Source organism: Aedoeadaptatus coli, assembly GCF_900343085.1.
GTDB lineage: Bacteria > Bacillota > Clostridia > Tissierellales > Peptoniphilaceae > Aedoeadaptatus > Aedoeadaptatus coli.
In genome coordinates, this window is the sequence record NZ_OPYI01000008.1 from 57,107 (window position 1) to 112,272 (window position 55,166).

Annotated in this window: 52 protein-coding genes, 3 pseudogenes and 1 CRISPR repeat array (1 of these 56 cut by a window edge); of the genes and pseudogenes, 48 read left to right on the plus strand and 7 right to left on the minus strand. The window is 43.7% G+C overall.

Annotation, left to right across the window (positions count from 1 at the left end; all coding sequences use genetic code 11):
• The 34 genes and pseudogenes from sat4 to DG046_RS05695 form a co-directional block, all read left to right on the plus strand.
• On the plus strand, positions 1-22 hold the end of the coding sequence (gene sat4 / locus DG046_RS05520; RefSeq protein WP_000627290.1) for a streptothricin N-acetyltransferase Sat4. 521 nt of this gene lie to the left of the window's left edge; 22 of the gene's 543 nt are visible here — the last part of the coding sequence; its start codon lies off the left edge, out of view; the stop codon is at positions 20-22.
• 92 nt (positions 23-114) lie between these two features.
• Positions 115-909, plus strand: coding sequence for an aminoglycoside O-phosphotransferase APH(3')-IIIa (gene aph(3')-IIIa, locus DG046_RS05525; protein WP_001096887.1), 795 nt, complete (start codon positions 115-117; stop codon positions 907-909).
• 275 nt (positions 910-1,184) lie between these two features.
• The gene (locus DG046_RS10070; RefSeq protein WP_001079938.1) at positions 1,185-1,757 is read left to right on the plus strand and encodes a helix-turn-helix transcriptional regulator; all 573 of its coding nucleotides are present in this window, start codon (positions 1,185-1,187) and stop codon (positions 1,755-1,757) included.
• Positions 1,758-1,780: 23 nt separating this feature from the next.
• Positions 1,781-2,137: a WYL domain-containing protein gene (locus DG046_RS10075; RefSeq protein ID WP_000374054.1), complete on the plus strand. Its 357-nt coding sequence runs from the start codon at positions 1,781-1,783 to the stop codon at positions 2,135-2,137.
• Positions 2,138-2,247: 110 nt separating this feature from the next.
• Entirely contained in the window at positions 2,248-2,907 is a 660-nt protein-coding gene (locus DG046_RS05550) for a dihydrofolate reductase family protein (protein ID WP_000802831.1), read from the plus strand.
• Between the two features lie 875 nt (positions 2,908-3,782).
• Positions 3,783-3,842: an erythromycin resistance leader peptide gene (locus tag DG046_RS10015; protein WP_146743586.1), complete on the plus strand. Its 60-nt coding sequence runs from the start codon at positions 3,783-3,785 to the stop codon at positions 3,840-3,842.
• A 57-nt stretch (positions 3,843-3,899) separates the two neighbouring features.
• Positions 3,900-4,631, plus strand: a complete 732-nt coding sequence (erm(A), locus tag DG046_RS05570; RefSeq protein WP_000810833.1) for a 23S rRNA (adenine(2058)-N(6))-methyltransferase Erm(A) — start codon at positions 3,900-3,902, stop codon at positions 4,629-4,631.
• 216 nt (positions 4,632-4,847) lie between these two features.
• Complete coding sequence (locus DG046_RS05575) at positions 4,848-5,372, plus strand: phosphotransferase (RefSeq protein WP_001176020.1); 525 nt, start codon at positions 4,848-4,850, stop codon at positions 5,370-5,372.
• A gap of 45 nt (positions 5,373-5,417) precedes the next feature.
• Entirely contained in the window at positions 5,418-5,807 is a 390-nt protein-coding gene (locus DG046_RS05580) for a cytidine deaminase family protein (protein WP_001041171.1), read from the plus strand.
• Complete coding sequence (locus DG046_RS05585) at positions 5,798-6,490, plus strand: MBL fold metallo-hydrolase (protein ID WP_019124342.1); 693 nt, start codon at positions 5,798-5,800, stop codon at positions 6,488-6,490. The genes DG046_RS05580 and DG046_RS05585 overlap by 10 nt, the downstream gene beginning before the upstream one ends.
• A 112-nt stretch (positions 6,491-6,602) precedes the next feature.
• Positions 6,603-6,920: pseudogene (locus DG046_RS05590) on the plus strand (23S rRNA (uracil(1939)-C(5))-methyltransferase RlmD); the annotation flags it as partial.
• A 20-nt stretch (positions 6,921-6,940) separates the two neighbouring features.
• The gene (locus DG046_RS09730) at positions 6,941-8,875 is read left to right on the plus strand and encodes an nSTAND3 domain-containing NTPase (RefSeq protein WP_199909589.1); all 1,935 of its coding nucleotides are present in this window, start codon (positions 6,941-6,943) and stop codon (positions 8,873-8,875) included.
• Between the two features lie 140 nt (positions 8,876-9,015).
• Positions 9,016-10,674: a hypothetical protein gene (locus DG046_RS09735; RefSeq protein WP_199909590.1), complete on the plus strand. Its 1,659-nt coding sequence runs from the start codon at positions 9,016-9,018 to the stop codon at positions 10,672-10,674.
• Positions 10,675-11,113: 439 nt separating this feature from the next.
• Positions 11,114-11,575 (plus strand): flavodoxin, encoded by a 462-nt coding sequence (locus DG046_RS05600; RefSeq protein ID WP_108831525.1) that lies wholly within the window; start codon positions 11,114-11,116, stop codon positions 11,573-11,575.
• 148 nt (positions 11,576-11,723) lie between these two features.
• On the plus strand, positions 11,724-12,017 hold the full coding sequence (locus DG046_RS05605; protein WP_108831526.1) for a DUF3847 domain-containing protein: 294 nt from the start codon (positions 11,724-11,726) through the stop codon (positions 12,015-12,017).
• 57 nt (positions 12,018-12,074) lie between these two features.
• Positions 12,075-12,482 carry a recombinase family protein gene (locus DG046_RS10080; RefSeq protein ID WP_234411463.1) on the plus strand — a complete coding sequence of 136 codons (408 nt, stop codon included), beginning with the start codon at positions 12,075-12,077 and terminating at the stop codon, positions 12,480-12,482.
• 56 nt (positions 12,483-12,538) lie between these two features.
• Positions 12,539-13,192, plus strand: a complete 654-nt coding sequence (locus DG046_RS10085; RefSeq protein ID WP_234411464.1) for a recombinase zinc ribbon domain-containing protein — start codon at positions 12,539-12,541, stop codon at positions 13,190-13,192.
• Between the two features lie 149 nt (positions 13,193-13,341).
• A complete protein-coding gene (locus tag DG046_RS05615) occupies positions 13,342-13,992 on the plus strand; it encodes a response regulator transcription factor (RefSeq protein ID WP_108831527.1) in 651 nt (216 codons plus the stop codon).
• The gene (locus DG046_RS05620) at positions 13,993-14,853 is read left to right on the plus strand and encodes a sensor histidine kinase (protein ID WP_108831528.1); all 861 of its coding nucleotides are present in this window, start codon (positions 13,993-13,995) and stop codon (positions 14,851-14,853) included.
• A 52-nt stretch (positions 14,854-14,905) separates the two neighbouring features.
• Positions 14,906-15,586 (plus strand): ABC transporter ATP-binding protein, encoded by a 681-nt coding sequence (locus tag DG046_RS05625; RefSeq protein ID WP_108831529.1) that lies wholly within the window; start codon positions 14,906-14,908, stop codon positions 15,584-15,586.
• A complete protein-coding gene (locus tag DG046_RS05630) occupies positions 15,579-18,014 on the plus strand; it encodes an ABC transporter permease (protein WP_108831530.1) in 2,436 nt (811 codons plus the stop codon). The genes DG046_RS05625 and DG046_RS05630 overlap by 8 nt, the downstream gene beginning before the upstream one ends.
• Positions 18,015-18,060: 46 nt before the next feature.
• Positions 18,061-18,295 (plus strand): annotated as a pseudogene (locus tag DG046_RS09825) (hypothetical protein).
• A 373-nt stretch (positions 18,296-18,668) separates the two neighbouring features.
• Entirely contained in the window at positions 18,669-19,697 is a 1,029-nt protein-coding gene (locus DG046_RS05640; RefSeq protein WP_108831531.1) for a S66 family peptidase, read from the plus strand.
• 630 nt (positions 19,698-20,327) lie between these two features.
• Positions 20,328-21,572: an ATP-binding protein gene (locus DG046_RS05645; protein ID WP_234411465.1), complete on the plus strand. Its 1,245-nt coding sequence runs from the start codon at positions 20,328-20,330 to the stop codon at positions 21,570-21,572.
• A 223-nt stretch (positions 21,573-21,795) separates the two neighbouring features.
• A complete protein-coding gene (locus DG046_RS05650; protein ID WP_306419036.1) occupies positions 21,796-22,068 on the plus strand; it encodes a DUF3784 domain-containing protein in 273 nt (90 codons plus the stop codon).
• A gap of 67 nt (positions 22,069-22,135) precedes the next feature.
• A complete protein-coding gene (locus DG046_RS05655) occupies positions 22,136-22,669 on the plus strand; it encodes a GNAT family N-acetyltransferase (protein WP_108831534.1) in 534 nt (177 codons plus the stop codon).
• Positions 22,670-22,951: 282 nt separating this feature from the next.
• Positions 22,952-23,371 carry a hypothetical protein gene (locus DG046_RS05660; protein ID WP_108831535.1) on the plus strand — a complete coding sequence of 140 codons (420 nt, stop codon included), beginning with the start codon at positions 22,952-22,954 and terminating at the stop codon, positions 23,369-23,371.
• A gap of 717 nt (positions 23,372-24,088) precedes the next feature.
• Complete coding sequence (gene cas9, locus DG046_RS05665) at positions 24,089-28,168, plus strand: type II CRISPR RNA-guided endonuclease Cas9 (RefSeq protein ID WP_234411466.1); 4,080 nt, start codon at positions 24,089-24,091, stop codon at positions 28,166-28,168.
• 1 nt (position 28,169) lies between these two features.
• On the plus strand, positions 28,170-29,036 hold the full coding sequence (gene cas1, locus DG046_RS05670; RefSeq protein ID WP_108831536.1) for a type II CRISPR-associated endonuclease Cas1: 867 nt from the start codon (positions 28,170-28,172) through the stop codon (positions 29,034-29,036).
• 11 nt (positions 29,037-29,047) lie between these two features.
• On the plus strand, positions 29,048-29,371 hold the full coding sequence (gene cas2 / locus DG046_RS05675) for a CRISPR-associated endonuclease Cas2 (RefSeq protein ID WP_255419586.1): 324 nt from the start codon (positions 29,048-29,050) through the stop codon (positions 29,369-29,371).
• Positions 29,361-30,023 carry a type II-A CRISPR-associated protein Csn2 gene (gene csn2, locus DG046_RS05680; protein WP_159082072.1) on the plus strand — a complete coding sequence of 221 codons (663 nt, stop codon included), beginning with the start codon at positions 29,361-29,363 and terminating at the stop codon, positions 30,021-30,023. The genes cas2 and csn2 overlap by 11 nt, the downstream gene beginning before the upstream one ends.
• Positions 30,024-30,099: 76 nt before the next feature.
• Positions 30,100-30,992: a CRISPR direct-repeat array (repeat unit 36 nt; unit sequence GTTTTAGAGCCATGTAGTTTTGAATAGGACCAAAAC).
• A 122-nt stretch (positions 30,993-31,114) separates the two neighbouring features.
• Positions 31,115-31,777: a hypothetical protein gene (locus DG046_RS05685; protein WP_108831539.1), complete on the plus strand. Its 663-nt coding sequence runs from the start codon at positions 31,115-31,117 to the stop codon at positions 31,775-31,777.
• Positions 31,778-31,987: 210 nt separating this feature from the next.
• Complete coding sequence (locus DG046_RS05690; RefSeq protein ID WP_108831540.1) at positions 31,988-32,440, plus strand: VOC family protein; 453 nt, start codon at positions 31,988-31,990, stop codon at positions 32,438-32,440.
• A gap of 145 nt (positions 32,441-32,585) precedes the next feature.
• Positions 32,586-33,773: an L-lactate MFS transporter gene (locus DG046_RS05695; RefSeq protein ID WP_108831541.1), complete on the plus strand. Its 1,188-nt coding sequence runs from the start codon at positions 32,586-32,588 to the stop codon at positions 33,771-33,773.
• A gap of 65 nt (positions 33,774-33,838) precedes the next feature.
• On the opposite strand, the gene DG046_RS05700 is transcribed toward DG046_RS05695, so the two are convergent.
• Positions 33,839-35,062, minus strand: a complete 1,224-nt coding sequence (locus DG046_RS05700; protein ID WP_108831542.1) for a dihydroorotase — start codon at positions 35,060-35,062, stop codon at positions 33,839-33,841.
• Positions 35,063-35,146: 84 nt separating this feature from the next.
• On the opposite strand from DG046_RS05700, the gene sdaAB reads away from it, so the two are divergent.
• From sdaAB to DG046_RS05715, 3 genes are all read left to right on the plus strand, one after another.
• Positions 35,147-35,839, plus strand: coding sequence for an L-serine ammonia-lyase, iron-sulfur-dependent subunit beta (gene sdaAB / locus DG046_RS05705; RefSeq protein WP_108831543.1), 693 nt, complete (start codon positions 35,147-35,149; stop codon positions 35,837-35,839).
• On the plus strand, positions 35,832-36,707 hold the full coding sequence (gene sdaAA, locus DG046_RS05710) for an L-serine ammonia-lyase, iron-sulfur-dependent, subunit alpha (protein ID WP_108831544.1): 876 nt from the start codon (positions 35,832-35,834) through the stop codon (positions 36,705-36,707). The genes sdaAB and sdaAA overlap by 8 nt, the downstream gene beginning before the upstream one ends.
• 113 nt (positions 36,708-36,820) lie before the next feature.
• Entirely contained in the window at positions 36,821-37,300 is a 480-nt protein-coding gene (locus DG046_RS05715) for a DUF4342 domain-containing protein (protein ID WP_108831545.1), read from the plus strand.
• A gap of 94 nt (positions 37,301-37,394) precedes the next feature.
• Here DG046_RS05715 and DG046_RS05720 read toward each other — a convergent pair whose 3' ends face one another.
• Complete coding sequence (locus tag DG046_RS05720) at positions 37,395-38,279, minus strand: arginine deiminase-related protein (RefSeq protein WP_108831546.1); 885 nt, start codon at positions 38,277-38,279, stop codon at positions 37,395-37,397.
• Positions 38,280-38,723: 444 nt separating this feature from the next.
• Between DG046_RS05720 and gdhA the strand changes: the two genes are divergently transcribed.
• Positions 38,724-40,070: an NADP-specific glutamate dehydrogenase gene (gene gdhA, locus DG046_RS05725; RefSeq protein WP_108831547.1), complete on the plus strand. Its 1,347-nt coding sequence runs from the start codon at positions 38,724-38,726 to the stop codon at positions 40,068-40,070.
• A 158-nt stretch (positions 40,071-40,228) separates the two neighbouring features.
• Positions 40,229-40,819, plus strand: a complete 591-nt coding sequence (locus DG046_RS05730) for a hydrolase (RefSeq protein ID WP_108831548.1) — start codon at positions 40,229-40,231, stop codon at positions 40,817-40,819.
• Positions 40,820-40,871: 52 nt separating this feature from the next.
• Here the strand turns inward: DG046_RS05730 and DG046_RS05735 are convergent, their stop codons facing one another.
• Complete coding sequence (locus DG046_RS05735; protein WP_108831549.1) at positions 40,872-41,816, minus strand: AEC family transporter; 945 nt, start codon at positions 41,814-41,816, stop codon at positions 40,872-40,874.
• A 114-nt stretch (positions 41,817-41,930) separates the two neighbouring features.
• On the opposite strand from DG046_RS05735, the gene DG046_RS05740 reads away from it, so the two are divergent.
• From DG046_RS05740 to DG046_RS05750, 3 genes are read left to right on the plus strand one after another with little or no spacing between them, the layout of a single operon-like run.
• Entirely contained in the window at positions 41,931-43,160 is a 1,230-nt protein-coding gene (locus DG046_RS05740) for an MFS transporter (RefSeq protein WP_234411467.1), read from the plus strand.
• Between the two features lie 47 nt (positions 43,161-43,207).
• Complete coding sequence (locus tag DG046_RS05745; protein ID WP_108831550.1) at positions 43,208-43,675, plus strand: PaaI family thioesterase; 468 nt, start codon at positions 43,208-43,210, stop codon at positions 43,673-43,675.
• Positions 43,676-43,687: 12 nt separating this feature from the next.
• On the plus strand, positions 43,688-44,245 hold the full coding sequence (locus DG046_RS05750) for an isochorismatase family protein (RefSeq protein ID WP_108831551.1): 558 nt from the start codon (positions 43,688-43,690) through the stop codon (positions 44,243-44,245).
• Between the two features lie 119 nt (positions 44,246-44,364).
• On the opposite strand, the gene DG046_RS05755 is transcribed toward DG046_RS05750, so the two are convergent.
• Entirely contained in the window at positions 44,365-44,664 is a 300-nt protein-coding gene (locus DG046_RS05755) for a type II toxin-antitoxin system RelB/DinJ family antitoxin (protein ID WP_108831552.1), read from the minus strand.
• A 204-nt stretch (positions 44,665-44,868) separates the two neighbouring features.
• Between DG046_RS05755 and DG046_RS05760 the strand changes: the two genes are divergently transcribed.
• The 3 genes from DG046_RS05760 to DG046_RS05770 all read left to right on the plus strand — a co-directional run bounded on the left by DG046_RS05760 (position 44,869) and on the right by DG046_RS05770 (position 47,002).
• Positions 44,869-45,285 (plus strand): 2-thiouracil desulfurase family protein, encoded by a 417-nt coding sequence (locus DG046_RS05760; RefSeq protein WP_108831553.1) that lies wholly within the window; start codon positions 44,869-44,871, stop codon positions 45,283-45,285.
• A 368-nt stretch (positions 45,286-45,653) separates the two neighbouring features.
• Positions 45,654-46,358, plus strand: a complete 705-nt coding sequence (yaaA, locus tag DG046_RS05765) for a peroxide stress protein YaaA (protein ID WP_108831554.1) — start codon at positions 45,654-45,656, stop codon at positions 46,356-46,358.
• Positions 46,359-46,501: 143 nt separating this feature from the next.
• A complete protein-coding gene (locus DG046_RS05770) occupies positions 46,502-47,002 on the plus strand; it encodes an ECF transporter S component (protein WP_108831555.1) in 501 nt (166 codons plus the stop codon).
• A gap of 137 nt (positions 47,003-47,139) precedes the next feature.
• On the opposite strand, the gene DG046_RS05775 is transcribed toward DG046_RS05770, so the two are convergent.
• The gene (locus tag DG046_RS05775) at positions 47,140-48,276 is read right to left on the minus strand and encodes a copper amine oxidase N-terminal domain-containing protein (protein WP_159082073.1); all 1,137 of its coding nucleotides are present in this window, start codon (positions 48,274-48,276) and stop codon (positions 47,140-47,142) included.
• Between the two features lie 5 nt (positions 48,277-48,281).
• Positions 48,282-48,773, minus strand: coding sequence for a hypothetical protein (locus DG046_RS05780; RefSeq protein WP_108831557.1), 492 nt, complete (start codon positions 48,771-48,773; stop codon positions 48,282-48,284).
• A gap of 117 nt (positions 48,774-48,890) precedes the next feature.
• Between DG046_RS05780 and DG046_RS05785 the strand changes: the two genes are divergently transcribed.
• The 3 genes from DG046_RS05785 to DG046_RS05795 all read left to right on the plus strand — a co-directional run bounded on the left by DG046_RS05785 (position 48,891) and on the right by DG046_RS05795 (position 54,896).
• Complete coding sequence (locus tag DG046_RS05785) at positions 48,891-49,592, plus strand: ABC transporter ATP-binding protein (protein ID WP_108831558.1); 702 nt, start codon at positions 48,891-48,893, stop codon at positions 49,590-49,592.
• A 1-nt stretch (position 49,593) separates the two neighbouring features.
• Positions 49,594-53,445, plus strand: a complete 3,852-nt coding sequence (locus tag DG046_RS05790; protein WP_108831559.1) for an ABC transporter permease — start codon at positions 49,594-49,596, stop codon at positions 53,443-53,445.
• A 95-nt stretch (positions 53,446-53,540) separates the two neighbouring features.
• Entirely contained in the window at positions 53,541-54,896 is a 1,356-nt protein-coding gene (locus DG046_RS05795; protein WP_108831560.1) for an MATE family efflux transporter, read from the plus strand.
• A 139-nt stretch (positions 54,897-55,035) separates the two neighbouring features.
• On the opposite strand, the pseudogene DG046_RS10020 reads toward DG046_RS05795, so the two are convergent.
• A pseudogene (locus DG046_RS10020) lies at positions 55,036-55,166 on the minus strand (transposase); the annotation flags it as partial.

A 55,166-nucleotide genomic window follows, 5' to 3' on the forward strand; every position in this document is an offset into this window, starting at 1 on the left:
TTTCTGGTATTTAAGGTTTTAGAATGCAAGGAACAGTGAATTGGAGTTCGTCTTGTTATAATTAGCTTCTTGGGGTATCTTTAAATACTGTAGAAAAGAGGAAGGAAATAATAAATGGCTAAAATGAGAATATCACCGGAATTGAAAAAACTGATCGAAAAATACCGCTGCGTAAAAGATACGGAAGGAATGTCTCCTGCTAAGGTATATAAGCTGGTGGGAGAAAATGAAAACCTATATTTAAAAATGACGGACAGCCGGTATAAAGGGACCACCTATGATGTGGAAAGGGAAAAGGACATGATGCTATGGCTGGAAGGAAAGCTGCCTGTTCCAAAGGTCCTGCACTTTGAACGGCATGATGGCTGGAGCAATCTGCTCATGAGTGAGGCCGATGGCGTCCTTTGCTCGGAAGAGTATGAAGATGAACAAAGCCCTGAAAAGATTATCGAGCTGTATGCGGAGTGCATCAGGCTCTTTCACTCCATCGACATATCGGATTGTCCCTATACGAATAGCTTAGACAGCCGCTTAGCCGAATTGGATTACTTACTGAATAACGATCTGGCCGATGTGGATTGCGAAAACTGGGAAGAAGACACTCCATTTAAAGATCCGCGCGAGCTGTATGATTTTTTAAAGACGGAAAAGCCCGAAGAGGAACTTGTCTTTTCCCACGGCGACCTGGGAGACAGCAACATCTTTGTGAAAGATGGCAAAGTAAGTGGCTTTATTGATCTTGGGAGAAGCGGCAGGGCGGACAAGTGGTATGACATTGCCTTCTGCGTCCGATCGATCAGGGAGGATATCGGGGAAGAACAGTATGTCGAGCTATTTTTTGACTTACTGGGGATCAAGCCTGATTGGGAGAAAATAAAATATTATATTTTACTGGATGAATTGTTTTAGTACCTAGATTTAGATGTCTAAAAAGCTTTAACTACAAGCTTTTTAGACATCTAATCTTTTCTGAAGTACATCCGCAACTGTCCATACTCTGATGTTTTATATCTTTTCTAAAAGTTCGCTAGATAGAGTTCTATATTAGAGATGTAAAGAGTTTTGGTGAAGAGGTTTGTGAGTATGGCTTTTATAACCAGGGTGCAATGAGAAGCACTAACAGCAGCTAGCTTAAGAACGCATAGGATATACTTTTTATGGAAGTCACAGAGGAGGAATAAAATTTGAACAGGATTAACAGAGTAACCTCTATTCTTATTCAGCTGCAATCAAAAAAAATAATTCCTGCCAAAGAAATTGCACAGCGATTTAATATAAGCTTAAGGACAGTTTACAGAGATATCCGGACACTTGAAGAAGCCGGAATACCAATTGGATCTGAGGCCGGAAAAGGATATTTTCTTGTAGAGGGCTTCCTACTTCCGCCGGTAATGTTTACAGCGGCGGAAGTGGGTGCATTGATTACAGCAGGGAAATTTTTAAATTGCCATGGAGATGAATCATTTATAAAGGATTTTGATTCAGCTATGTATAAAATCAAATCTATTTTGAAGCATGGTGAAAAAAACTATGCACAGGAGTTGGAGAACAGTATTAACGTGTACAGCACATCTGGACAGAAAAATACATTGGCGGATAACGTTATTGCAGCAATTCAGACTGCAATCTGCAATAAAAGGGTAATATCAATTCAATATCCTGCATCAGGAGGGCAAGAACCGGAAAGCAGAATGATAGAGCCTATATCACTGGGGTTTTATGAACAGAACTGGTACTTAATCGGTTTTGCAGGCTAAGAAATGAATATAGGAATTTTCGTGTGGATCGGATTAAAAGCATTTGCATAGAAGAAGAGCTCTGTCAAAGCCATGATGGCTCTTTGGAACAAATATTAAAACAAATGCTTTCATATAAAAAACTATATAATGTAATTCTTAGAGCTGAAAAAGGGGAGACATACAATTCTATCAAGAACAGGTATTCTCTCGGCTTCCTTGAAGAAACCGATTTGGGAAGTAAAATGGAAATCGAATTCCAGACAGATTCCTTTGAGATATTGAGCAAGCAGCTGATTGAATATGGATCAGGCATTGAAATAGTCCAACCTGATGAATTAAAATGCATAACCCGTAAACACCTGGCACAAATTACGAATCACTGCCTAAACTTGATTTAGAGAAAGCGATTGGTCTGTTATGTATTTTTTGTAAGGTTTCATATCCCCTGCTGACATACAGCTGTCAGTGTATTATGATATTCTACTATCAAAAAGGAGGATTGAAAAATATGAAACCAAAGATAATTATGCACACACAAATTAGCCTTGATGGCCGCATTAAAGGCTTTGATAATCCGGAAGTTTACTACCAGGTTGCCGGGGGAATTCATTCGGATGCGGTGCTGTTTGGGTCCAATACTGTTTTTACTGCATTTGAAAAATATCCTGCTGAAACAGAGGCTGATTTTGAGAAAATCATAACAAGCCCGGAGGACCCCAGACCAATAGGAGTCATACCTGACAGCAGAGGTATCTTGAGAAGTCTTCATTGCTTAAGAAATCTTGGATATCTGAAGGAAATTGTCATTCTGGTATCAACTGCCACTCCGAAGGAATATTTGAATTATTTGGAGGAAAGGCATTACCCATATATTGTGTCAGGAAATGATCATGTGGACTATGAAAAAGCCTTTCAGATCCTGCATGAGCAATATGGGTGTAAATACATGCGGACAGACAGTGGCGGTGGATTAACCAACAAATTATTAGAAAACGGACTTATTGATGAAATCAGTCTTGTGATATCACCATGTTTTGTAGGTAATAAAGAAAAACAACTATTTGATAACCTTCTGTTATCTGAAAAAGTTAATTTGGAATTGCAGGGAACAGAGAATGCAGAACATGGCTGTCTGTCATTGCGCTATGCTGTGAAAAATAAGGATTAGTGCAGCATACTTTAAAAAGTGTCTGTTGGGACAGTGTCCTAAAGGAAGCATAAGCTCATGGCTAGCGGCGGTGTTAAAGTAACGGCACTCGGCCCCAATATATAGTTGATATGCCCCTAAGCCTTTGAGGGCAAGGCGGTCAACCGCGCCTTTTCCGGTCCGCATACAGTCGTTCAATGAGGGTATCAAGCTCGGCAATGCGGCGGTGCTTCTCGGTGGTTCGTTTCTTCGCCGCCGTTTTCGGCTAATTCTAATTGATCCGAACTGTAAGGATAAGCAATTATCCGGGGCTAGTTAAGTATCTTAGAGAGGAAGATAAAGATAAGTAAACCAATTTTAAAGTTGTACCGAATAAAGCCTTCAAGAGGACAACATGCTTTTGAAGGCTTTATTGCTTACAATTACTTGGATTGTAACGCAAAAGCAGGCACCAAATCAATGAAAAATAGCCTATCCAGGCGACTGTTTCAGAAATATGGGCTTCCGCCAAGGGGATACCAGTGGGGTGCGACATCTTTTTTGCCCACTCAAGGCACGTTGAAGCAGCAATTCTGATGACGTATTGTGGTTTGGACAAGGAATAATAGGAGTCAACCACAACATGTAGTGGTTTGAGTACGAAAATTGGGTCAAAAACAGGCTAAAAAATACCGTTTTTTGACCCTTTTAAATAGGGCATTTGACAGATGACATTTGATGTTTCGGGATTAAAAATCCATAGGGTGAGGTAGATTAGCACAGAACTTTATTGAATAGAGAAATTAAAAGTGATATAAGCAGTTGCATAAGGAGGAGTTAAATATGTGTACATGTATTGCAGTAGTAGATATTACTTTATCTCATTTATAATGAAAAAAATTAAAGGAGGTAAAGGTATGGGTATGTTTTCTATATTTGTTATTGAGAGATTTCATTATCAACCAAACCAAAAATAATTGGTTATAATGAGCTCTTAAGATTAGTTCATTATAACCGGCAAGGAGAAGTTTATAATGAAACAGAAAAACCCGAAAAATACGCAAAATTTCATTACATCTAAAAAGCATGTAAAGGAAATATTAAAATATACGAATATCAATAAACAAGATAAAATAATAGAAATTGGGTCAGGAAAAGGACATTTTACCAAGGAACTTGTGGAAATGAGTCAACGGGTGAATGCTATAGAGATTGATGAAGGTTTATGTCATGCCACGAAAAAAGCAGTTGAACCTTTTCAGAATATAAAAGTTATTCATGAGGATATTTTGAAGTTTAGCTTTCCTAAAAATACAGACTATAAAATATTTGGTAATATTCCCTACAATATTAGTACTGATATTGTAAAAAAGATTGCTTTTGATAGTCAAGCGAAATATAGCTACCTTATTGTAGAGAGGGGATTTGCTAAAAGGTTGCAAAATACCCAACGAGCTTTAGGTTTGCTGTTAATGGTGGAAATGGATATAAAAATTCTTAAAAAAGTGCCACGAGCATATTTTCACCCTAAGCCTAATGTAGATTCTGTATTGATTGTACTTGAAAGGCATAAACCATTTATTTTAAAGAAGGACTACAAAAAGTATAGATTTTTCGTTTATAAATGGGTAAACAGGGAATATCATGTTCTTTTTACTAAAAATCAATTAAGACAGGTGCTGAAGCATGCGAATGTTACTGATCTTGATAAATTATCCAATGAACAATTTTTGTCTGTTTTCAATAGTTACAAATTATTTCAATAAATTAAAAATAATTAAGCGTTCTCTAACTTTAAGAGAACGCTTAATCTTATTACATTGAAAAATGCATTCTATTATTTTCAATTATTATGATATAACATAACTATCATTTTACTTATTTGCATATTTGCACGAAAATATAGTTATCGACGACTATTCTGATAATAGCAACTAATATAGTCAATGATAACTCAAAATTTATTGATATAGTAGGTATATGTGCAACTAATTAGGGAAGATTTTAGCTTGCCATTTCTGAAACAGCTAAAACAAGTATTGCGTAAAGAATGCGCCAGTCTTCCCATGGACTTAAAATGCTTGCTTGGGGCACACATAAAACCCCTTGAACAATCTATTGACAGAGTTGAAGGACTGTCGGAGATTCTAAGACGAAGTAATCCTAAAATGGCCCTATGCCATACAGATATTCATAATTGGAACTTGATGCAACGGGATGAGCAGTTAGTTCTAATTGACTGGGAAGGCTTGAAATTGGCTCCAGTAAAAGCTGATCTCATGTTTTTTGTTGATAAGCCATATTATGATGTATTTATGAACATATACCTGAAATTACACAAAGATTTTTTAATCAATACGGATGCTTTGTTATTCTATCATATTAGACGTAAACTAGAAGATATATGGGAGTTTATTGAACAACTTTTATATGACAATCAAGAGGATAAGGAAAGAAATGAAACTATAAAAGTTCTTGATGGTGAACTGAATAACTTAGTGTTTTGAAAAAAGAATAACGTATTATTAAGCTAAATAATATTGGAGAAGAAAATGAATAAACAAGAATTATATCAAATTGCTTTCAGTATAATTAATCATAAAAAGTTACGGAACTTTGGAACTTCAGGGCATGTTGCGTGCGCGTTGGAGACAAATAGCGGTAACATCTTTACAGGAATATGCATTGACTTGCCCTGTTCTATTGGCTTATGCGCTGAACAGTCAGCTATTGCTGAAATGGTAAAGAACAATGAAACTGCAATCAAAAGGATTATCGCTGTATTTGAAGATGGGAGTATACTTCCACCATGTGGAAGGTGCAGAGAGTTTATTGCACAGATAGATAATCAAAATATAGAGACCCAAATTGTATTACCTGAAATGGAAGAAGTGTTGCTGAAAGATTTATTACCAGAAAGGTGGGATGGCAAATGGAACTGAAAAAGATAACTAGCAGGGTCTTTTATTATCCACATCAACCAGAAACTGATAGGCCTATGTTGGCATACTTAAATGGAGATAAAATTGCACTTGCCATTGATGCAGGAAATTCAGCAGACCATGTTGATGAATTTTATAAATCCCTAGAAATCGAGGACCTAAAGAAGCCAGATTTTACTGTCATCACTCATTGGCACTGGGACCATACCTTTGGAATGCATAAAATTCACGGATTGTCCATTGCACACCATAAAACCAACGAGTTTTTGAAACAGGAAAGAGCCAAACTATCTGACAGTGCATATATAAAATTTTTGATAAATGATGATGAGTGCCTAGCTAGAGAATATGTAGATAATAAAAGAATTATTGCCGTTCTATCGGATATCCAATTTGAAAAAGAGCTTACCCTTAATCTCGGTGGAATAACCGCAATGATTTTTCATACGGTTTCACCCCATTCGGAAGATACGGTGCTTATCTATATTCCTGAGGAAAAAATATTGTTCTTGGGAGATTCAACAAGCGAGGATTTCTACGATGATGGGTATATGGATAAAGAAAAATTAATGTCATTAACAAATTTGATAGAAAGTTTCGACTGTAAGTATTGTATTTTAAGTCATGCAGAGCCTCTAACTAAATCAGATTTATTAGATTACTTAAAATCCATTCTAAAATAATAATCCATGAGGTGTATTGATATGTTCCCGTCTACCGATAGCCCCAAAAACGCAGTGGATATGTTCCCGAGAACGGACACACTCAAATGACATTCATACTGACCACTCAAGCCATGTGGAAGTAATCACGCTGCTTTCCAAACTAGATTCTAAGAAATATATTAGTGTAGAACTTCCGATGGATGATATGGACTTAACAAGCGTAGAAAGTAAGGCAACATATAAACAAATTCAAAACTATGTTTTGGAAAAGTTTGGGTTTAAAGTATCTACTCTGTACATTGCACAAGTTAAGAAAAAGCATGGTTTAGAAGTTAGGGAACATTATAATATTTCAAAAAATGAGAAACAGAAAATACCACAGTGTACAATTGAAAAGGAAGAAGCAATTTTAGATGCGTTGAAGCATTTTAAGATGGTGTATTATTGAAACAATAGGGGGCATAGACAGTGGCTAATATTGAAAGTATTAAACAAAAAATACTACAACTGGATGCAGGTTCATTTCAAAATCTTTGTGATTCTTATTTGTATAAAACAGGCTATCCGAGTATAGTATCTCTTGGTGGAGAGGCAGGTACACGTAAGACCACTTTAGGTACACCTGATACTTATTTTATTGCATCAAATGGAAAGTATGTTTTTGTTGAATACACAACTCAAAGGACGAACTTATTTGCAAAAATTAGTGATGATCTTGAAAAATGTCTTGATACAGCAAAGACAGGTGTTCCGCATGACAAAATCTCTGAAATTATTTATTGTCATACTTCATCAAACTTTACACCATTGCAAGATAGTGAAGTAAAAAAACTGTGTGAAGATGTTGGAGTTAAGCTTGTAATTATTGGAATTGATAAGCTTGCAGAAGATATATATCTTTTCCATCATAATCTTTCACGTGATTTTTTGGGAATATCAATAAGTACAGATCAAATTCAATCATATGATGAATTTATTAATAGCTACAATGCAAATAGAATGGCTGCTCCAATTGACACTAAATTTCTATTCAGAGAAAAAGAATTTCAAGATATCATCAATGCTTATCTTAAAGTGGATGTTGTTATACTTAGTGGTTCATCAGGTACGGGAAAAACACGTTTAGCTTTGCATTATGTAAAAAATCATGCAGATGCTAAGAATGAAAAGACTTACTGTATTCATAGTAATGCATTACCAATATACGAGGATTTAAAACTTTTTTTAGATAGACCAGGGGATTATTTTCTTTTTATTGATGATGCCAATCAATTGTCAGGACTGCAGCATATTATTCGATACGTTAGTATGAAATCAGAGGGATATAATGTAAAAATACTTATTACAGTAAGGGATTATGCACTTCAAAAAGTGATAAACGATGTTAAAGCAATCACTTCTTATGAAATTGTGAATGTAAATGTATTTTCAGAGAATGAGATTAAGGAATTACTTGAAACTTCATTGGGCATTTTGAATTCAGATTATCAAGAACGAATTATAAGAATTTCAGAAGGGAACGCCCGTATTGCTATACTTGCTGGGAAAGTAGCATGCAGTTCAAATCGTTTGGATTCTATTGACGATGTGTCACAATTATATGAAGATTATTATGGTTCTAATTTAGAAAATAATCAATTTTTTACAGACAAAAATCTGTGTATAACTTCTGGTATAATTGCTTTTCTTGAAGCAATTCATTTAGATTATATTGATGCACTTTTACCAATTCTACAGGAAAAAGGGTTAAATCGAGATAGTTTCATTGAAAATATCCGTATGCTTCACGAGCTGGAGATTGTCAATATTTGCAATGATAAAGCTGTTCGTTTTTCTGATCAATGTTTGTCTAATTATTTGTTAAAATATATTTTCTTTGACAAAAAATTACTTAGTTTGTCGAAAATGATTAAAGCTTGCTTTTTAAGTTACAGAGAGAGAACTATATCTTCTGTTAATACGTTGCTTAATATTTTTAAAAATAAGGCACTTTTAAATTTTGCTGAGAAAGAAATAAAGTTATTATGGGATGAATTATCAACAGAAAAATCGCCAATCTTCTTTGAATTTGTAAAAGTCTTTTTTCGCATTAATCCTACGGAAACACTTTTGCTTTTGCAAAATGAAATTGAATCTGAAGAAAGAGTGATTTGTGAATGGATTGATATAGATACTGAAAAAAGAAAAAATTATCAATATGTGGAAAATGATATCATTAAAACTCTTGGTGGATTTGCAGATATGAATGATTTGCCAACCGCTTGTGATTTGTTTTTTCAATATTATCTAAAGCGACCAGATTTATTTATGGAATTTTACCATGCAGTTAATATATATTTTGGTATTCAGAGGGATTCTTTTCGTAATAGTTTTTATACTCAAATAATTTTTTTGAAAAAATAATAGAATATTCAAATGATTGGAAACAAGAATTTATTGTAATAATTTTTTTGCAGATAGCAGAAGAATTTCTGAAGTTAAAATTTTCTCCAGCGGAGGAAGGACGAAAGAATGCAATAACCATATATCAGATTCCATTAACTATGTCTAAAGGTGTTGAAAAATATCGTGGGTTAATTTGGGAATCGTTAACTTCTTTGAGTAAAATTGAAAAGTATAGAGAAAAAGTTAGGGAAATTCTTAGTTCTTATGGTGGCATTATTGACGATATAAGCATTCCTGTTTTACAATTTGATTTAAAATATATTGAATTAATTTTGAAGTTAAATTTTCCACCAGATAAATTGGCAAATTGCCTTTTAGCAGACAAAATATTGCAAGTTTTTAGCAGAATGAATTATTCTTGTGAATCCTTGTTTGCTGAATATTTTAAAGGAGAGGGCTTTCAATTATATTGTCTTCTTAAAGGACCAGATTATAAAGAAACTGGTTATGAAGAAAATAGAAAACAAAAGGAGCAATCAATTAAATATTACACTTTGAATTGTGATTTACAGATATTTAAGAAGTTGATTGATGTTTGCAACGGTATTTCTGAGCTAGATAATCATTCATATTGGGAGGTTGGTGAAGGATTAGGCATTGCCTTTGATGCTATTTCCCATAAAGCAGATTGGTATGTTGATGCAATTAAATACTATATCAAAAACGATACACCAAATAATTTACATCCATACCATCTAGTAGACAATTTATTTTCATTATTATCCGATTCAGAAGTGTATGAAATTATTATTAGTGAAGAATATAGTCAGAAAAATGCTTGGACATATGCATATTATCATGAATTACCGCAGGGATTAATTACAGAAAAACATTTACAAGGGCTTTATGATTTTTTGAAAGATACTTCTGACAGATATATTACCTCATCATCAATGCGTGATGTAGATTTTCTGGATAAATATAAAGCAATAGATGAATTAGCATTAATAGAAGGTTGCAAAATTATTTTGGATAAAAAAGTGTATTCCTCTTTTATCGTGGATATTTATTTTGGCTTGTTATTTAATTATCATCATAATACACCAAAGGAAGTGATTCAAAAATTTAATTGCAATTTAGAATTGCTTGAAGAAATATACCATGCTATGTTGTCATATGATAAACATCATGATTATGACGGACAATTTTTGAAGGAAATATATTCGGTTAGACCTTCTATACTGGACAAGTATATAGATTATTTAATAAATAGTGACTCCTTTAGCGACCATCAAGAAAAGCATTGTTGCTTTTTTGATTTGGACGATTTTGTAGAAATATATAATAAAATCTTTGAGCAGTTGATAAGAAACCGTCAATATTCTAGGTTGTCAGTACCGTATTTTTTAGAATCTTTATTATTGCCAAAGCAAAATGAGAAAAAGCTGTTAGAAAGACAAGATATGTGGATTCGACAATGTATTCAACAATTCTGCAATGATGAAGCAAAAATGTATTGCCTATTTTCAGTTGTGTCAAAATTAGAGATCAAAAGAAAAAAAGAGTATATATTGCTATTTCTTGAGAATAATCCGTTATTTGAAGACTTTGAAAAAATACCATTAACACCTACTTCTTGGAGTTGGTCAGGTAGTGCAGTACCTATGTATTCAGCTTGGATTGAATTTCTCGAATCATTGTTACCAAATTTTATAGGTTTAAAGTGGATAAAACATAAAAACTATATTGAAACAAAAATTGATTATTTACAAAAACAAATCGAAGCGGAGCAGATAGACGAGATTTTAAGAGGATGATTTATAAATACAAAAAGACTGTATAAATATATAAGTAAAACTATCTGTGAATTGACATTTCATGATGGTTTAACCCACAAACAAATTTATCTAAATCTTATTTAAGGTTTAAAAAACATTATTGATGTTGGAGATGTTATTAAGACTGGTTTGGATAATGATGAGCAAGTGGAGAGTGTGGCATTGATGTCAAGAAATTAAGATAATAGGCTATAAAACTGTTGAAACAGGTGGCTTTTAGGATTTTAGAAGAAATCTTAAAAGCCATTTTTCTATTTGAAAAATACCTTGTGGGAACATTTCAAGTGTAGATTATTGCAGGGTGTGTAGACACTATGTATATTTTAGGGGGAGTGAACAGGATAGATAATATCAGGCTACTTATCATATAATAAAAATGATATAATAGTAATTAGGTTGAATTAAGGAGATGATTATAATGAGTCCTTTGGTTGTATATTATTCATATTCAGGAATAACAAGAAGATTAGCAGAAGATATTGCGTTGATTACTGATGGGGATTTGAGAGAGCTGAAGCCACAAAAGCCCTATTCATTCTCATATAATACAGCTGTAAAAGAAGTGAGAGAAGAAATTGAAAAAGGATATTGCCCACCTCTTATTCAAAGGGCGGAAACTATTGAAAATGCAGAGGTGGTTTTTATTGGTTCTCCTAATTGGCTTGAAACTTTTGCCCCACCCGTGCTATCGTTTTTAAGAACGGTTGATTTAAGTGGAAAGACAATTATTCCGTTTTGCACGCATGGCGGAGGTGGTTTTGGGAGAATGATTGAAGATTACAAAAAGGAATGTAAGAATTCAATTATTAAAGATGGAATAGCGTTAAAAGGAGATTACAGTTTTGATGAACTAAAAACATGGTTAGATAGTAATTTATGAATCCCAGTTTATTAAACTCAAATAACCAAATAAAAGATACAAGATAGCAATTCACGAAGCAGTAAATCAAGTCGGTTTACTGTTTTTTTATTGCTCAAAATCAAGAAGAAAGGACAAAGAAAATGAAAGACATAGAAGAAAAATTTTAATGGCAAAAGAAGAAATCAAGCAGTTACAAAATAAAAGAAAGAAGCTCATCAGTCAGCAGAAAGAGGAAGCACGAAAAAAGAGAGATAGACGGCTTTATAAAAAAGGAGGAGTATTTGAAAGTATCTTTACCGAAAGCAAAGAATTAACCAAAGACGAATTTTATCAACTAATCTCATTCACAAATATCAAAGAGGTAATAAATCAAAAAATCTTAGAAATTATTGAGAATAGAAAAGAAAGGAAAAATAAAAATACAGAAACACAAGAGGAAGAAACGGACATAGAGGAATAGTCTCTTGTTTACAAGGACGCACTTATACACCCTAAGGGAGAAGTCCTCCTTACCATTATGGCATCTCTTGCTCAACAGGAAAGTCAGTCTTTATTACAAAATGTGAAATTGGGCATTCAATATAGATTTCAACAAGGTCAAGTCCAAGTAAACCATAATAGGTTTTTAGGCTATACAAAAGACGAAGATGGAAAACTTGTCGTAGTTCCTGAAGAAGCAAAAATAGTAAAAAGGATCTACAGAGAATACTTGGAAGGGGCAAGTCTACGAGACATAAAGGAAGGACTTGAAAAAGATAAGATAATAAATGGAGCAGGAAATAAGAAGTGGCATGTATCAAACCTCAATCAAATTTTAACTAATGAGAAATATATGGGAGACGCTCTCCTGCAGAAAACCTATACAGTAGATTTTCTGAATAAGAAAAGAGTAAAGAATGATGGAATTGCCCTCAATATTATGTAGAAAATAGCCACGAAGCCATCATACCCAAAGAAATCTTCATGCGAGTTGGAGAAGAAATGTACAGACGAGCTAATATGGTAAGTGAAAAAGGGAAGAGAAGAATTTACTCAAGCAAATACGCCCTTTCAAGTATTGTCTATTGCTCGAAATGCGGTGATATTTACAGGAGAATTGCTTGGAACAACAGAGGGAAAAAATATACTGTTTGGAGATGTTGCACAAGAGTAACCCATGGACCAGATGCCTGCCATGCTAGAACTATAAAAGAAGAAGACCTACAAGAAGCAGTTGTGGAAGCCATCAATCAGCTTATTTCTGAAAGCAGTGAATTAAAAGAAATAATAAAAGAGAATATAGAAAAAGCCATCACAGGTGATGGGAGTAGGCAGATAGAAGAAATAGATAAAGAAATGCTGGAGGTTCAAGAAGAGCTTTTAAAAGTCGCCAATGCCAAGAAAGACTACACAGAACTTGCAGACAGAGTGGAAGAGTTAAGAAATGAGAAAGAAAATATACTTCTTGAAATGGCAGAAGAGAAGAATGAACAAAGCAGACTAAAGGAACTAGAAGAGTTTTTAGAAAGCCAACAATTAGAAATAGACAGCTATGATGAAGAATTGGTAAGGAAACTTATAGATGAGATTGTTGTTTATGATGAAAAGCTTAAAGTAGTGTTTAAGTCAGGAATTGAAATTGATATCAACAAGTAGCAGATCCGTAAAGGGTCTGTTTTTAATATAAGTGGTAATGGTATACTATAAGTGTGATTATTGGTATATAGTCTTAATTTGCTTATAGACAAATACTATAAAACAAATTAATTTAATAGATTTCAAAGTTAGTACATGAGAGGATTAGAATGAAGAGTGTTTTGATTATAGAGGACAATAAAGAAATTGCTTTACAAATGAAAGAGTATTTGGTTAATAATGGTTATGAGGTTGAGATTGCATCAACTTTTTACGAAGCGAGCTATAAGATGAACGTAGACATGGATGTGGCACTACTTGATATAAATCTACCAGATAAAGACGGTCAACATTTGATTGAGAAGCTAAAAGATAAGGACATAAGAGTAATTGTAACAACAGTAAAAAGCGATGAAGATTTTATAATTTCAGCTCTTGACCAGGGAGCTGATGATTACCTAACCAAGCCATTTTCACTTGCGATACTAAGGGCAAGGATTGATGCAGTTTTAAGGACAATACCTCTAAGTCAAGACAAAAAAATTACTTATAAGGATATCAAAATAGATTTAAATGATTCAAAAGTTTATTTTAAAGATAAACAAATAGAACTAACTCCACTTGAATATGAAATCCTAGTCCTATTTATTAAAAATCCTCACCGAGTTTATACCAGAAGTCAGCTGTTAGAAATGTTTTGGGAAGATAGGGATAAATTTGTAAATGATAATACCCTCACATCAACTATAAAGAGAATAAGAGAAAAGCTTGATAGGGAAGTTATTTCTACTGTTAGAGGAATTGGATATAGGATGGATTAAATGATATATGTATTTTGGACAATAAGTCTGGGATTTCTTTACTATATTTTAGAAAAAAGAAAGAAATCTAGAATAAATGAGCTTATAGATCTGATAGAAAATATGAAAAATCAAAATTACAAAATTCCAATGAAGCAAGATGATTTTTCTATTCTTGAAGATAATATCTATAAGCTATTTATAGAAATAGTAGAAGCCAAAGAGACAAGTAGGAAAAATAGCGAAAATCAAATCGAATACCTAGAAGATATCGCCCATCAAATCAAAACTCCAATTACATCCATGCTTTTTTCTATAGAAAATTTGGAGATGGACTATCCAGATAACGAAGATGTAGAAATTTTGAAAAGACAAATTCTTAGATTAAACTCCCTATCAGACATTCTTCTTAAACTATCAAGCCTTGATGCCAACAAAGACCTTATGAAAAAGGAAAAAGTTTGTTTTGATGAATTATTAGCATATGCTCTAGACACTCTTAAATTAAAAGAATCTACAAGGGTCATGATAGATGACACTCTGACGGAAAATATAATTTGCGGAGATTTTTATTGGCTTGCTGAAGCTATTATTAATATTATTAAGAATGCTGATAATAGATCTACTTGTGATAAAGTCGTGGTTTCATCTTATAAAAATCCCCTCTATACAAGCTTAATCATTGAAGACAATGGTGGTGGAGTAGAAAAAGAAAATATAAAAAAAATATTTAGACGCTTTTATAAAACTCCTGATTCAAATGGCTTTGGAATTGGTCTTGCTATGGCAAAGACAATTATCGAAAAAAATAATGGAGAAATTTCTGTTTCAAATACTGATATTGGAGCAAGATTTGAAATAAAATTTTACAATGTCACCTAAAAATCACTTTACTTTTATATGCTTACCTTGACATAAGAAAAAGGAGGCAAGTATGGAAGTATTAAAAGTAGAAAATTTAAGAAAAGAATATGGAGAGAAAAACTCCAAAGTTGTTGCCTTAGATGGTGTCAATCTTGAAATTGAAAGAGGAGAATTTGTCGCCATTGTTGGACCAAGTGGATCTGGCAAATCAACCCTCCTTCATATCATAGGAGGAGTGGATAGTCCAGATGATGGTAAGGTCTATATCGATGGTAACGACATCTCAAAGTATTCTCCAAAGGAGCTAGCTTACTTTAGAAGAAGAAAGGTCGGACTAATTTATCAATTTTATAATTTGATTCCCAACTTAACGGTTCGTCACAATATAGAACTTCCATTAAAACTAGATAAAAGAAAAATAAATCAAGATGAATTTTCAGATATAGTAAAAAAACTTGGTATAGAAAGTAAACTCGACTCTTTCCCGAGTGAATTATCAGGAGGTCAGCAACAAAGAGTTGCCATAGCCAGAAGTCTTATCTACAATCCATCAATCATATTAGCCGATGAACCAACAGGTAATTTAGACAGGAAAAATTCTAAGGAAATCATAGAAATCTTTAAATATTTCAATCGAACCTTAAAACAGACGATTATCCTAATCACCCATGACGAAGAAATTGCCTTACAAGCAAATCGTATTATTACCATAGTCGATGGAAAAATTGTAGGAGATGAAAGAAATGAATAAGAAAAATTTTCCGATTTTCATCTCACTTTTAATTGTCAGTTTGTTTTTTACTGTGGTTTTTTATTATAGTTATACAATTGTTAAATATAATAATGAAAGTTTCATGACCGTAAATTTTTATGATGCAGAACTTGAAGGGAACTTAACAAGTAATGATATTGAAAAAATAAAAGATATTAATAATATAGAATTTGCAGGTGAAATGTCCATAAACCCTGAATCGGCAAAGTACAAGAATGATTTGATTGCCGTAAATTATCAAGATAATGATATAAATAAAATGAGAGAGCATTCAGATTTACTTGGAGGACACTTTGCTAAAAGTGATGGAGAAATAGTATTATCGGAAAGTCTAGTCGAAAAAAATAAGCTAAAATTAGGAGATAAAATACAGCTTGATTTTGGGCATAGACTAATAGAGGGTAAAGAGATAGATGCCATAAGTACTTTTACTGATAAGGAGTCTTATAATCTTAGTTTTAGTAAAGACTTTGAGGTAGTTGGAATTTATGAAGATGTCTATAATAAATACAGTAGAGTTAATTATGCTTTAGCACTGAAAAATGAAGATGATCCAGGCAAAGTAGTATTAAAGTTTAATTCTTTTGAAAAGGCTTATGATAACAAAGTAAATCTACAAAATGAAATCACTAAAAAAATAGGTAAAGATGTTTCTTTAACTTTCAATTCTAATTTAATAGATTATTACGGCGTTGAGTATGACTTTCCTCATAATATTTTAACTGAATTAGGAACCATTCTTTCTGTAATAGGGGCTATATTACTATTTGTATTTTTTGTAAAAAATATATTCAAGGTGTGGGCTTTTAGGAAAATCAAGGAACTTTCTGTATATAAGTCCATAGGTACTACGGATTTTCAGATATACTTGTTACTATTAAAAGAAGGTATTTTTCTATCTGTTCTACCTATATTAATTGGTCATATCTTTGGATACTGTTTTATCTTAAAATTGTTTAGGCATCTTGAGATTGATCAAGGGGCAGGAAAACTAGTATCTAGTTATTTCAGTCCTTTACTTAGCCTAGCGATTGTTACAGTAGCTCTTTTAGTAGTAGTATTTTCTATTATTCAACCAGCAAAGAAAGTTTCAAAAATACCTATTATTGAAGGTATAAAGGGAAATTTAAACTTTGATAGCTTTAAGAAAAAAAGATATAGGAGCTTATGGAAAGAATTAAAATCAAATAACCTTGATAGTATTAAATCACAGCGTTATGTTTCTGCTATTGGTGTCATTATAATTTCTGTTTTAGTTATTATTGTGGCAGTAACTAAATATAACAGAGATTTTTCTTACTATGATGCAGGCTACAATGTAATAGCTAGTTATTATAGTGAAAATAGGAGCGTTCCTAAAGTTTTTAAAGAAATTGAAAAAGAAACTCCAAATGATAAGTCCTATATTTCAAAAGAAAGTTATATTCAGGTAGATAATGATTTAGAATTGTCCAAAGAAGCTATTAACATGTCTCTAGATCAAAAGTTAGAGTATTATTTGAAAAAGAGTCATTCAAGCCAGTTGAATGGGATGCTTATAGCTTTAGAAGATGAAGACTTTAGTAAATTGGGGGCAAGTAAGGGAGAATTTATTCTTTATAATATGGTACAAGAAAACCCAAACACTCCAGTAGCTAAAGCAAATAAAATACCATATTTTAATAATCCGAAAGATATAAACTTACAGATAGGGGAGAATTTTCAAAAAAGTATAAAAATTTCTAAAACTATAGATGATTTGGGAAACTATGATTCAATAACTTTACCATTTTATGTAAAAATCTACACAGATTTCGATACCTTCTTCCAACTTATGGATGAGTCAAAAGATGAAGAATTTATTAATGCTCCGTATGTATTAAATATGAATGTAAAAGACTCGGAGATGAGAAATGTAAAGGATTATTTGGATAATAAGATAAGAGAATCGATAATGCCAAATGAAAAGTACGATATTAACACAAAAGCAGATATTGAAATGAATCGAAAAAGTGATCTAGAATCTTTAAAGAAAGTCGCATTTGCGATGGCTTTCATTATTTTTATTCTCAATGTGACAAATGGTTATTCATCCATTAATTTAAGTCTTATGAGTAGAAAGAAGGAAATTGGCAGCCTTTATTCATGCGGTATGGACGTAGATGAGTTAAAGAATATTTATCGAAAAGAGTTTATAGAAGAGCAAATAAAATCATTTATTGTTGCGGGAATAACCACATTAGGAGTCATGCTTGTAATATCTCGTATAGCTCCTAATTTAAGTCTTAATATATTAATAAGATATTATGACTATAAATTATTTCTTGGATTTTCTATTGTGGTATACGCAATCAACTTACTAATCTATAATTTTTCACTAAAGAGAATTTTAGACAGACCAACAATTGATTTGATTAGAACAGAATAATTTCAAAGAAAGAGGAGTATTTATTAAATAGAAATTAAGCAAGAAGATATTTCTACTTGGACTTGTAATATTTGTTATTTCTTACCTACTTACAGTAGAAATATTTGAAAGCTATACAAGTCTAAGACCAACTGGGACTGACATCAATGTTTGTCTGCCCAATTATTGGACTAATAGGTTTAACATTTGGGGTAAAGGAAAAGGATGAGTTGTTTATAATATTGAATCTACTTTTGATTTTTTTACTTCCTATAGCAATGTTTGCAGCTTATCTAATATAAGTAACGCGACTAAAACAAGAAAATAATAATCTAAACAGCTCTTTTATGGGCTGTTTTTTCTTAGTTCTAAAATGATATAATAATTATAAGATGTTTATTTATTGACATATTCCCACATACGAGGCTTTTTAAAAAAATTAAAATTTATCCATACTGACCACTCAAGCCATGTTGAAGCCCTAACCCTGTTTTCACGAGATTAACACAGTTAATCGACGTGAAACAGCGGTAGGTCCCATGCCAAGAATCTCCAAGAGAATTGTCCGTTAAAGAGCTTCGATTGGCAAGATTCGACGGCTGAGAGTGTAGTAATGATGTCAAGAAATTAAGAACATAGGATATTTTTACTTTATTTAGAAATTTGGAGGAAATAATGATAAAGAAAATAGGAGTTGTGAGCTTATCAAGTGGTGTTTTGGGGGAAAGCTTTGTTGAGCATGAAATAAAAATAGGAATAGACAGATTAAATAAGCAAGGAGTCGAAATAGAATTTTTACCTAATTCTTTGAAAGGTATAGACTTTTTAAAGAATAATCCAGAACTTAGGGCAGATGATTTGCTGCTTGCTTTTGAAGATGACACTATTGATATGATTTTATGTGCTATTGGTGGAGAAGATACCTATAGATTAGCTCCTTATTTATTTGAAAGAGATAGATTAAAAAATATTGTCAAACAAAAACTTTTTTTAGGATTTTCTGACTCAACAATGAATCACTTCATGCTAAATAAGCTTGGCATAAAAACATTTTATGGTCAGGCTTTCTTGCCAGATGTATGTGAACTATCTGATAGTATGTTAGCTTATACAGAAAAATACTTTTTGGAACTTATAAAAACAGGAAAAATAAATGAGATACATCCAAGTGAAGTGTGGTATGAAGAAAGGAAAGATTTTAGCGAGAAAGCTATAGGAGTAAAAATGAAAAGTCATCCTAATACCGGTTTTGAGCTTTTAAGAGGAAATCCTATATTTAGTGGAAAAATTTTAGGCGGATGCATAGAAACAATATATGATATGTTCGATAATTCTAGATTTAACGATACAGTAGAAATTTGTAGCAAATATAATTTATTTCCAGCCCTTGAGGAATGGGAGAATAAGATTTTACTAATAGAATCAAGCGAAGAAAAATCAAAACCAGATTTATATAGGAAAATGATACTTGCTCTAAAAGACTACGGCTTGTTTGATGTATTAGCAGGAGTATTAGTAGGAAAACCTAAAAATGAAATCTATTACGAGGAGTATAAATCTATTTTATTAGAAGAAATCACTAATAAATATTTACCAATTATCTATAATATAAATATTGGACACTCAACACCAAGATGTATAATTCCTTTTGGGGTAGAAGCAGAAGTAAATGTAAGTAAACAAATGATCTCATTTAATTATTAAACAAAATTGATCTGAGCTATGGTTTTTTTACTTTAGAGTGACATAATAAATTACAAGATATTTACTGATTGACCTATTCCCACATACGAAGCTTTTGAAAAACATTAAATTTTATCCATACTGACAACTCAAGCCATGCTGAAGCGATTGCACTTCTTGTAAAAAGATAAGGTCTTGATCATGCCAAGAATCTCCAAGAGAAGCGCCCGCCGGGGCGATCCGATTGGCAAGATTCGACGGCAGAAGCGATTCTCGTCTTCTGAAAATTAAAGAAATAGCTTATAAGGCTTTCAGGGTTACGATACAATCCCGAAAGTCTTTTTTATGCCGGTCGTTTTGAAAGTAGACAAAAGAAATAACGAGAGGGAGATCGATCACAGAAAATGGAAGTGCCTGGAGTAAAGAACAGATAACCGGGCATTTGAAATGCTTCGCCCATTCGCGGAAACGAATTTAAAAATAGGTCCGTAGTGGAATTATTTCGAAATAGGATTGAATTTAACGGGGGCATCTCCTATACTTAGATTAAAGTCCGCTATGGAAATAATTTTAAATAGAAAGGGGTGTAGGCTTATGGAGATCAAGCGGGATCATTATTTAGAGAAATTAATACGAAAAAAGGATAACGGATTGATTAAAATCATCACAGGAATCAGGAGGAGCGGAAAATCCTACTTACTCAATTATCTGTTTTATAAGCACTTGCTTGAAAGCGGCGTCGACGAGGACCACATAATAAAATTTGCCTTTGACTCAGGAAGAGATCTGTTGAAAATTGGTGAAGATCTCATGGATTTGGACGTGCTGAGCGGGGAAAGGTTGGTCGATCCTAAGAAGTTTTTAGCTTATATCACGAGCAAAACAAAGGGCGGTGAGAAGTTTTACATCCTCTTGGACGAAGTGCAATTGTTGGCGTCCTTCGAACAAGTATTAAACGGCTTTTTGCGCCAAGATAATTTTGATGTTTATGTTACGGGGAGTAATTCTAAATTCTTATCGAAAGATGTCATCACCGAATTTGCCGGAAGAGGCGACGAAATCCATGTCATGCCCCTGGTCTTTTCCGAATTTCTTCAGACCTACGACGGCGATAAAGAGGATGCCTTTGCTGACTATCAAGTCTATGGCGGTTTGCCGGCGCAAGCTTTGATGAAGACCGACGAAGATAAGATGAATTATCTCAAGGGACAATTGGAAAACGTCTATTTGCGCGATATTGTTCACAGGTATGACATTCGCTTAACGGCCGAGCTGGAAGATTTACTCAATATCTTGGCATCGGGCACTGCAACGCTGACGAATCCGACAAAACTGGCATCCACCTTTGCGTCGATTAAGAAATCAAAAATTTCTGCCAATACGATCGATAAATTTATCGGCTATTTTGAAGACTCCTTCATGTTAAAAAGAGTTTACAGGTACGATGTCAAAGGGAGAAAATACATTGGAACGCCTTATAAATTATATTTTGAAGACGTGGGGCTTCGGAATGCAAGATTAAATTTCAGACAGATCGAACCGACCCACCTTATGGAGAATATTATTTATAACGAGCTGAGATATCGAGGTTATATGGTGGATGTGGGCATGGTGGTGAAGAGGGAAAAGGATAAGAATAATAAAGATATAAAGAAACAGCTGGAAGTTGATTTTATCGCCAATCTGGGAAGCAAGAGATATTACATTCAATCGGCATATCGCCTTCACTCTGTAGAAAAAATGAATCAGGAAAAAGCATCCCTGTCAAATATTGATGACTCGTTTAAAAAAATCATCATTGTAAACGACCGCATCAAACCGTTTTTAGACGAGCACGGGATACTGACGATGAATTTATTTGACTTTTTGTTAAACGCAGAAAGTTTAGATTTTTAATGAATAAATTGATTTATTAGTTATGGATATGTTCCCATAGACAAGGATTTTAGAAATATGAAAATTTTATTCATACTGACCACTCAGGCCGTGTGGAGGCGGTGTGTTTGTCGTCAAGGGTGAAGGACCAAACGGAATAGGAAAGCCCTAAAATCAAAAGATTTTGAGAAGATGCCGAAGAGAGGTATCGTCCGAGCTCTTTTTCGTCCAAAACGAAGCTAATTTGGATGAACTCGGCGCGAGTGGACGAAAAAATTGTTTAGGGGCGGGCAAAATGTTGATATTAAAAATTATTCTAATGACAGTCGGTGTTGCATTTACTACATTCGGATATAAGATTTATTTTCAAAAGAAATACAATCTAATCAACGGTTTTGAAGAGGCTTGTAAAGCAGGTAGAAAAACAAAACGATATGCCGAGAGCGTGGGATTGGTAGAATTTATTATCGGAATTATCCTAACTGTAATCGGAGTCTGTATGATTATGATTAAATAACAACCATTTCAGGTTTACGAGCCGGACAAGCCGAAACGGACGAAATAAGTTTGAAAGGAGTGCTCGAATGATTCGAAAGGCGGTTTATTCCGATCTCGATGCTGTGGTTACTATTTACAACGAAATTCTCCAATTGCAAGAGGATGGGGCAATCACGGTGGGATGGATTCGTGGCGTATACCCGACGAGAGCGACTGCGGAAGAGGCGCTTCGTCGAAACGATCTGTTTGTCATGGAAAAGGAAGGCGTGGTTCTCGGCTCCGCCATCATCAATAAGCTCCAGGTGGATGTCTATGCAGAGGCTAAATGGCGGCACGAGGTGGATGCCGAGAAGATATGTGTGCTGCTCACGTTTACGATTTCGCCCCGCGTAGGCGGCCGGGGACTCGGAAAGCAGTTTGTCGATTTCTATGAAAGCTATGCATCGGATCACGGATGTTGCGTCCTTCGCATGGACACAAATGAACGAAATCATGTTGCGCGGAAGATGTACAAGAAGCTGAATTATGAAGAAATAGACATTGTGCCCACGGTGTTTAACGGCATTCCCGATGTCAATCTGGTTCTTTTGGAGAAGTATTTGGGGGATACAGAGAAGTAAGCTTTGCTCGTAAAAAGGATAAGGTATCGGCCTTAACTCGGGGGATATCGTTTGAAATTCCGGCTTTTAAGTATACGAAATTTATATCAGGCCTCATCCCAAAGACTTATTTTCAGTGTCGAGCGTGGAAACGCTGTTCAGTTTCCGGTTTGTTTGGCACTATTTTTAAATTAAAGTTGAAAATCAATTAATTATGTAAAATTATCGTGTATATTTATCAGGAGCGCATGTATATTTGGTTAATATCGTTGACAGTTCCAATAAAAATTAAGGAGACACAAAATGAGAATAATAGAAATCATAAAGAATTTGATATTTAGAACGCCAAAAAACAAATTAAGTTATGAAGACATGGTCCAAATAAAGGAAAAAGGTTTAGTTCATTTTACTGACAAGTGCAATGTTAACTCAATAATAAATGAAGGAATAAAGCCGTGTCCGGAAAAAAGCATGAGGCGTTCGGAAAGAGAGTTTACTTGGTTTTACATGAATCAGTCGAAGAAAGATATCATGGATAAATATAATACAATAAAAACAAAGGGCAGAAGAGCAAGTTATGATGTGTATTTTATAATAAAGAATTTAAGTGACGATCAAATGAAAAACATGCTATATAGAGAATATGACAAAGCCATCGTGCATAAAGGTGTTCTAAAAACGGACGATATGGAGTATTATTCGGTGAAAGATTTTGATGATTAAAAAGGACAAACTTAGCCTAGATATGAACCAATACCTTTGTGAATCGTAAATGAGCGAACGACCGGGCGATTATATCGCGAAACCTTAAGTAATATTCGAACATGAACTAAAATTCAGAAATAAATCACATGTAGAGAATTTAATCCATAAATAAGAACTCGGAGATTTGACAAAAACTTCGGTTGATGCAAAGAATGACGAATGGTACCCGACGCGCCTCTTAACAATGCGGACCAAGTCGGGTCTTTTGTTGCAAAAAATGAGCTTTACGTTAATCATTGGGGAACCGGTTTTATGGAGTGAAAGAATCGAGAGTACAACGAGGCGTACGACAAGCAGATGAAGGCATGTGGATTTTGACTAATAATCACATTTTTCTTTCGCCGAACCGCACGAAGTGATGATTATCTCTAATTCGGTTTATGTACATCGTGCGATGAATTGGCCTGCAAAATCGTCAAGGTATGCTAATGATTTGTTATGTAGAGAATAATTGCAGTAAGAGAGCCGTTCATATAAAATATATGAGGAGGCAAACGATTTACGAATTGCTCTATTTAAATTTGGGCATAAAAAAAGCGCCGAAACAGCGCCACTTTTTCAAGTTGATTACGGACAAAGCCTTATTTTAACTTGCAATGTAGTTTTGAATAGAACCACCTTCAGTATATCATGCCATGAATTTTTGTCAATATAAAATAGATTAAGGAGGACGAAGTGGAGAAGAAAACAAATTATACCATCGGTCTGGACATAGGCACCGACTCCGTCGGCTGGGCGGTTGTAAAAGACGATCTGGAATTGGTCAAAAAGCGCATGAAAGTGCTCGGAAACACAGAGACAAATTACATAAAGAAAAATCTTTGGGGCAGTTTGTTATTTGAATCCGGTCAAACGGCAAAGGACAGGCGGTTGAAGCGTGTGGCACGCAGGCGCTATGAACGCCGTCGAAATCGCTTAACAGAGCTTCAGAAAATTTTCGCGCCGGCCATTGATGAAGTCGACGAAAACTTCTTTTTTCGGTTGAATGAAAGTTTTCTCGTGCCGGAAGACAAGGCGTTTTCTAAAAACCCTATTTTCGGGACATTGGGTGAAGATAAGACCTATTACAAAACCTATCCGACGATTTACCATCTCCGTCAGCATTTAGCCGACAGCGAAGAAAAAGCGGATGTTCGCCTCATTTATTTGGCGTTGGCCCACATGATTAAGTACAGAGGTCACTTCCTGATCGAAGGTAAATTAGATACGGAGCACATTGCCATCAATGAAAATTTGGAGCAATTTTTCGAATCTTACAACGCGCTGTTTTCGGAAGAGCCCATTGAATTAAGGAAAGAAGAGCTCATTGCCATTGAAAATATTCTCAGAGAGAAGAATAGCCGTACGGTAAAGGAAAAAAGAATAACAAGTTTTCTCAAAGACATCGGGAGGGCAAACAAACAGTCGCCGATGATGGCTTTTATTACCTTGATTGTCGGCAAAAAAGCGAAATTTAAAGCGGCATTTAATTTGGAGGAGGAGATCAGTCTTAATTTGACTGACGACAGTTACGACGAGAATCTGGAAATATTGCTGAACACCATCGGCAGTGACTTTGCCGATCTTTTTGATCATGCACAGAGAGTTTACAATGCGGTGGAACTGGCGGGGATCCTGAGCGGTGATGTGAAAAACACCCACGCCAAACTTTCTGCGCAGATGGTGGCCATGTATGAGCGTCACAAAGAACAATTGAAGGAGTATAAATCCTTCATCAAAGCGAATTTGCCTGATCAATACGACATGACATTCGTAGCACCGAAAGATGCACAAAAGAAAGATTTAAAAGGGTACGCCGGCTATATCGACGGAAATATGTCGCAAGATAGTTTTTATAAATTTGTTAAAGATCAATTAAAAGAAGTACCCGGCAGTGAAAAATTTCTGGATTCAATCGAAAAAGAGGATTTTCTGAGAAAGCAGCGATCCTTCTACAACGGCGTCATCCCGAACCAAGTGCACTTAGCAGAAATGGAAGCCATATTGGATCGCCAAGAAAACTACTACCCCTGGCTCAAAGAAAATCGAGAGAAAATCATATCCCTATTAACCTTCCGAATTCCCTACTATGTAGGACCCTTGGCCGACGGGCAAAGTGAATTTGCATGGCTTGAACGCAAGAGCGATGAAAAGATAAAACCTTGGAACTTTTCAGATGTGGTCGATTTGGATCGCTCGGCAGAGAAATTTATCGAGCAATTAATCGGGCGCGATACCTATTTGCCCGATGAATACGTGTTGCCGAAGAAAAGCCTGATCTACCAAAAGTACATGGTATTTAACGAATTGACGAAAATCGCCTATTTGGACGAGCGCCAAAAAAGGATGAATCTTTCAAGTGTTGAGAAAAAAGAGATTTTCGAAACCTTATTTAAGAAGCGCAGCAAAGTGACAGAGAAGCAACTTGTGAAGTTTTTTGAAAACTACCTGCAAATCGACAACCCGACCATCTTCGGCATCGAAGACGCATTTAATGCCGATTACTCTACGTATGTGGAATTAGCGAAGGTGCCTGGCATGAAGTCGATGATGGATGATCCGGACAACGAAGACCTGATGGAAGAGATCGTCAAAATCCTCACCGTATTTGAAGATCGCAAGATGCGGCGTAAACAGTTGGAGAAATATAAAGAACGGTTGAGTCCGGAACAAATAAAGGAATTGGCCAAAAAGCATTACACCGGTTGGGGGCGGCTATCAAAGAAACTGCTGGTCGGTATCCGGGATAAAGAAACGCAAAAAACGATTCTCGACTATTTGGTGGAAGACGACAACCACTCCGGCGGACGTCAACATCTTAATCGAAATCTCATGCAGCTTATTAACGACGATCGTTTAAGCTTTAAAAAGACCATTGCCGAATTGCAGATGATCGATCCGTCTGCAGATCTCTATGCTCAGGTACAGGAAATTGCCGGAAGCCCCGCCATAAAAAAAGGTATTTTGCTCGGGCTGAAAATCGTCGATGAGATCATACGGGTAATGGGAGAAAAGCCGGAAAACATCGTAATCGAAATGGCCCGCGAGAATCAGACCACGGCGCGAGGAAAAGCCTTATCGAAAAGAAGAGAAGCAAAGATAAAAGAAGGACTGGCAGCACTGGGCAGCTCCTTATTAAAGGAGAATCTGCCGGGAAATGCAGATCTCTCTCAGCGCAAGATTTATTTATACTACACCCAAAACGGGAAAGACATTTATTTGGATGAGCCATTGGATTTCGATCGGCTGTCCCAATACGACGAAGATCATATCATTCCCCAATCTTTCACGGTGGATAATTCATTGGATAATTTGGTTTTAACAAATAGCAGTCAAAACCGCGGCAATAAAAAAGACGACGTGCCTTCCCTGGAGGTTGTAAACAGGCAACTGGCGTACTGGAGGAGCTTAAAAGACGCGGGATTAATGACTCAACGCAAATTCGATAACTTGACCAAAGCCATGCGAGGCGGTCTGACGGATAAAGATCGCGAGCGATTTATCCAGAGGCAATTAGTAGAGACGCGGCAGATCACGAAAAACGTCGCGAAATTGCTGGATATGCGGTTAAATGACAAGAAAGATGAAGCGGGAAATAAGATTCGTGAGACGAATATCGTCTTGCTCAAATCGGCCATGGCTTCGGAATTCAGAAAAATGTTCCGACTTTACAAGGTCAGAGAACTTAACGATTATCACCACGCCCACGATGCCTATTTAAACGCGGCCATTGCGATTAATCTGTTGGCCCTCTACCCTTACATGGCGGACGATTTCGTCTACGGCGAATTCAGGTATAAGAAAAAACCGCAAGCGGAAAAGGCGACCTATGAGAAACTTCGGCAATGGAATCTGATTAAGCGCTTCGGAGAAAAGCAGCTGTTCACGCCGGATCACGAAGACTGCTGGAACAAAGAACGCGACATCAAAACGATAAAAAAAGTCATGGGCTACAGGCAGGTAAATGTAGTAAAGAAGGCGGAAGAACGGACGGGTATGCTTTTTAAAGAGACGATCAACGGCAAGACGAATAAAGGCAGCAGAATACCGATAAAAAAAGATCTGGATCCGAGTAAATATGGCGGTTACATTGAAGAAAAGATGGCTTATTATGCAGTAATAAGTTACGAAGATAAGAAGAAAAAACCTGGAAAAACCATCGTAGGTATTTCCATTATGGACAAAAAGGAATTTGAGTATGATTCGATTTCTTATCTGGGAAAATTAGGATTTTCAAATCCCGTGGTCCAGATAATCCTAAAGAATTACAGCTTAATCGCTTATCCTGATGGGAGAAGACGTTACATTACCGGAGCTACAAAAACAACGAAGGGTAAAGTTGAACTTCAAAAAGCAAATCAAATCGCTATGGAACAAGATTTGGTAAACTTCATCTATCACTTGAAAAACTACGATGAAATAAGCCATCCGGAAAGTTACGCTTTTGTCCAATCACATACAGATTATTTTGACCGACTGTTTGATTCAATTGAACATTATACTCGCCGTTTCCTGGACGCAGAAACGAATATCAATCGTTTGAGAAGAATCTACGAGGAGGAAAAGAAGAAAGATCCCGTTGATATAGAAGCGTTGGTAGCGTCCTTTATAGAATTGTTAAAACTAACATCAGCAGGCGCACCAGCCGATTTTATATTTATGGGAGAAGCTATTTCAAGGAGAAGATATAACTCCATGACAGGCCTGTTTGACGGTCAAGTGATCTACCAGTCCCTAACCGGGCTCTATGAAACCAGAATGAGATTCGAGGATTAGTATGGGATTTCGAACCGTTGTAGTAAACACCCACGCAAAACTTTCTTACAGAAACAATCACTTGGTATTTACAAGTGCAGAGAAAACAGAGGTCATTCACCTGTCGGAGATCGACGCACTGATCGTTCAAACCACCGATGTGAGCATCACTTCCATGCTGATTAAGCGGTTAATAGACGAAAAAATAGTGGTTTTGCTCTGTGACGAAAAAGCATTGCCTCACTGCATGATCACGGATTTATACGGCCGCTTCGACAACACTCTTCAACTCAAACGGCAGATCGCCTGGGATGATGATCGAAAAGCAGTGCTCGGAAAGGCGATCATTGCGGAAAAAATCCGCAATCAGGCGGACCTGTTGATAAAATCGGAATTTCGCGAAAAGGGAAAACGCCTTATCGACATGATCGGCGAACTGGAAGAAGGCGATCCGAGCAATGTAGAGGCGCACGCGGCCAGAACTTACTTCAACACACTTTTCGGAAATCAGTTTACAAGAAGTGACGATACGGATATTAATGCAGGGCTGAATTATGGCTATAGCCTGCTTCTGGCGACCTTTGCCCGGGAGATTGTTTTGAACGGATGCCTGACACAATTGGGCATCATTCACGGCAATCAATTTAATCAATACAACTTGGCCAGCGATTTTATGGAGCCCTTTCGGCCGGCTGTTGACGAAATTGTCTACACGAATCGAGAAGATAATTTTAGGCAACTGAAGCGGAAACTTCTGGAAATCTTTAATCGTACGTGGTTCTACAAGCGGCAGTACATGTATCTAACAAACATCGTTTCCGATTACACCCGTTGCCTGATTAAAATTCTAAATGGAGAAAATGGGGAATTTCCTCATTTCAATCTATGAGTTACCGATATATGCGATTACTTGTACTATTCGACCTGCCTACGACCACCCCGGAGGACTTGAAGGAATACCGTCGCTTTCGTAAATTTCTAATCAACGAAGGATTTATCATGTACCAATATTCCGTCTACAGCAAGTTATTTTTAAACAACACATCGAAGGAAGCCATGGTCGAGCGCATCCGCAGAAACGCGCCGAAAAAAGGATCCGTCAGTTTGTTGAGCATCACGGAAAAGCAGTTTGCAAAAATACAATTGATTGTCGGGCAAAAAGATTGCAGCGTCGCCAACACGGACGCGCGAATTGTCATATTGGGAGACGATGATGAAGCTTAATTATCCTTTCTTTGACGAACCCATTGAACTTGGACCGATGACCGTATTGTCCATCGAGGAAATTCACGTATTTCGCAGGTTTGTAGAGGAATTCTACACCTATGACGAGGACAGCCGAATCAAGCTTTTTGACGATGATCTAAACAATCGATCGAAAATAAACGTGAAAATCATCGGCGACGTATTGGAACACGATCCGTCCTCGACCACGGTCCTAAAACATATCTATGAGGATCTTACCGCGCAATTGAACGGCATGCCGGAAAAGCGAATGGAGTTGGAACGCCTGACTTTGCAAGTGGCGGATCTGCTTCAACAAGAGCTGCTTGAGCACGAGCTACACCTCACCATGGAAGAGGCGAGTCCGGAAAAGCTCTATAAAGCATTTGGCATAAAAATAGAGGTAAATGCCGGCGCTTTCTATCAAAAAATTTATGAGATCGTCGACATTTACCACTACCTGGATAAAAGGAACATCCTGGTATTTGTAAATACATTGGCGTATCTGGATGCAGGGGAGATCAAAAGTTTGCGGGAATACATGGCATTGAGTCGAGTGCAAGCCCTATTTATTGAACCTGCATCGCAAAGCAAACATGCCGACTACTACCTGGATAGCGACTTCTATTTGCATAAAAATGTGATAAAATAGGGTTATTATGAGACAAGGATTCTATTCAAAACGAGAGTGTGCAAAGCGAGTGGCAGAGGATAAAACCGGTTCCGAGGTTTTAGAGCCATGTAGTTTTGAATAGGACCAAAACTTGACTATCGCTGGTGCGGTGAAAATTGTGTTTTAGAGCCATGTAGTTTTGAATAGGACCAAAACCCGGATCGGCGAGATCCGGAGCGCGAAGAAGTTTTAGAGCCATGTAGTTTTGAATAGGACCAAAACTCAGTGCCTCTTTTTCCCGTGTCCCTGCTGGTTTTAGAGCCATGTAGTTTTGAATAGGACCAAAACGCGGGGACCCCGACCCCGCCTCGTAGCCGTGTTTTAGAGCCATGTAGTTTTGAATAGGACCAAAACTATAAATAATGTTGATGCCGATTCATATGAGTTTTAGAGCCATGTAGTTTTGAATAGGACCAAAACCTAATCCTGTTTCATCTGCTCCTTCTTCTTGTTTTAGAGCCATGTAGTTTTGAATAGGACCAAAACCCGTATCACCACCCGCATCACAGGATCCCCGTTTTAGAGCCATGTAGTTTTGAATAGGACCAAAACTTCTAGTAAGAACAAACTAATTCTTAGGGTGTTTTAGAGCCATGTAGTTTTGAATAGGACCAAAACCTAATCCTGTTTCATCTGCTCCTTCTTCTTGTTTTAGAGCCATGTAGTTTTGAATAGGACCAAAACCCGTATCACCACCCGCATCACAGGATCCCCGTTTTAGAGCCATGTAGTTTTGAATAGGACCAAAACTGGTTATGCAGAATAAATTGCGTCAAGCAAGTTTTAGAGCCATGTAGTTTTGAATAGGACCAAAACTGGTCCACGCATGTCATCACCCCCTTAAAGGTTTTAGAGCCATGTAGTTTTGAATAGGACCAAAACAAGGTCTGTGCCATAAAAGATGAGCAAATGGTTTTAGAGCCATGTAGTTTTGAATAGGACCAAAACATTGTGCCGGCTCCGTCTCGCCCTGCCAAACACGTGGATTGAAATCACAAATATACATTACCGGAAGTGAAACACACCCATCCCTCGCGCGCACAAGAATGAAAAGTTACCGGGAGGCTCACATGAAAAGATTCCTTTTACTTATCCTGGCCATGTCCATGGCTTTTTCGGTCGCTTGCACGAAGGTCGGCACAAATGAAGAGGAAAAGACAGAACAAATTTATCCGCCCATGGTCAAGGTGGCGGGCGTCGTTTACGTGGACACGGGCTATGAAAATGCCATGGCGACCTGCGGCACGGCGGACGGCGAAATAAAAACCGCCGTGGACGGGAGGGAGATGCCCGCAAATGACGATGAATCGAATTTCGGCACGGGCTACGACTACCAATTTTGGGAAAAGGGCTATATGAATGTTCGCCTGAACAATCGGTGGATTTTATTTAAGGATTTGAATCTCAAGAACGACGGCGATGGGATTCCGGCGTGGGTCGCTCATTTTACGGCGAGGGTCATCAAGGCGGAGGAAGATTCCCTTCTCGTCGAGGTGACGGACGTGGACGATGGGTTTTATTTTAAGAAGCAAATGACAAAGCCCGTTTCTCTGTCCATTGAAAATTTGGATCACGGGAAGGACGGATTTGTCAGCACGGATGGACTTGAGGGGAAGACGGTGGAGGTTTATTTCGGTGGCGAAATAAAAAATGCGGAGCCGGAAAGTTCCGTGCCCATCCGGCTTGAAACCATCTATAAAATCCATGTAAAGGAAGGCAATGGGGGGAAATAAACTTTCCGGTCGGGAGAAAAGGCGGTCGATGACGTTTGACATGTCGGCAGCGATTCAGGGCCGGTTGTTTTGAATGGGACCAAAACCCATCATTTACAGACGTGATTCGGCCTCATCTTTCGGTTTTGTTTATGGTATAGTTACAAGAACACAATCAATAGAATCCCGCGGCATTTGCCATTTGAAAGGGGATAGAAGGGAAGAGATTTCATGATCGGAAGAATTTTTCACGTGGGCCTCACGGTATCTGATTTGGATCGATCCGTCGTTTTTTATCGCGATGTTCTCGGCCTTGAGTTTCAGGGGGAGATGATCATGACCGGGGCTGCCACCGACGCGTTGTTTCAAAAGAAAAATTGCAAGGTGAGGCTGGCCTATTTAAACGGTTCCCGCCACGTGGAAGCGCCGCCGGTGGAGCTGATTCAGTTTGTCGGCGATCCATCGGCGAAGGGAGAGCCGGATATGTTTGCGCCTTCCATTTCGGAGCTGTGCTTTTATACCGATGCCATTGACGCCGTTTACGAAAGGCTTCTTGCAAAAGGCATGGAATGTTTGTCGCCGCCCATGGCCTTCGATTTTACGGACCAAGGCTTCGGCAAAAGCAAAGCGTTTTATTTTAAAGATCCCGACGGGATTATTTTAGAGATGATGCAGCCTCTTTAGGCGATTGAGCGAGCCTTCGGGCTCGTTTTTTTGTGCCGTCTTGCCGTCGCTCTCCTTGAATTTTCCTTGTCTTTATTGAAAATTTATATTAGAATATCGAGGACTACACATTTTTTTAATTAATAAATAAAGAGAAGGAGTGACTATGAAGACGCACAATCGTTGGGTGGTTCTCGCCGCCTGCGTGGTGATCAATTTGTGTCTCGGGGCCGGTTACGCGTGGAGCGTGTTTCAGGGGCCTTTGGTGGAGATGTTTGGTTTCACGCCGGCGCAGGCGACGATCGCTTTCAGTATTTCTTTCGGCATGGGTCCCGTAGGGATGATTTTATTCGGGCCGCTTCAGGATAAGAAGGGGCCGCGGCGGATTACTTTCGTCGGCGGTTTGCTGTATGGTTTAGGTTTTATCTTAACTTCGTTTATGACGAGTCTGGGCTGGCTCTACCTGTCTTACGGTTTGGTGGCCGGGGCGGGAATCGGCATGGCCTACGGCTGCACCACGGCGACAACGGTGGCCTTGTTTCCCGACAAACGGGGCCTCGCCAGCGGGCTGAATGCGGCGGGCTTCGGCTCCGGTGCCGTGGTATTCGCGCCCATTGCGGCGGCGTTGATTCGCTCCTTCGGCGTCTTGCACGCGTTCCGCTACCTGGGCATCGCCATTTTGATCATTATTTGCGCCGCATCCCTTCTTTTAGTGGGACCGAAAGAGAAGCAGGCGCAAGGGGTGATTCCCGAAGGCGACAAGCGCCCCTCGGAAATGCTTCGCATGGGCCGCTTCTGGATTTTGTGGGTGATTTATGCCATCGGCGGCATCAGCGGCATGATGATTATCGGTCACGCCTCGCCCATTTCTCAAGAGCACATCGGCTATCCCCTGGCCATGGCCACGGCGGTGGTTTCCATCGTGAGCCTTTCCAACACCTTGGGCCGCATTTTCTGGGGCTCCATGTCCGACCGCTTCGGTCGCTACCCGGTGGTAAGCATGATGTTTGCCGTATCCACCGTGGGCATGCTGCTCATGTATTTAAACATTTCGCCGGTGGTCTCCGTATCGGGCATTGTGCTCATCGCCCTGTGCTACGGCGGTTTCCTCGGCATTTTCCCGGGGATTACCGTGGAAAACTGGGGCGCCACCTTTAACGGCAGCAATTACGGCTACATGTTTGCCGCCGTGGGTATCGCCGCGGTCATCGGCCCCGTCCTCGCCGCTTCGGCGAAGCAGGCCAATGCCGGGGACTACGGCCCCGCCTTCTTTATCGCGGCGGCGCTGAACATCGTGGGCCTGGCTCTTATGCTCGGTTTTCAAAAGTTTCAAAAGAAAAAAGCAAGTAAATAAAAAAAGGTGTGCGTTGCGCACACCTCGGCTTCAGCAAACCTCGGATTTCATTCGGGGTTTGTTTTTTATTCAAATTCATGGTATTTGCCTTTCACGCAAATGCCTTTTATTTTTCCCTTAAACGTCTTTCCGATCAGGGGAGAATTGTGGCTTTTGCCGCGGAAGAAGGCCTCGTCTACCGCGGTTTCGCCTTCGGGATCGAAGAGCACGAATTCGCCGCCGGCGACGCCTTTGTGGGGCAGCTTGTAAAAGTCCGCCGGGATTTTCGTCATGGCGGCGATAAGGTCTTCCAATGTGCATTTATCCTTCAGCACCAGCTCCGTGTAGAGAAGCACGAAGGCGGTCTCGAGACCCGTAATGCCCGAAGGGGCGTCTTTCAGGGGCCTGTTTTTCTCCTCCGTTGTGTGAGGCGCGTGGTCCGTGGCGATGCAGAAGTTTTCGTGGCCGATAAATTTCGCAAGATCCGATGCGTCCTCCGCCGTGCGCAGAGGCGGATTCATTTTCGCCAAGGTGCCGTAAGTCTTCACGTCCTCCCCGGTCATGGTCAGGTGGTGGGGCGTGATCTCGCCGAGCACATTCGCTCCGGATTCGGCAAAGGCGGCCACAAGGCGGGCGGTGAGGGCGCAGGAGATGTGTTGAATGTCAAGTTTCGCTCCCAGGTAATGGGCCAGGGAAAGGTCCCGGGCCGAGAGGCTGTATTCCGCCATGGCGTCGGCGCCTTTAAGGCCGAAGGCGGGGGCAAAGCGGCTGTCCACCCCCGGATTTTTCACATAGGCGGGATCTTCTTCGTGAAGGCTCACGGGCAGATCCAAGGCCTTGGCCCGAAGGAGGCCTTCTTTTAACAGGTCCATATTATCCACGGGAAAGCCGTCGTCGGAAAAGCCCACGGCCCCCAGTCGCGCCGCCTCTTCCATGTCCACGAGCACTTCGCCCTTCAGGTCCTTCGTCAAAGCGCTCACAGTGTAAGCGTAAAGGGGCAAACTTTTCGCCCGGGCGTAGAAATCTGCGATGATATCTCCCGTCATGACGGGTTTCGTGTTGGCCATGGCGAGAATGTGGCCGTAGCCGCCGTGTAGGGCCGCCGCGGCGCCGGTGTCCAAGGTTTCTTTTTCTGTAAAGCCCGGGTCCCTCAAGTGCACGTGCACATCCACAAAGGCGGGAAAGGCCATGAGGCCCGCGCCGTCGACGGTTTTATCCGCGCCTTCCACGGGGACGATGAGGGTGGCGGTTTCGTATCGCCGGGACACGGGATCGATGATGCGAACATTTTTTACGGTAAGTGTAGCCATGGCTCCTCCTAACGACGGAAACAATTCTGTGATAGAATACAATTGCAAACGGGGTATGAATAAAGTAATGAATAGAGGTGGATTATGAAAAGATACAAGGCATTTGACGTGGTCGGTCCCATTATGGTGGGGCCTTCCAGCTCCCACACGGCGGGAGCCTGCAAGATCGGAAACGCCGCATTGGCCATTAGCGGAGACAGTCCCTTTCACAAGGTGCGCTTCAATCTCCACGGCTCCTTTGCCTCGACCTATCGCGGCCACGGCACGGACATGGCCCTGGTCGGCGGCATCTTGGGCATTATGCCCGACGACGAACAGCTGAGAGACAGCTTTAAAATCGCCGAGGAAAAGGGCTTGGCCTACGAATTTGTGGAAACGGATTTAGGGGATCGCCATCCGAACTCCGTAGAGATTGTTTTCTTCTACGACAATGGCGGCCATCTGTCCGTCACGGGATCCTCCATCGGCGGGGGAAATATTTTAATCGTCGCCATTAACGACATCGAAGTGGCGTTTAAGAATCAATACCCTACCCTTATTTTACAATATCAGGAACAAAAAGGGGTCATCGCCCTGGTTTCTTCTATATTAACGGACAACGACTACAATATCGAAACCATGGTCACCAACAAAGTCGACGAAACGGTGACCTTGGTCACGGAGATCACCCACTCGGTGGATCCCGCCATTTTGGAGCCGATCCTCAAGGATCCCCGCTTTGAATTTGCGAAATACGTGGACATTATTAAACCCATGCAAAGGAGACACCATGATTAAAACGGCAAAGGCATTAATCGAATTATGCCGAGAAAAAGATTGGAAAATTTCGGATTACGTGCTGGAAGAAGAGTCCAGAGGCGACGAGGAAAAGAAGGCCGCCATCTTAAAGGAACTGCACCACATGCTGGGCATTATGAAGGAATCCACTTCCCGCACCCTGGAATCGGGCACGAATTTAAACCACGATTTAATTAAGGACTTCGGGAAAAAGACCTGGGAGTATTCTAAGAGCGGCAAGAAATTCGTCACCGACGAAAAGACTTTGCGCGCCATGGCGAGAGCCTTCTCCACCTTTGAATCCAATGCAAAGATGGATGTGATCGTGGCGGCGCCCACGGCGGGCAGTTGCGGCATCGTGCCGGCGGCTTTGGTGACGGCGGCGGAAGACATCGACGCCTCCGACGACGAATTGGTGGAAGCCCTTTTAACATCCATCGGCATCGGCCAATTTATCGCCGGCTACGGAACCTTCGCCGGAAGTGAAGGGGGCTGCCAAGCGGAATGCGGTGCGGCCTCTTCTATGGCGGCGGCGGCTTTGGCGCAGCTTTACGGGGGCGATGTGGAAACCTGCCTAAATGCGGCCTCCATCGCCATCGTGAACATTTTGGGCCTGGTCTGCGACCCCTTGGGCGGCCTGGTTCAATACCCCTGCACCTTCAGAAACGCATCCGGCGTCTCCAACGCACGGGTCAGCGCCGACATGGCTCTAGCCGGAACGTACAGCATCATTCCCTTCGACGAAGTCTGCAAGGCCATGAAAGAAGTGGGCGACGCCATGCCCGCCTCCCTCCGCGAAACGGGGATCGGCGGTTTGGCCGGCACGGACACGGCAAAAACCCTCTGCGGGAAAATCTTCGGTAAATAAATCTAACCTTTGGTAAAGAAAGGTAAAACAAAGCTGCCCAGCCCTTTTTTCCTCATGCCTTTCGGGTACAATAGGAACAAGAAAACAATTCCGACACCAAGGAGGCAATTATTATGATTACCATGGAAAAAATCGACTACGTGATTTCCGTCACCGGGGCGAGCTACGGCGACGTGCGGGATGCCCTGCTTTCCGCCGACGGCGACGTGGATAGAGCCATTCGCCTGCTTATGGGCGAAGAAAGAGCCGAAGAAGAACAAAAGGAAAGCTTCAATTCCAAAGACGACAAAAAGACCCGTGCGGAAGACATTTCCGACACCATCTCCAATTTCGGCGAAGAAGTCATCGACGCCGTGAAAGATTTCTGGGAAAAAGGCAACGCCACCAAACTCGTGATCATGGACGAAAAAGACGAAGTGATCTTAAACGTCTCCATGAACCTGGGCGCCATCTGGACGGTGATCGCACCGGTTGCGGCCCTTATGGGCGTGGGCATCGGCATCATCAGCCGCTGGGAATTCTACATCTATCTGGACGACGGAAAAGTCATCAACGTCAAGGACTACATCACCAACAAACACCGCATGCGGTAAAAACCGGCGCAGCGCCTTCGGGGGCTGCGTTTTTTGTGCCCGAAAACCCGCACATAAAAAGCCCTCGCCGCTTCATCAGCCGCGAGGGTTTTTCTCAGCAGTAATTTTCCGCCAAAATGCAGCGCATGCTTCCGCCGCCGTAGGTGGAGATCACATCCATTGGCACGTGGACGATTCGGTGGGTGGCTTCGATCTGCACGATCTGCTCCTTGGTGAAATGGTTGTAGGCCTCTTCGCTCATGAGGTAGAGCTTTTCGCCGCCCATGAGCTCCAGGCAATTGCCGCAGAAGTGGTCGATCTGCTCGCCGGTGAGCTCGATCACCGTCTTCTTCGTGGCCCGCAAATGATCCATCAGGGCCGCTTTGTTTTCCGTGACAAGCTCCGATGCCACCACGGCGAAATCTTCCGCCACAGACAAAATCACGTTGGTGTGATACACCGCTGCGTCGTGTTGGCGGGCCCTAAAGGGAACGGGCGTAAAGCCGTAGGTGTCGCAAAAGGCGAGGAAGGCCGCTTCTTCGCAGCGCTTGGAGAGACAGGCGTAGGCGATGTTTTCCTTTCGATCCAAGACCACGGAGCCCGTGCCCTCCAGCACGCCGAGGTTTTTGTCGCGAAAATCCGTCACCTCCAAGGATGAAAAATTCAACAACGCGTCCAGCTGATCCTTCAGCTTGGGAAATTCCCGTCGCCTGTTTTCACTGTACATGGGGGCGATAAATAGCTTGCCCTCGAAAGTGACGAAAATATTGTTGGGAAAAATCGAATCCGGCGTGTCGTCTCCCCTATCGTGCAGCACATCCACCTCAACGCCGGCGGCCTCCAGGGCCCGGACCACGGATAAAAACTCGGCCTCGGCCATTTCCTGCACCGCCTCCTGAGATCGGGTGGCGTCATTGATTTGATAGGCATTGTCCGCGGCGGTTTCTATATTGAAGCGAAACGCCGAGGGGCGAACCATTATAACTTTACGAGCGATCATAGATACTCCTTTGCAGACAAAAATTTTTGTGTGTTTATTTATTTTACAACAGATGGGCAAAAATGCCCAGAGGCGGGAAAAGGTCTTGCACGGGCGGGGAGCGGAGATGGCGGGAAAATCAATCCCGTGAAAACGTCTTTGCGCTTTTTGCGATCTTCTAAAACGTACACGACAAGAACGGCTGAAAATTCGCCGAGAAACGAATTAAATTGCCGAAATCCGTCTGAAACCCTTTAAAATACACGGATGATCGGGGGAAAGAAATCATGAAATTTCAAAAACCGCATGGAAATTTCATTGCCTATGTGTTATGATGAATGCGTTGGAGCGAGGGCGTTATCACGCGAGTCAGAGTCACCACGTTTTTTATTTCCCCCAAGGGAAAGCCTTTGCTCTTTTAACGAGGCTTTTTGCCAACTCATTTTCTTTAAGGAGGAATATTGTATGAGCTATCTTGAAAGTGTAATCGAACGTGTTAAAGAAAGACACGCCAGCGAACCTGAATTCTGCCAAACGGTAGAAGAAGTATTAGGTTCTTTAAAACCGGTTATTGACCAACACCCCGAATACGAACGCGTAGACCTTTTGGGCCGCATGGTTGAACCGGATCGTATGTTCAGCTTCCGCGTTGTATGGCAAGACGACGAAGGTCAATACCACACCAACATTGGTTACCGTTGCCAATTTAACGGAGCGCTTGGGCCGTACAAGGGCGGTATCCGCTTCCACCCGACCGTAAACCAATCCGTAATTAAATTCCTCGGTTTCGAACAATGCTTCAAGAACTCCATGACCGGCCTCCCCATCGGCGGCGGCAAGGGCGGCAGTGACTTCGACCCCCGCGGTAGAAGTGACGACGAAATCATGCGTTTCTGCCAAAGCTTCATCAGCTCCCTCTACCACTACATCGGACCCGACACCGACGTTCCGGCAGGTGACATGGGCGTTGGCGCAAGAGAAGTCGGCTTCATGTATGGTCAATATCGTCGCTTAAAAGCTAAATTCGAAAACGGTACCTTCACCGGTAAAGGCTTCAGCTTTGGTGGTTCCCGCGTACGTCCCGAAGCTACCGGCTACGGCGCAGTTTACTACCTGTTGAACGTACTGGATCACTTCGGCGAAGACATCAAAGACAAGAAGATCGCCGTTTCCGGTTTCGGTAACGTATCTTGGGGTATCTGCAAGAAAGTACAACAACTCGGCGGTAAAGTCGTTACCATCGCAGGTCCCGACGGATACATCTACGATAAAGACGGCATCAGCACCGAAGAAAAAGTTAACTACATGCTCGAAATGCGTGCTTCCGGCCGCGACAAGGTACAAGACTACGCAGACAAATTCGGCGTAGATTTCTTCCCCGGTGAAAAACCCTGGATTAACGCAGACTACGACATCGCTATGCCGGCTGCTTACCAAAACGAAATCACCATCGAAGAAGCAAAAGCCATGGTTGAAAAGGGCTTAGAATACTACATCGAAGTAGCTAACATGCCTACCACCAACGAAGCTTTGAACTACCTCATCGAAAACGTTAAGGTCGTTGCTCCTTCCAAGGCAGTTAACGCCGGTGGTGTTGCAGGTTCCGCACTCGAAATGAGCCAAAACAGTGCTCGTCTGAGCTGGCCCGCAGAAGAAGTTGACAAACAACTTCACATGATCATGGACAACATCTACAAGATGTCCGTCGAAGCAGCTGAAGAATACGGCTTAGGTTACAACCTCGTAGCAGGCGCTAACATTGCCGGTTTCGTTCGCTTAGCAGACGCCATGATGGCACAAGGTGTATTCTAAAATACAAAAAGAGCAGCACTCTTTTCGTAAAAGAATAAAATGACTACAAAAGATCGCGTACGACCTGCGCGGTCTTTTTGTATGCCCTGGGCGAGAAAGAATTCGGAAATTTTCCTTTTTGAAAAAGCGGGTATAATAGAAAAAAGGGGGATAGGAACATGAACGTTAACGAAAAAGACGCACTGAGCTTGCTTACGAAATACAATGCCGATCACTTCCACCTGCGCCACGCCCTCACCGTAAAAGAGGTCATGGCACATTTTGCCCGTGGGCTGGGCTACGAAGAAGAAGCGGATTTCTGGGCCATGGTGGGCCTGTTGCACGACGTGGACTACGAGCAGTTTCCCGAAGAGCACTGCAAAAAAGCGCCGGAGCTGTTGGCGGAAATCGACGCGCCGGATGCCCTTACCCGCGCCGTCGTGAGCCACGGCTGGGGAATCTGCGCCGATGTGGAGCCGGAGCACACCATGGAAAAAGTGCTTTACGCCACCGATGAGCTCACCGGCCTCATCTACGCCTACGCCATTATGCGGCCCTCGGGCTCCGTGCAGGACATGAAGCTCAAAAGCCTGAAGAAAAAATTTAAAGACAAGAAATTTGCCGCCGGCGTGGATCGGGACACGGTGATTCGCGGCGCGGACATGCTCGGCTGGGAGCTCGACGATCTCCTTTCCCGCACCATGGCCGCCATGGCGGAAACGGAAGATGCCGTAGTTGAGCAGCTCGCTTCCTTAACCGCGGAAAAATAGACAGAAAAAAAGAAGGCCCTTTGAAAAATCAAGGGGCCTTTTGTGTGGGATATTATAGAACTCCCAAAAGCTGCAGCCAGCCGATGCCGATGGGGTAGGTGATCATGGCGAAAAGAAAGCTCGCCGTAATGATTTTCGACGCCAGTCGGTAGTCGGAGCCCATTTCCCGGGCGAAGATAAAGCAGTTGATGGCGCAGGGGGTGGACCAAAAGACGTAGGCGACGCCCAGTTCCGTTTTGCCCAGGCCCATGAAGAGGCCCAGGGGCACGAGGATGAGGGGCGTGAGGACGGTGCGAATGGACGCGGCGGCGAGGATGAGGCCCAGATCGTCTTTCAGGGAAGAGAAGTCCAGGCCGGCGCCGATAAGGATGAGGGAGAGGGGCGTGGAGAGGCGGGCGAGGAGATTCATGCCGTCGGTGAGGCCGCCGTAGACGGGAATATGTAGAAAGTTAAAGAGAAGCCCCGTTAATATACCGATGATCATGGGATTTTTCAGCACTTTGATCGCGATGGCCTCAGGGCGCACTTTGGCATCGGGATCTTCGCCGTAGTAGGTGAGGATGAAGATGGCCAAAATATTGTAGAGGGTGAGGCCGAAGGCGATGATGATCATAATGTGTTCCGCCGGCGGCGTATCGTAGAGAGCGTCTAAAATGGGAAAGCCCACGTAAACGAAATTGGAGCGAAAGGCGCAGTGGATAAAAGACGAGAGTTTCTTGCGGTCTTTTATAAAGAAGCGGGCGAAAAACCAGGTGCCGAAGAAAATAATCGAGATGCCCGAAAGGATGTAAAGTACATAGGGCACATTCAGTGTGCGGATCTCGGCCGTGCGCATGTTGTCGAAAAGCTTCAGCGGCAGGGCGATGTAGAAGACGAGCCAGGTGGCTTTCCTCACGAATGCGTCGTCTAAAAAGCCCTTTTCTTTGGCCGCGTAGCCGACGAAAAGGACGAAGAATATGGGAAAGATAATGTTTGCGCCGAGTAAAAAATGTGTCATAAGTACCCCCTCTCGATTATAAAAGATCGCCGTTCAAATGTAAAATCTGCTGCGGCGCGAAAGGCCGCCTTGTTACCCGGCTGTTCTTGGTCTATGATGGTAGGAGAAAGGAAGATGATCGTGAAAAAAAGTCGCACGCTCTCGCCGGCCATGACCTTTATCCTCATGTTCGGCATGGTCAGTTTGTTTTCGGACATGACTCACGAAGGGGCCGCCAGCATGCGGGGGGCCTATCTCTCGTTTCTCGGGGCATCGGCGGCCACCATCGGCTTTGTGTCGGGCCTCGGGGAATTGGTGGGCTACGCCATGCGCTACGTCTTCGGCGCCATCACGGACAAAACGGGAAAGTATTGGCCCATGGTCATCGGGGGCTATGTGCTGGACATTCTGGCGGTGCCGGCCTTGGCCCTCGTGGGCGAGCACGGCTGGGTGGCCGCCTCGGCCCTACTCATCGTGCAGCGCATGGGCAAGGCCATTAAGAAGCCGGCGAAGGATACGATTATGTCTTTTGCCGCGAGCCGGGAAGGGGCGGGGAAGAGCTTCGCCATTCAGGAAGTGCTGGATCAAATCGGCGCCTTTTTGGGGCCGGTGCTCCTTTTCGCCGTCATGAGCGCGAAGTCGGGACTCCCCAAGGCCGAGCTTTATTCCGCGGCCTTCGCGGTCTTGGCCGTGCCCGGGGCCATGACCTTGATTTTGCTTTTGGCCACGAAGCGAAAATTTCCGAATCCGGAGGAATTCGAAGGGGGACAGACGGTCTACGAGCCCATGAAGTTGAAGCGGTCCTTTAAGATTTACATGGCGGGGATCAGCCTCTTCGCCTTCGGCTTTATGGACTACGCCCTGATTTTAATGCACGTGACGAAGCGCATGGGCCTTTACGGCGGCCTCATCACCACCCGCACCCTGCCCCTCATTTACGCCGGGGCCATGTTGGTGGATGCCGCATCGGCCCTCGTCTTCGGCAATCTCTTCGACAAAAAGGGCGTCGGAGCCTTGGTGATCGCCACGGTGGTGGCCGCGCCTTTCGCCATCCTCGTCTTTTACGCAAAATCCTTGCCCGTTCTTTTAATCGGCGTCGCCCTTTGGGGCGTGGGCATGGGGGCCCAGGAATCGGTGCTGAAGGCCGCCGTGGCCACCATGGTGGACAAGTCCGCCCGGGCCACGGGCTACGGCCTCTTCGAATGTTCCTTCGGCATCTTTTGGTTTGCGGGCAGCTGGCTTTTAGGTGCCCTCTACGATGTGAATCTTGTGCTGATGATCGCCCTTTCCGTGGTGGCACAACTTAGCGCAGCGCCCCTCTTTTATTTGGCGGGAAAGGCGATGGAACCTTCGATGAAGGGGTAAAAATAATTTAATTAAGCAGATAAAGTAGCGAAGAAAAGGAGCGTATCATGGATCAATTGGCCATTCAGGAAACCTACGGCGAGCGGTTTCAACACTGCTGGGGTTGCGGCCCGAAAAACGACGCGGGACTGCACTTAAAATCTTATCCCGCGGGGGATAAATGCATCTGCACCTTTACGCCGGATAAGGCATACACCGGCGGCGTGCCGAAAAATCTTTTCGGCGGCATGATCGCCATGCTTTTCGACTGCCACGGCACGGCATCGGCGGCGTATTTCAAGCACCGGGACAAGGGCCTGGAACTTACAAAGGACACGGTCATCGGCCGCTTCATTACGGCCCATTTGTCTATCGACTTTAAAAAGCCCGTGCCCATGGAAAGCCCCGTCACCATTACCGCCACGGCGAAGGAAATCGGCGAGCGGAAAGTGGTGGTGGACATGGTCATGGAAGCGGCGGGCGAAGTGCGCGCCAAGGCCGAAATGGTGGCCGTGGGTGTAAAGGATAATATGTAGAAGGGGCGAGGCATGAAAACATTGATTATCGTGGACGCACAGGTGGATTTTATTTCGGGCTCATTGGCCTGCAAGGGGAGCGATGAGGCATTGAAGCATCTCGTGGAATTGATCGAAAGCAACCCGGACATGGCCGTGATCTACACGGCGGATTGGCACAGCCCCACCAACGGTAGTTTCGAAAAAAACGGCGGCATTTGGCCCGTGCATTGCGTAGAAAACACCGAAGGCGCCGGCCTCTACCAAGGCTTTTACTCCCTGTCGCGAGAAGACGCCCGGCCCAATGACAAAAACACCTTTAAAAAAGGCCGTCGCGACGACGTGGAAGAATACTCCGGTTGCTTGGGGACCAACGCTGACGGCGACGTGCTGAAAGAATACGTCACAGGCGACATCCTCGTCGCCGGCTTTGCCAGCGAATACTGCGTTCGCGAAACCCTCTTGGGCCTTCGGGAAGAGGGCCTGAACGCCGCCCTTTACTTGCCCGGCGTCGCCTATGTGGACGAAAAAGACCACGAGAAAAACATTGCGGATTTAAAAGACAAGGGAATTGAAATCGTACAAGGTTAACTTTCCAAAACGCCGGGCGCCGGCAACGGCACAAAGCATCCCTAGCATCTCAAGGGATGCTTTTCTTATGCAAAAAAGCAGCTCCCGATAGAGAACTGCTTTTCATCTTTTATAGGTGTTCACTTTTTCAGGCTCTTTTCAAGTTCATCGAACACATCTCCGAGGGGTCTGCCTTCGCCGCGGGCCGACTGTGCGTAGCTGTGCCCAAGCATATCGTCGAGTGCCGCATCCGAGATGGTATCCATTGTATTCGGTTCTGTCGGAACAGTCAGCGGGAATGGGATGCCCTGACGATAAATGATTTGGCGGTACAAGGAATTGATGACGACGGAGACGGGAACGCCAAGTTTCTTCAGAATATCTTCCGCCTCATTTTTTATATCATTTTCAACGCGCGCGCTTACTGTGGAATCTTTCATATGATTGCACCTCCCGTTGCCTCTATTGTAATTCGATGTTTTGCTGATTGCAATACATTGGAAGAGGGGTGTTTGTAATTTCATTCATTTCCGCAAAACAAATCTCGGATGCTCCGTCGGATTCGGAATAAGAGGCGTAATAGCCCTGACAATGGGATATGAATAAATAGTAAGACGAATGAAGGTGGCGGAAAGGAGCGAAAGATGATTATCGGCGTGAGCGCCTGTTTGCTGGGAGAAAACTGCAAGTACAACGGCGGAAACAACGAATCGAAAAAGCTTAAGGACTATGTAAAGGGTCACACCGTGGTGCCCGTCTGCCCGGAAGTTATGGGCGGTTTGCCCACGCCCAGGGATCCCGCGGAAATCATTGGCGGTGTGGTGCGGCAAAAAAGCGGCTGCTCCGTGGATGCGGAATTTCGCAAAGGCGCTCGGGCGGCTCTTAAAAAAGTGAAAGATGCCGGGGCGGAACTCGCGATCCTCCAGTCCCGCAGTCCTTCCTGCGGCGTGAAAGAAATCTACGACGGCAGCTTCACCGGGCATTTGGTGAAGGGAAAAGGCGTGTTCGCCGCCATGCTCGAGGAAGAGGGGATAAGGGCCATGGACGTGGAGGATTTGTAATTTTTTTAGGATTATTCATTCGCTTGTTTTTGCCCTTGCGTTCCGGAGAGATTTAAATGCATTGCCTACAAAGTTTCGTGATGTTTTTTCCTTCGCTAAAAATACGCTATTTCACGGCTTTGAAACCCGGGGAAGGGCCTAGGGCGTTGCGATTCGCCCTCTGGCCCTTCCCCGGGGCCCCATCCCATTCCACCCTAACGCTTTTTATATGTGCAAATGCCTGACGGCATTTGATTCCTGTTGGGCTGTGTTGCTCGCCGGGGCCTAACATAGGGCAAGTAGGAAAAAATCGGGGCATTTATGCACGTTTTCTTTTAGAGAGGATGTTTCGTTACTGAAAATGACCGTGGATACAGGAAAGGAGTCCAATGAAAAGCATAATCATCCTGTCGCCGAGTAAGGAAATGGATTTCAGCCCCGGCGACCGCGCACCCGCCTTGGACCCGGCGGCGAAGAAAATTCTGAACACGTTGCAAAGCATGACCGAAGACGAGCTGGAGGCCCGGTTTCAACTAAAGAAAGAGCAGGCACGAATCATTTACGACGCCTATCAAAACGCGACGCTTCCCACGGCGAAAGCGGCGGCGGATACCTACCGCGGCCTCGCCTTTCGCCAAATGGATCGGGGGATACTTCTGTCGCCCTTTGCTCGGGACAGAGTGCGGATTCTTTCCGCCCTTTACGGCCCCATCGCCCCCGATGCGCCCATCAATCCCTATCGCCTGGATTTCACCAAGAGCCTAAGCGTCGAGGGCGAACCATTGAAAAGTTTGCAGAAAAGGAATTTTACCGAGCAATTGGCCAACTGTCGCATCTACAATTTGGCTTCCAAGGAATTTTCCGAGCGCATAGACAAAAAGAAAATGGCCCAATGGATCGACGTAGAATTTTACATGGATCCGAGCATGAAAAAGCGCGCCCCTTCCGCCACCTGTAAAAAACTGCGGGGCCAACTGGCGGCCCACCTTATCGCCATGGAATCCTTCGAAGAAAAAGCCTTCGCCGACTTTCGCTACGACGGCTTTCACTTCCTTCCGCTCGACGAGGAAGGTCGCTATGTTTACGTGCGGTGAGAAGATGTTTTTCATTTTCGAAGGCCGCGCCATAGACGGCTAAAATGCGGGCAAGGGTCCCCTGTGGTACCATGGCAGTTTTTCGGCCTGCTACTTATGGTTTTTCTTCTTTTAGTCTATAATGATTCTGAAGGAGTGAAGACATGAAAAGTATTTCGACGAAGAAGTTGACGATGATCGCCATGTTTATGGCCTTGACCACGGTGGCGACCATGGTGATTCAAATTCCCATTCCCGCCACGAAGGGGTATTTAAATGTCGGGGACACGGTGGTGATCGCATCGGCCCTGTTAATGGGCAAGATGGCCGGCGGCCTCGTCGGCGGCATCGGCTCGGCCCTGGCGGATCTCTTGTCGGGCTACGGCTACTACGCCCCCATTACCCTGGTGGTAAAGGGCCTTGAAGGTTTCGTGGCCGGGCTCTTGCACGAAAAGACGCGGTTGAGCTTTGTGCTCTGCGGGCTGGCCGGGGGCGCGGTGATGGCAGTGGGCTATCTGCTGGCAGAAGGATTTATTCTCTATAATTTCCCCACGGCCATAGCAAGCTTCGTGCCCAATTTAATTCAGGGGATTGCCGGCGCTTTGTTGGCGGACATCCTCTATCCCGTGTTGAATCGCGCCATGAGCGAAAAGGGCGCGGCATAAAATTGAAACACCGCAGAACCCGTCGGAAATCCGGCGGGTTTTTTCGTGGAAAAATTCATAGCAGGTTTTTTGTCTTGAATTTACAATCTAAGTGCAACAAAAAAACGGCGCCTTTTCGGGCGTCGTTTCTGTTTCGATCAGTCGGAGATGCCGCCGATGACCATTTTGCCTTGGCGCATGAGGTAGAAGTGGTTGTTCATGCCAAAGGCGCGGTGGAAGGTTTTGTCGGATGGGGGCGATTGATAGAGGCTGTCGTCGCTAAAGATCCGTTCCATGTATTTGCCCAGGTTTTCTTCTTTGCCGGCGCTGTTTTTCAGCACGTAGTTTTTGCCGCCCCATACCACGTTCATGCCGGATTTCGAAGGCAGGTAGCGGACTCTGCGGCCCTCGTCTTCGTATTTCAAAATGGTAATGGGGTAGGTTTCCGGTGTAGGATCCGTCGTGAGGCGGATGGCATCGCCTTCGACATTAAGCTTCATGTGTTTGGCATCGACGAAGCAGTTGATGGCAATGTAGGCTTTGTTTCCGCGAATTTCGTAATTATCCATGGCGTACATGCCGAAGTTCAGTCCGTCGGTGGTGGTGACGTAGCGGCAGTCGAAGGTGATGCCGAAGCCGTCGTTGGCCTTCATTTCGATCGTGAGGTCCAGGGGATCGTCGCTGAAGGTCATGCCTTCTTGTTTGTAGCGCATGCCCATGGCTTTGGCAAAGGCATCGGCCCGAACGTAGAGCTGTCCGTTTTCGGCAAAGGCGTTGACGCGCCCCTTATCCTGTTCGTCGAGGAAGAGGGCCATGTCTTTCGCGGCGAAGCGATTCACATAGGGCACGGGCTCTTCGTTGCCGATAATGGCGGCCCGCTCCCTATCGTCCCAGCGCACCGGGTAGCCGAAGAGTTCGGCGATGACGCGCAGGGGCACGTAGGTGTAGTTGTTTCGAATTTCCGCCGGCACATCGGTGGTGGCTAGTTGATTGCCGTTGGCGTAGATGTCGCGGCCGCCGATTTTCACGCTGAAGGTGGGCATGTTCATGACGCGCGCGTTGGCCGGGGTCATGGTTACTCTGCGCTCGGCGCCGTTCCAGCTGACGTCGAAGCCGAAGCTTTCGGAGATCATGCGCAAGGGCACCATGACGCGGCCCTGTTTAATGTAGGGCATGTCTTCGCCGCCGGCCGGATTGGAACCGTTGATCCACAGGGTGAAGTCGGCGGCGTATGCGGCGGGCGCCGCAAAGAGAAGGAGCGCGAGGGTAAGTAGCAGGGTGAGGCGTTTTTTCATGGAAATCATCCTTTCTTTGTATCGTCGATGCGGCTCATTATTTTTTCATTGGCCAGGTTTTTCGGGAGCAAATAGGCCTGTCCGACGTCTTTGTAAAAGATGTAGAGGAAGTTTTCGTTTGCGATGACAGAGCGGATGTCGTCGTAGGCGAAGGCCACGTCGCCGTCTGCAATGCCCGAATCGGTGATCGCCACCCGGTGCTCGCCTATGGGCAGGTCTTTTTCCATTTTGCGGATGAGCTTTCTGAGTTTTTTCTTCATGCTGCGGTAAAAAAAGGTGCGGTAGAGAAAGGGCCAGAAGATCATGGCGACGCCAAGGGGATAGAGGCCCTTCACGGGCTTTTTCGTGGCCATGTAAAAGATCGCGATGGCCACAAAGACGGCGATGGGCGTGAGCATTTGAATGGTCATGCTGCGCCTGGCCGTGGGATTGTGTTTAAATAAATGCCACTGGTAGGCAAAGTAGTCGTCTTCGGTAATGGTAAATACTTCGTTCATGAAGCCTCCTTTCGGTCGTTGGTTTATAAATTTATTGTACTGAAGGAAATGGGGCCTTGCAAGGTGTTTCGCGGCTTTAAACGTGGTAAGATAGTCATAAGCAAAGGAGGGGATTTCATGGCCTATGTAGAATTTATCGAATCGACGAAAACCTATGGTACGGGTACTGCAAAGACCGTGGCCAACGACAGGATTTCTTTTTCCATCGAGAAAGGGGAATTTGTCGTCATCGTCGGTCCGTCGGGGGCGGGCAAGTCCACGATTTTAAATATTTTAGGCGGCATGGACACCAACGATTCCGGTCAGGTCTTGGTGGACGGCAAAGACATTGCGGCCTTTTCCGACAAAGAGCTTACCACTTATCGGCGAAAGGACGTGGGCTTCGTCTTTCAATTTTATAATTTAATCCCCAACCTTACGGCTCTGGAAAATGTGGAGCTGGCCAATGCCATCGTCGACGACGCCTTGGATGCGGAAATGATTCTGGAGCGGGTGGGCCTGGGCGAGCGGATGAATAATTTCCCGAGCCAACTCTCCGGCGGGGAGCAGCAGCGGGTGGCCATCGCCCGCGCCCTCGGGAAGAATCCCAAGCTCCTTCTCTGCGACGAGCCCACCGGGGCTTTGGATTACAAGACCGGGAAGAAGGTGCTCCTTCTCCTGGAAGAAAGCTGCCGCAAGCACGACCACACCCTCATCGTCATTACCCACAACCGGGCCATCGCCGATGCGGCGGATCGTGTCATCGAGATCAGCGACGCCAAGGTGCGGGCCATGTATTTGAACGAGCGCCCCGTGCCCATTGAAGAAATCGAGTGGTAGTATGGATGCGAGACAAAAAGATTTCATACGGGAGATCACCGGCCACAAAATGCGCTTTATCTCCCTCTTGGCCCTGGTGCTTTTAGGGGTCTTCGTTCTCGTGGGCCTCACGGTGACCGGGCCCATTATGCGCCGCACCGTGGCCGATACCCTGAAGAAATCCAACGCCTACGATCTGCGCCTCGCCGCATCCGACGGCTTGGAAGAGGAAGATCTGCGCCTCATCGCAGACATGGAAGGTGTGAGGGCAAAGGAATATTTCCACACGACCTATTTGACCACGAAGGAATTGAAAACCCTGTATCTCTCCTCCCTTCCGAAGCGGATCAGCCGCCCGATTCTAAAGGAAGGCCGCCTGCCTCGCGAGAAGGACGAGATTCTTCTGGATCCCACTTTGAAGGGTACTTACAAGATCGGGGACACCGTGGTCTTTGAAAAAGAAGAGGATCTTCTCGACGAAGACGCCCCGCCCATGATGGAAGGCTATTCCTACAAGGTGGTGGGTTTTGCCACGAGCCCGATTTTTTTGGATAAATTGGACAAGGGCACCACGCCAAATGGCGACAAGATCGACGGCTTCGGCTACGTCGCGCCCTTGGCTTTTAAAGACCCCACCATTACGGAAGTGCATTTTCTCTTTGACGATTTGAAGAATCTCGCCGTTTACAGCGAGGAGTACAAATCCCTGAACACCGCCCACCGAAAGGAATTTCGCCACCGCTTCAAAGATCGGGGCGACGCGCGGCTGGACGAGTTGTTGGCGGACAAGCGAAGGGATATCGACGAAGGGGAAGAGGATATACGAGAAGGCTACGATGAATTGGATCGGGGCCTGGAAAAAATCGACGAAGGGGAGCGGAAGCTGGATCGCGGCGCCCGCGCCCTCAGAGACAATCGGGCGAAGTTTGCCCGCGGCCTCTCTCAAGGGGAAAAGAAATTGGCCGAATCTCGGGACAAGCTGAATCAAGCGAGAAAGAGCATTCTCTTTCAGGAAGATCAGTTGAGTAGCGGCGAAAAGGCCCTTCTCGACGGAAAAAATGCCGTCGCCGCCGCCATGAGCGACATTCAGGGCAAGGAAAGCGAGGCCCGGGGAGGCATCGCCCGGGCGGACACGGCCATGGATCAGATTTTAAAGGAAGAGGCGGCGCTGAACGAGGCGAAGCAGAAGCTCGAGGCGGGGAAGATTCCCGATGTGCAATTTCCCGATTTGCCGGAGCTGCCGTTTTCTCACGCTCAAATCGCCGAGGCGAAGGGGAATGTGGCCGCCGCCAAGGCCGCCCGCCCTTCAAAGGAAGCCGCGGTGAATGATAAGATCGCCGCGATGCAAGAGGCACAAAAAGCTTACGATGCCGCACAGGTCGCCGTGAAGGACTTTGGTATGGACGGCGTGCAGGGGAAGATCGACGAACTGGATAAGCAGTTGGCTGATCTTAAAGCGCAATTAAATCAAGAAGGCGCGGATACCGATGCCATTAAGGCAAAGATCGCAGAGGCCGAGAGTCAAAGGGCGACTCTGAATGAAAAACTGAGTGATCCGAATTACATCTCGGCAAAGGGTAAAGCGGAGGGAGCGAAGCAGGCCCTGAACGTCGCCTCCGGGGAATTGGCGAAGGCGAAGGGCGCCCTCGCCGAAACCGACGGCATCATCGCCAAGTACACGGAAATGATTCAGGGCCAAATGAAGGCCCAGGCCGCCCGCGAGATCATGGCGGAAAAAATCCGCGCCCAACAGGAAGTCCTGCGCAAGAAAAAAGAAGAGCTGGAGGCCGCCAAGCGGGACCTCGCCGAAAAAGAAGCCTTCCTTATGGAAAAGAAGCGGGAGACGGCAGAGGGCCGCGCCAAGGCCGAAGAAGGCCTTCGTGCCATCGAAGCGGGCAAGGCGGAGCTTCGCCAAAAAGAAGGGGAATTAAGCGAAAAAGAAAAATCCCTCTTGGAAGGCAAGGCCGCCATTCTCGCCGCAAAAGATCAGCTCAGCGAAGGAGAGGATAAATACAGCAAGGGCAAATCCGATTTCGCCCGCGAAAAGGCCGAAGGACAGAAAAAGCTTGACGCCGCGGAAAGAGAGCTCTTAAGCGGCAGAAGCGACCTGGCCTCGGCCCGCGCTACCTATCAAGAAAAGCGCGCCGACGCCTTAAAGGATTTGGTGAAGGGGCAGGAAGACGTGGACCGGGCGAAGGAACTGCTCACGATCTTGAAAAAGCCCGATTATAAAATTACGCCTCTGAATGAAGAGATGCGCACCTTCGTCTTCCTGGACTACGCCCATCGGGTGGACAAGCTTTCCGCCGTGTTCCCCGTCTTTCTCTTTGCCATCGCCATGCTCCTCGCCTCCACGGTGATGAACCGCATGGTGGACGACGACCGCACGGTCATCGGCACCTACAAGGCCCTGGGCTACAACAACGGCGCCGTCGCCGACAAATACGTGCGCTTCGGCACCCTCGCCGCCCTTCTCGGCGGCATCCCCGGCGCCTTCTTGGGCAATTTCATACTGAGCCGGGTCATCGCCGAGGCCTATTTGGCCAGCGGCATCTTCGATGAGCTCTCCATGGCCCTCTACCCCGGTCACATTCTTTTCGCCATACTCATCGGCATGGTGGCCACGGGCCTCGTGGCCTATGTGAGCGTGCACCGCAGCTTAAAGCTCAAGACCGCCGCCCTCCTCATGCCCAAGCCCCCTGCCAAGGGCACGCGCATCTTCTTGGAGCGCATGAAGTGGCTGTGGAGCCGCCTGTCCTTCTTCCAAAAAGTGACGGCGCGAAACCTCTTCCGCGACAAAAAGCGCATGGCCATGACCATCGTCGGCGCCATGGGCTGCGTGGCCCTCTTGGTGTTGGGCTTCGGCATTCGCACCTCCGTGGACGGCTTGGTGGAAAAGCAGTTCGATCAGCTGAATCGCTACGACCACATGATTTTCTACGAGCCCCTTTTGGATAAAGAGGCTCACGAAGCCTACAAGGCGAAAATCGCGAAAGACAAACACATTCGCGCCAAGTGCTCCGCCTATGTGGAAACCATGGCCGTAGGCGATGAGGGCTATATCGATCAGCCCGTAACCATGATCGTTCCGGAAAACGAAAAAGATCTGAAGCGGGTCGTGACCCTGAGAAACCGAAAGACCGGCGCACCGATTCCCTTAAAAGGCGCCGTGATTACGGAAAAACTCGCCGCCATAAAAGGCGTGGAGGCCGGGGGCGTCATCGAAATGAAAAACGACGATGACGTGTCCTACGACGTGCCCGTGGCCGCCATTACCGAAGGCTACGCCGGTCATTACCTGTATATGGATCCGGACACCTACGAAGAAATCTTCAAGAAGAGCTACAAGACCAATGGGGATCTCGTCGACGCCGTCGGGGCGGACGTGTCCTACTACAAAGATTACGATTCCGTCGTGGCCCTTACGGGCATCGGCGACATGCGCCACATGGTGGACGAAATCGCGGGGAATATTAATTTCATCGTCTTCGTCATCTTGGCGGCCTCATCCACCTTGGCCGTGGTGGTCCTTTCCACCTTAACTAATATTAATATCGAAGAACGGCGCCGGGAAATTTCCACCATTCGCGTTTTGGGCTTCTACCCGAAAGAAGTCACCCGCTATATTTACAGGGAGACGGGAACTTTGACGGCGGTGGGAATTCTCCTGGGCTTTGTCGTAGGCAAGGGCCTGCATCTTTTGGTCATTCGCGTGGTGGTGCCGGACTTCGCCATGTTGGATCCCAAACTGGGCCTTTTAAATTACCTCTTGCCCGCCGCCATTACCGTGGTGATTTCCCTGCTCCTCATGGGCTACTTCCACAACAAACTCAAGACCATCGACATGGTGGAAGCCTTAAAGAGCGTGGAATAACTTGACGCGACATAGGTGTAGTGATAGCATAGTGGGATAGAAAAAGGGCCGAGGCGCCCTTTTTCATTTGTTCGAAAACTTCAGGAGGTGAAAGAATGGAAGAAAACAGAATGGGCTATGAGCCCATACCGAAGCTTTTGATGAGCATTTCTCTGCCCATCGCCTTGTCCATGCTCGTACAGGCCCTGTACAATATCGTGGACAGCATCTGGGTCTCCCGCTTAGGAGAGAAAGCCCTGGCGGCGGTAAGCATGGCCTTTCCCATGCAAATGCTCATTAACGCCTTTTCCATCGGCGTCGGCGTGGGCATGAATGCCCTTTTGAGTCGCCACTTGGGTGCGAAAAATCAGCGGGAAGCCAATCTCTGCGCCCAACACGGCATTCTGCTAAATATGATCGTCGCCATTCTTTTTGCCGTCTTCGGGACCATGGCCTCGCCGAAATTAATCGGCATGCAAACCGCCGATCCCGAAATCATAAAAGACGGGGTGCGCTATTTAAACATCTGCTTTATGTTCAGCGTGGGCCTTTGCGGCCAGATCTGCATGGAGCGGCTTTTGCAGTCCACGGGCCTCGCCGTCTACAGCATGTACACCCAGCTCTTCGGCGCGGTGCTGAACATTATCCTCGACCCCTTCTTTATTTTCGGTTGGGCCTTCTTCCCGAAACTGGGCGTCGCCGGGGCGGCGGTGGCTACGGTAACGAGCCAAATCATCGCCTTTCTCTTCGGGCTCTATTTGAATTTCAAGCGGAACAAGGAAATCAACCTCCTTCAAGATCACTTCCATGTCAACGGCGGCATCATTAAAGGCATTTTGGCCGTGGGCATCCCTTCGGCCATTATGATTTCCGTAAATTCCCTGTCCATCTTTATGATCAACGCCATTCTCGCCGCATTCGGCTCCGTCGCCGTGGTGGCCCTCGGGATCTACTTTAAAGTGCAAAGCTTCGTCTTTATGCCCATCTTCGGCATGAACAACGGCCTTATCCCCATCATCGCCTACAACTACGGCGCCGGGCATAGAGAGCGGATCTACGAAGTCATGAAGCTGGCCTACAAAGTGGCCCTGGTGGTCATGAGCGTGGGCTTTATCATCTTCCAAATCTTTCCGGCGCAGCTCATGGGCTTTTTCGATCCCTCGCCGGAGCTCCTCTCCGTCGGCGTCGTGGCCCTGAGGATCATCTCCTTCAGCTTTATCTTCGCCGCCGTGAGCATAATCAGCTCCGGGATCTTCCAATCCTTCGGCAACGGCCTCTTGAGCATGATCGTGAATTTGGTTCGTCAATTGATCTTTATCGTGCCTTTGGCCTACCTCTTCTCGAAAACCGGCGTCCTGACCTATGTGTGGCTCGCCTACCCCATTGCGGAATTAGTGGCCATGCTCATCGCCGTCACCTTTATGAAAAAGGTAAACGAAAACGAAATCAAACCCATTGTGGAAAGAGATTGATCGGTGCACCTACGGGTGCACTTCAGACTGCAGACAAACTCCGAACAAAACTCGGGGTTTGTCTCTTTTTTGTGTATTTTTTCCATAAATCAGCAAAAGAAGGGCCGTCGCCTCCTCCGTCCCGCTCTTTTCGATCCATCATTAGTGCCAGTTTTTTCATGTTCATGCACGCAAAGGTCAGCACCGCTTTTAGATCCATTTTCTTTCGTCCACGCTGGTTGGTGTAGCGAAGGCCATGGTATTCTTTCGCGCTGCCGAATTGCCGTTCGA

Coding starts and splice junctions, on each gene's coding strand:
- DG046_RS05690 (WP_108831540.1), top strand. CDS start 31,988: ATGATCGGAAGAATTTTTCACGTGGGCCTCACGGTATCTGATTTGGAT.
- DG046_RS05735 (WP_108831549.1), bottom strand. CDS start 41,816: ATGACACATTTTTTACTCGGCGCAAACATTATCTTTCCCATATTCTTC.
- DG046_RS05760 (WP_108831553.1), top strand. CDS start 44,869: ATGATTATCGGCGTGAGCGCCTGTTTGCTGGGAGAAAACTGCAAGTAC.
- DG046_RS05785 (WP_108831558.1), top strand. CDS start 48,891: ATGGCCTATGTAGAATTTATCGAATCGACGAAAACCTATGGTACGGGT.
- DG046_RS05615 (WP_108831527.1), top strand. CDS start 13,342: ATGAAGAGTGTTTTGATTATAGAGGACAATAAAGAAATTGCTTTACAA.
- DG046_RS05715 (WP_108831545.1), top strand. CDS start 36,821: ATGATTACCATGGAAAAAATCGACTACGTGATTTCCGTCACCGGGGCG.
- DG046_RS05695 (WP_108831541.1), top strand. CDS start 32,586: ATGAAGACGCACAATCGTTGGGTGGTTCTCGCCGCCTGCGTGGTGATC.
- DG046_RS05620 (WP_108831528.1), top strand. CDS start 13,993: ATGATATATGTATTTTGGACAATAAGTCTGGGATTTCTTTACTATATT.
- DG046_RS05605 (WP_108831526.1), top strand. CDS start 11,724: ATGGCAAAAGAAGAAATCAAGCAGTTACAAAATAAAAGAAAGAAGCTC.
- DG046_RS05795 (WP_108831560.1), top strand. CDS start 53,541: ATGGAAGAAAACAGAATGGGCTATGAGCCCATACCGAAGCTTTTGATG.
- DG046_RS05630 (WP_108831530.1), top strand. CDS start 15,579: ATGAATAAGAAAAATTTTCCGATTTTCATCTCACTTTTAATTGTCAGT.
- DG046_RS05730 (WP_108831548.1), top strand. CDS start 40,229: ATGAACGTTAACGAAAAAGACGCACTGAGCTTGCTTACGAAATACAAT.
- DG046_RS05580 (WP_001041171.1), top strand. CDS start 5,418: ATGAATAAACAAGAATTATATCAAATTGCTTTCAGTATAATTAATCAT.
- csn2 (WP_159082072.1), top strand. CDS start 29,361: ATGAAGCTTAATTATCCTTTCTTTGACGAACCCATTGAACTTGGACCG.
- DG046_RS05745 (WP_108831550.1), top strand. CDS start 43,208: ATGGATCAATTGGCCATTCAGGAAACCTACGGCGAGCGGTTTCAACAC.
- DG046_RS05775 (WP_159082073.1), bottom strand. CDS start 48,276: ATGAAAAAACGCCTCACCCTGCTACTTACCCTCGCGCTCCTTCTCTTT.
- DG046_RS05780 (WP_108831557.1), bottom strand. CDS start 48,773: ATGAACGAAGTATTTACCATTACCGAAGACGACTACTTTGCCTACCAG.
- DG046_RS05600 (WP_108831525.1), top strand. CDS start 11,114: ATGAGTCCTTTGGTTGTATATTATTCATATTCAGGAATAACAAGAAGA.
- DG046_RS05550 (WP_000802831.1), top strand. CDS start 2,248: ATGAAACCAAAGATAATTATGCACACACAAATTAGCCTTGATGGCCGC.
- yaaA (WP_108831554.1), top strand. CDS start 45,654: ATGAAAAGCATAATCATCCTGTCGCCGAGTAAGGAAATGGATTTCAGC.
- DG046_RS05660 (WP_108831535.1), top strand. CDS start 22,952: ATGAGAATAATAGAAATCATAAAGAATTTGATATTTAGAACGCCAAAA.
- sdaAA (WP_108831544.1), top strand. CDS start 35,832: ATGATTAAAACGGCAAAGGCATTAATCGAATTATGCCGAGAAAAAGAT.
- DG046_RS05655 (WP_108831534.1), top strand. CDS start 22,136: ATGATTCGAAAGGCGGTTTATTCCGATCTCGATGCTGTGGTTACTATT.
- sdaAB (WP_108831543.1), top strand. CDS start 35,147: ATGAAAAGATACAAGGCATTTGACGTGGTCGGTCCCATTATGGTGGGG.
- DG046_RS10080 (WP_234411463.1), top strand. CDS start 12,075: ATGGCATCTCTTGCTCAACAGGAAAGTCAGTCTTTATTACAAAATGTG.
- DG046_RS10085 (WP_234411464.1), top strand. CDS start 12,539: ATGTACAGACGAGCTAATATGGTAAGTGAAAAAGGGAAGAGAAGAATT.
- DG046_RS09735 (WP_199909590.1), top strand. CDS start 9,016: ATGTCTAAAGGTGTTGAAAAATATCGTGGGTTAATTTGGGAATCGTTA.
- DG046_RS05685 (WP_108831539.1), top strand. CDS start 31,115: ATGAAAAGATTCCTTTTACTTATCCTGGCCATGTCCATGGCTTTTTCG.
- DG046_RS05755 (WP_108831552.1), bottom strand. CDS start 44,664: ATGAAAGATTCCACAGTAAGCGCGCGCGTTGAAAATGATATAAAAAAT.
- DG046_RS05770 (WP_108831555.1), top strand. CDS start 46,502: ATGAAAAGTATTTCGACGAAGAAGTTGACGATGATCGCCATGTTTATG.
- DG046_RS05640 (WP_108831531.1), top strand. CDS start 18,669: ATGATAAAGAAAATAGGAGTTGTGAGCTTATCAAGTGGTGTTTTGGGG.
- DG046_RS05740 (WP_234411467.1), top strand. CDS start 41,931: ATGATCGTGAAAAAAAGTCGCACGCTCTCGCCGGCCATGACCTTTATC.
- DG046_RS05720 (WP_108831546.1), bottom strand. CDS start 38,279: ATGATCGCTCGTAAAGTTATAATGGTTCGCCCCTCGGCGTTTCGCTTC.
- DG046_RS05790 (WP_108831559.1), top strand. CDS start 49,594: ATGGATGCGAGACAAAAAGATTTCATACGGGAGATCACCGGCCACAAA.
- DG046_RS05585 (WP_019124342.1), top strand. CDS start 5,798: ATGGAACTGAAAAAGATAACTAGCAGGGTCTTTTATTATCCACATCAA.
- DG046_RS05750 (WP_108831551.1), top strand. CDS start 43,688: ATGAAAACATTGATTATCGTGGACGCACAGGTGGATTTTATTTCGGGC.
- DG046_RS05625 (WP_108831529.1), top strand. CDS start 14,906: ATGGAAGTATTAAAAGTAGAAAATTTAAGAAAAGAATATGGAGAGAAA.
- gdhA (WP_108831547.1), top strand. CDS start 38,724: ATGAGCTATCTTGAAAGTGTAATCGAACGTGTTAAAGAAAGACACGCC.
- cas1 (WP_108831536.1), top strand. CDS start 28,170: ATGGGATTTCGAACCGTTGTAGTAAACACCCACGCAAAACTTTCTTAC.
- cas2 (WP_255419586.1), top strand. CDS start 29,048: ATGCGATTACTTGTACTATTCGACCTGCCTACGACCACCCCGGAGGAC.
- DG046_RS05700 (WP_108831542.1), bottom strand. CDS start 35,062: ATGGCTACACTTACCGTAAAAAATGTTCGCATCATCGATCCCGTGTCC.